The sequence below is a fragment of the Pseudomonas sp. CHM02 genome, assembly GCF_000612585.1.
Classification (GTDB): domain Bacteria; phylum Pseudomonadota; class Gammaproteobacteria; order Pseudomonadales; family Pseudomonadaceae; genus Aquipseudomonas.
On record NZ_JFCA01000039.1, the window covers coordinates 1 to 54556 of the forward strand.

Annotated in this window: 59 protein-coding genes and 3 pseudogenes (1 of these 62 cut by a window edge); 31 read left to right on the top strand and 31 right to left on the bottom strand. The window is 58.5% G+C overall.

The genetic code is table 11. The annotated features are described in order from the left end of the window. Positions 1-118 precede the first annotated feature (118 nt). Positions 119-463, bottom strand: a complete 345-nt coding sequence (locus BM70_RS0121990) for a cupin domain-containing protein (protein ID WP_025858010.1) — start codon at positions 461-463, stop codon at positions 119-121. A 375-nt stretch (positions 464-838) separates the two neighbouring features. On the opposite strand from BM70_RS0121990, the gene kynB reads away from it, so the two are divergent. Together kynB and kynA are read left to right on the top strand one after the other, a co-directional pair. Then, positions 839-1489: an arylformamidase gene (gene kynB, locus BM70_RS0121995; protein ID WP_025858011.1), complete on the top strand. Its 651-nt coding sequence runs from the start codon at positions 839-841 to the stop codon at positions 1487-1489. Further along, complete coding sequence (kynA, locus tag BM70_RS0122000) at positions 1486-2343, top strand: tryptophan 2,3-dioxygenase (protein WP_015885870.1); 858 nt, start codon at positions 1486-1488, stop codon at positions 2341-2343. Before kynB ends, kynA begins: the two co-directional genes overlap by 4 nt. Positions 2344-2482: 139 nt before the next feature. Here the strand turns inward: kynA and BM70_RS0122005 are convergent, their stop codons facing one another. The 4 genes from BM70_RS0122005 to antA form a co-directional block, all read right to left on the bottom strand. After that, positions 2483-3880, bottom strand: coding sequence for an amino acid permease (locus tag BM70_RS0122005; RefSeq protein ID WP_025858012.1), 1398 nt, complete (start codon positions 3878-3880; stop codon positions 2483-2485). A 72-nt stretch (positions 3881-3952) separates the two neighbouring features. Continuing rightward, positions 3953-4960 carry an anthranilate 1,2-dioxygenase electron transfer component AntC gene (gene antC / locus BM70_RS0122010; protein ID WP_025858013.1) on the bottom strand — a complete coding sequence of 336 codons (1008 nt, stop codon included), beginning with the start codon at positions 4958-4960 and terminating at the stop codon, positions 3953-3955. Positions 4961-5153: 193 nt separating this feature from the next. Next, a complete protein-coding gene (gene antB / locus BM70_RS0122015; RefSeq protein WP_025858014.1) occupies positions 5154-5645 on the bottom strand; it encodes an anthranilate 1,2-dioxygenase small subunit in 492 nt (163 codons plus the stop codon). Next, positions 5645-7036, bottom strand: a complete 1392-nt coding sequence (gene antA / locus BM70_RS0122020; protein WP_025858015.1) for an anthranilate 1,2-dioxygenase large subunit — start codon at positions 7034-7036, stop codon at positions 5645-5647. Before antA ends, antB begins: the two co-directional genes overlap by 1 nt. Positions 7037-7347: 311 nt before the next feature. Here antA and BM70_RS0122025 point away from each other — a divergent pair, with 311 nt between their 5' ends. Next, entirely contained in the window at positions 7348-8331 is a 984-nt protein-coding gene (locus tag BM70_RS0122025; RefSeq protein ID WP_025858016.1) for a helix-turn-helix domain-containing protein, read from the top strand. Between the two features lie 70 nt (positions 8332-8401). Here BM70_RS0122025 and BM70_RS0122030 read toward each other — a convergent pair whose 3' ends face one another. Beyond that, positions 8402-9292, bottom strand: coding sequence for a LysR family transcriptional regulator (locus BM70_RS0122030; RefSeq protein WP_025858017.1), 891 nt, complete (start codon positions 9290-9292; stop codon positions 8402-8404). 114 nt (positions 9293-9406) lie between these two features. Between BM70_RS0122030 and BM70_RS0122035 the strand changes: the two genes are divergently transcribed. Genes BM70_RS0122035 through catA form a run of 3 tightly spaced genes read left to right on the top strand, consistent with a single transcriptional unit; the run spans position 9407 to position 11808 of the window. Next, the gene (locus tag BM70_RS0122035) at positions 9407-10534 is read left to right on the top strand and encodes a muconate cycloisomerase family protein (RefSeq protein ID WP_025858018.1); all 1128 of its coding nucleotides are present in this window, start codon (positions 9407-9409) and stop codon (positions 10532-10534) included. 12 nt (positions 10535-10546) lie between these two features. Continuing rightward, positions 10547-10837 (top strand): muconolactone Delta-isomerase, encoded by a 291-nt coding sequence (gene catC, locus BM70_RS0122040; RefSeq protein WP_025858019.1) that lies wholly within the window; start codon positions 10547-10549, stop codon positions 10835-10837. A 41-nt stretch (positions 10838-10878) separates the two neighbouring features. Further along, positions 10879-11808, top strand: a complete 930-nt coding sequence (gene catA, locus BM70_RS0122045; RefSeq protein ID WP_025858020.1) for a catechol 1,2-dioxygenase — start codon at positions 10879-10881, stop codon at positions 11806-11808. A gap of 104 nt (positions 11809-11912) precedes the next feature. Here the strand turns inward: catA and BM70_RS0122050 are convergent, their stop codons facing one another. After that, positions 11913-12386 carry an Lrp/AsnC family transcriptional regulator gene (locus BM70_RS0122050; protein WP_016974903.1) on the bottom strand — a complete coding sequence of 158 codons (474 nt, stop codon included), beginning with the start codon at positions 12384-12386 and terminating at the stop codon, positions 11913-11915. A gap of 144 nt (positions 12387-12530) precedes the next feature. On the opposite strand from BM70_RS0122050, the gene kynU reads away from it, so the two are divergent. Together kynU and BM70_RS0122060 are read left to right on the top strand one after the other, a co-directional pair. Then, complete coding sequence (kynU, locus tag BM70_RS0122055) at positions 12531-13781, top strand: kynureninase (protein ID WP_025858022.1); 1251 nt, start codon at positions 12531-12533, stop codon at positions 13779-13781. A gap of 137 nt (positions 13782-13918) precedes the next feature. Further along, positions 13919-15325, top strand: coding sequence for an amino acid permease (locus BM70_RS0122060; protein ID WP_025858023.1), 1407 nt, complete (start codon positions 13919-13921; stop codon positions 15323-15325). Here BM70_RS0122060 and BM70_RS0122065 read toward each other — a convergent pair. Then, complete coding sequence (locus tag BM70_RS0122065; RefSeq protein WP_025858024.1) at positions 15271-16161, bottom strand: LysR family transcriptional regulator; 891 nt, start codon at positions 16159-16161, stop codon at positions 15271-15273. The genes BM70_RS0122060 and BM70_RS0122065 overlap by 55 nt on opposite strands. Before the next feature lie 182 nt (positions 16162-16343). Between BM70_RS0122065 and BM70_RS0122070 the strand changes: the two genes are divergently transcribed. The 5 genes from BM70_RS0122070 to BM70_RS0122090 all read left to right on the top strand — a co-directional run bounded on the left by BM70_RS0122070 (position 16344) and on the right by BM70_RS0122090 (position 21344). Then, positions 16344-17108 carry a sulfite exporter TauE/SafE family protein gene (locus BM70_RS0122070; RefSeq protein WP_025858025.1) on the top strand — a complete coding sequence of 255 codons (765 nt, stop codon included), beginning with the start codon at positions 16344-16346 and terminating at the stop codon, positions 17106-17108. Positions 17109-17228: 120 nt separating this feature from the next. After that, entirely contained in the window at positions 17229-17819 is a 591-nt protein-coding gene (locus BM70_RS0122075) for an NAD(P)H-dependent oxidoreductase (protein ID WP_025858026.1), read from the top strand. Positions 17820-17849: 30 nt separating this feature from the next. Beyond that, the gene (locus BM70_RS0122080) at positions 17850-18746 is read left to right on the top strand and encodes a LysR family transcriptional regulator (protein WP_025858027.1); all 897 of its coding nucleotides are present in this window, start codon (positions 17850-17852) and stop codon (positions 18744-18746) included. 103 nt (positions 18747-18849) lie between these two features. Then, positions 18850-19743, top strand: coding sequence for an NAD-dependent epimerase/dehydratase family protein (locus BM70_RS0122085; RefSeq protein WP_025858028.1), 894 nt, complete (start codon positions 18850-18852; stop codon positions 19741-19743). Positions 19744-19898: 155 nt separating this feature from the next. After that, on the top strand, positions 19899-21344 hold the full coding sequence (locus BM70_RS0122090; RefSeq protein WP_025858029.1) for a SulP family inorganic anion transporter: 1446 nt from the start codon (positions 19899-19901) through the stop codon (positions 21342-21344). A gap of 60 nt (positions 21345-21404) precedes the next feature. On the opposite strand, the gene BM70_RS0122095 is transcribed toward BM70_RS0122090, so the two are convergent. Next, on the bottom strand, positions 21405-21785 hold the full coding sequence (locus BM70_RS0122095) for a lysozyme inhibitor LprI family protein (protein WP_025858030.1): 381 nt from the start codon (positions 21783-21785) through the stop codon (positions 21405-21407). A gap of 247 nt (positions 21786-22032) precedes the next feature. Here BM70_RS0122095 and BM70_RS0122100 point away from each other — a divergent pair, with 247 nt between their 5' ends. From BM70_RS0122100 to BM70_RS0122115, 4 genes are read left to right on the top strand one after another with little or no spacing between them, the layout of a single operon-like run. Continuing rightward, positions 22033-23382 carry a gluconate:H+ symporter gene (locus BM70_RS0122100; protein WP_155952183.1) on the top strand — a complete coding sequence of 450 codons (1350 nt, stop codon included), beginning with the start codon at positions 22033-22035 and terminating at the stop codon, positions 23380-23382. 26 nt (positions 23383-23408) lie between these two features. Next, positions 23409-24269, top strand: a complete 861-nt coding sequence (locus BM70_RS0122105) for a MurR/RpiR family transcriptional regulator (RefSeq protein WP_025858034.1) — start codon at positions 23409-23411, stop codon at positions 24267-24269. 1 nt (position 24270) lies between these two features. Beyond that, on the top strand, positions 24271-25734 hold the full coding sequence (locus BM70_RS0122110; RefSeq protein ID WP_025858035.1) for an amidohydrolase family protein: 1464 nt from the start codon (positions 24271-24273) through the stop codon (positions 25732-25734). A gap of 29 nt (positions 25735-25763) precedes the next feature. Continuing rightward, positions 25764-26132, top strand: a complete 369-nt coding sequence (locus BM70_RS0122115; protein WP_025858036.1) for a glyoxalase superfamily protein — start codon at positions 25764-25766, stop codon at positions 26130-26132. 316 nt (positions 26133-26448) lie between these two features. Here BM70_RS0122115 and BM70_RS33990 read toward each other — a convergent pair whose 3' ends face one another. Together BM70_RS33990 and BM70_RS33995 are read right to left on the bottom strand one after the other, a co-directional pair. After that, on the bottom strand, positions 26449-27312 hold the full coding sequence (locus tag BM70_RS33990; protein ID WP_370636473.1) for a methyl-accepting chemotaxis protein: 864 nt from the start codon (positions 27310-27312) through the stop codon (positions 26449-26451). After that, a pseudogene (locus tag BM70_RS33995) lies at positions 27304-28368 on the bottom strand (methyl-accepting chemotaxis protein); the annotation flags it as partial. The pseudogene BM70_RS33995 and the gene BM70_RS33990, both read right to left, overlap by 9 nt. Before the next feature lie 251 nt (positions 28369-28619). Here BM70_RS33995 and BM70_RS0122125 point away from each other — a divergent pair. Continuing rightward, positions 28620-29237, top strand: a complete 618-nt coding sequence (locus BM70_RS0122125; protein ID WP_003176055.1) for an FKBP-type peptidyl-prolyl cis-trans isomerase — start codon at positions 28620-28622, stop codon at positions 29235-29237. A 137-nt stretch (positions 29238-29374) separates the two neighbouring features. On the opposite strand, the gene BM70_RS0122130 is transcribed toward BM70_RS0122125, so the two are convergent. From BM70_RS0122130 to BM70_RS0122140, 3 genes and pseudogenes are all read right to left on the bottom strand, one after another. Beyond that, complete coding sequence (locus BM70_RS0122130; RefSeq protein ID WP_024077374.1) at positions 29375-29632, bottom strand: hypothetical protein; 258 nt, start codon at positions 29630-29632, stop codon at positions 29375-29377. A 160-nt stretch (positions 29633-29792) separates the two neighbouring features. Continuing rightward, a pseudogene (locus BM70_RS0122135) lies at positions 29793-30002 on the bottom strand (zinc ribbon domain-containing protein YjdM); the annotation flags it as partial. Between the two features lie 217 nt (positions 30003-30219). Next, entirely contained in the window at positions 30220-31188 is a 969-nt protein-coding gene (locus BM70_RS0122140; protein WP_025858039.1) for a polyprenyl synthetase family protein, read from the bottom strand. 239 nt (positions 31189-31427) lie between these two features. Between BM70_RS0122140 and rplU the strand changes: the two genes are divergently transcribed. The 5 genes from rplU to BM70_RS0122165 all read left to right on the top strand — a co-directional run bounded on the left by rplU (position 31428) and on the right by BM70_RS0122165 (position 35180). After that, the gene (rplU, locus tag BM70_RS0122145; RefSeq protein ID WP_007950961.1) at positions 31428-31742 is read left to right on the top strand and encodes a 50S ribosomal protein L21; all 315 of its coding nucleotides are present in this window, start codon (positions 31428-31430) and stop codon (positions 31740-31742) included. A gap of 34 nt (positions 31743-31776) precedes the next feature. Next, positions 31777-32034, top strand: a complete 258-nt coding sequence (gene rpmA, locus BM70_RS0122150; RefSeq protein ID WP_003176049.1) for a 50S ribosomal protein L27 — start codon at positions 31777-31779, stop codon at positions 32032-32034. Positions 32035-32227: 193 nt separating this feature from the next. Continuing rightward, on the top strand, positions 32228-33451 hold the full coding sequence (gene cgtA, locus BM70_RS0122155) for an Obg family GTPase CgtA (protein WP_010206489.1): 1224 nt from the start codon (positions 32228-32230) through the stop codon (positions 33449-33451). Between the two features lie 127 nt (positions 33452-33578). Continuing rightward, a complete protein-coding gene (gene proB, locus BM70_RS0122160) occupies positions 33579-34697 on the top strand; it encodes a glutamate 5-kinase (RefSeq protein WP_025858040.1) in 1119 nt (372 codons plus the stop codon). A gap of 15 nt (positions 34698-34712) precedes the next feature. After that, positions 34713-35180 carry a CreA family protein gene (locus BM70_RS0122165; RefSeq protein ID WP_025858041.1) on the top strand — a complete coding sequence of 156 codons (468 nt, stop codon included), beginning with the start codon at positions 34713-34715 and terminating at the stop codon, positions 35178-35180. Positions 35181-35252: 72 nt separating this feature from the next. On the opposite strand, the gene BM70_RS32620 is transcribed toward BM70_RS0122165, so the two are convergent. The 6 genes from BM70_RS32620 to BM70_RS32635 form a co-directional block, all read right to left on the bottom strand. Further along, positions 35253-37019 carry a GNAT family N-acetyltransferase gene (locus tag BM70_RS32620; RefSeq protein WP_081782110.1) on the bottom strand — a complete coding sequence of 589 codons (1767 nt, stop codon included), beginning with the start codon at positions 37017-37019 and terminating at the stop codon, positions 35253-35255. Continuing rightward, positions 37004-37792: a class I SAM-dependent methyltransferase gene (locus BM70_RS32625; RefSeq protein ID WP_081782111.1), complete on the bottom strand. Its 789-nt coding sequence runs from the start codon at positions 37790-37792 to the stop codon at positions 37004-37006. The genes BM70_RS32620 and BM70_RS32625 overlap by 16 nt, the downstream gene beginning before the upstream one ends. A 21-nt stretch (positions 37793-37813) precedes the next feature. Then, positions 37814-39115, bottom strand: coding sequence for an FAD-dependent oxidoreductase (locus tag BM70_RS32630; RefSeq protein WP_043274331.1), 1302 nt, complete (start codon positions 39113-39115; stop codon positions 37814-37816). A 64-nt stretch (positions 39116-39179) separates the two neighbouring features. Continuing rightward, positions 39180-39473, bottom strand: coding sequence for a hypothetical protein (locus tag BM70_RS33370; RefSeq protein WP_177326578.1), 294 nt, complete (start codon positions 39471-39473; stop codon positions 39180-39182). A 23-nt stretch (positions 39474-39496) separates the two neighbouring features. After that, positions 39497-39940, bottom strand: a complete 444-nt coding sequence (locus BM70_RS33155; RefSeq protein ID WP_155952184.1) for a hypothetical protein — start codon at positions 39938-39940, stop codon at positions 39497-39499. A 15-nt stretch (positions 39941-39955) separates the two neighbouring features. Continuing rightward, positions 39956-40942 (bottom strand): ThiF family adenylyltransferase, encoded by a 987-nt coding sequence (locus BM70_RS32635; protein WP_177326579.1) that lies wholly within the window; start codon positions 40940-40942, stop codon positions 39956-39958. Positions 40943-41632: 690 nt separating this feature from the next. Between BM70_RS32635 and BM70_RS33160 the strand changes: the two are divergent. The 4 genes and pseudogenes from BM70_RS33160 to BM70_RS0122190 form a co-directional block, all read left to right on the top strand. Next, positions 41633-41770 (top strand): annotated as a pseudogene (locus BM70_RS33160) (glutamate 5-kinase); the annotation flags it as partial. 15 nt (positions 41771-41785) lie between these two features. Then, positions 41786-42250 (top strand): CreA family protein, encoded by a 465-nt coding sequence (locus tag BM70_RS0122180; protein WP_025858043.1) that lies wholly within the window; start codon positions 41786-41788, stop codon positions 42248-42250. 101 nt (positions 42251-42351) lie between these two features. Beyond that, complete coding sequence (locus BM70_RS0122185) at positions 42352-42834, top strand: glutathione peroxidase (RefSeq protein ID WP_025858044.1); 483 nt, start codon at positions 42352-42354, stop codon at positions 42832-42834. A gap of 240 nt (positions 42835-43074) precedes the next feature. Continuing rightward, positions 43075-44178 (top strand): NADH:flavin oxidoreductase, encoded by a 1104-nt coding sequence (locus BM70_RS0122190; RefSeq protein ID WP_025858046.1) that lies wholly within the window; start codon positions 43075-43077, stop codon positions 44176-44178. On the opposite strand, the gene BM70_RS0122195 is transcribed toward BM70_RS0122190, so the two are convergent. Together BM70_RS0122195 and cysZ are read right to left on the bottom strand one after the other, a co-directional pair. Continuing rightward, positions 44147-45349: a glycosyltransferase family 1 protein gene (locus BM70_RS0122195; protein ID WP_025858047.1), complete on the bottom strand. Its 1203-nt coding sequence runs from the start codon at positions 45347-45349 to the stop codon at positions 44147-44149. The two genes, BM70_RS0122190 and BM70_RS0122195, sit on opposite strands and share 32 nt — an antisense overlap. Positions 45350-45403: 54 nt before the next feature. Then, on the bottom strand, positions 45404-46171 hold the full coding sequence (gene cysZ / locus BM70_RS0122200; protein ID WP_025858048.1) for a sulfate transporter CysZ: 768 nt from the start codon (positions 46169-46171) through the stop codon (positions 45404-45406). A 283-nt stretch (positions 46172-46454) separates the two neighbouring features. Here cysZ and trxB point away from each other — a divergent pair, with 283 nt between their 5' ends. Next, positions 46455-47417 carry a thioredoxin-disulfide reductase gene (gene trxB / locus BM70_RS0122205; RefSeq protein ID WP_025858049.1) on the top strand — a complete coding sequence of 321 codons (963 nt, stop codon included), beginning with the start codon at positions 46455-46457 and terminating at the stop codon, positions 47415-47417. 148 nt (positions 47418-47565) lie between these two features. Here the strand turns inward: trxB and BM70_RS0122210 are convergent, their stop codons facing one another. From BM70_RS0122210 to BM70_RS0122235, 6 genes are read right to left on the bottom strand one after another with little or no spacing between them, the layout of a single operon-like run. Then, on the bottom strand, positions 47566-47904 hold the full coding sequence (locus BM70_RS0122210; RefSeq protein ID WP_025858050.1) for a HopJ type III effector protein: 339 nt from the start codon (positions 47902-47904) through the stop codon (positions 47566-47568). Continuing rightward, entirely contained in the window at positions 47897-48193 is a 297-nt protein-coding gene (locus BM70_RS0122215; RefSeq protein WP_025858051.1) for a DUF1244 domain-containing protein, read from the bottom strand. The genes BM70_RS0122210 and BM70_RS0122215 overlap by 8 nt, the downstream gene beginning before the upstream one ends. 23 nt (positions 48194-48216) lie before the next feature. After that, a complete protein-coding gene (gene folX / locus BM70_RS0122220; protein ID WP_003176029.1) occupies positions 48217-48588 on the bottom strand; it encodes a dihydroneopterin triphosphate 2'-epimerase in 372 nt (123 codons plus the stop codon). 2 nt (positions 48589-48590) lie between these two features. Then, positions 48591-49151: a GTP cyclohydrolase I FolE gene (gene folE / locus BM70_RS0122225; RefSeq protein WP_025858052.1), complete on the bottom strand. Its 561-nt coding sequence runs from the start codon at positions 49149-49151 to the stop codon at positions 48591-48593. A gap of 22 nt (positions 49152-49173) precedes the next feature. Further along, entirely contained in the window at positions 49174-49884 is a 711-nt protein-coding gene (gene folM / locus BM70_RS0122230) for a dihydromonapterin reductase (RefSeq protein ID WP_025858053.1), read from the bottom strand. Between the two features lie 57 nt (positions 49885-49941). Next, complete coding sequence (locus BM70_RS0122235; RefSeq protein WP_025858054.1) at positions 49942-50502, bottom strand: antibiotic biosynthesis monooxygenase; 561 nt, start codon at positions 50500-50502, stop codon at positions 49942-49944. Positions 50503-50715: 213 nt separating this feature from the next. Between BM70_RS0122235 and BM70_RS0122240 the strand changes: the two genes are divergently transcribed. Continuing rightward, positions 50716-51675 carry a MerR family transcriptional regulator gene (locus BM70_RS0122240; RefSeq protein WP_043274332.1) on the top strand — a complete coding sequence of 320 codons (960 nt, stop codon included), beginning with the start codon at positions 50716-50718 and terminating at the stop codon, positions 51673-51675. A gap of 2 nt (positions 51676-51677) precedes the next feature. Here the strand turns inward: BM70_RS0122240 and BM70_RS0122245 are convergent, their stop codons facing one another. Then, complete coding sequence (locus tag BM70_RS0122245) at positions 51678-52283, bottom strand: hypothetical protein (RefSeq protein ID WP_025858056.1); 606 nt, start codon at positions 52281-52283, stop codon at positions 51678-51680. A 65-nt stretch (positions 52284-52348) separates the two neighbouring features. Further along, on the bottom strand, positions 52349-52816 hold the full coding sequence (locus BM70_RS0122250; protein WP_025858057.1) for a PAS domain-containing protein: 468 nt from the start codon (positions 52814-52816) through the stop codon (positions 52349-52351). A gap of 129 nt (positions 52817-52945) precedes the next feature. Between BM70_RS0122250 and BM70_RS0122255 the strand changes: the two genes are divergently transcribed. After that, positions 52946-53401 carry a flavodoxin gene (locus tag BM70_RS0122255; RefSeq protein WP_025858058.1) on the top strand — a complete coding sequence of 152 codons (456 nt, stop codon included), beginning with the start codon at positions 52946-52948 and terminating at the stop codon, positions 53399-53401. Here the strand turns inward: BM70_RS0122255 and BM70_RS0122260 are convergent. Next, a complete protein-coding gene (locus tag BM70_RS0122260; protein ID WP_025858059.1) occupies positions 53382-54278 on the bottom strand; it encodes a LysR family transcriptional regulator in 897 nt (298 codons plus the stop codon). The genes BM70_RS0122255 and BM70_RS0122260 overlap by 20 nt on opposite strands. A gap of 97 nt (positions 54279-54375) precedes the next feature. Here BM70_RS0122260 and BM70_RS0122265 point away from each other — a divergent pair, with 97 nt between their 5' ends. Then, a protein-coding gene (locus BM70_RS0122265; RefSeq protein ID WP_025858060.1) for a CidA/LrgA family protein crosses the window boundary here: on the top strand, positions 54376-54556 show its 5' end (the start). It continues 191 nt past the right edge of the window; the window shows 181 of its 372 coding nt (coding positions 1-181); the start codon lies at positions 54376-54378; its stop codon lies beyond the right edge, outside the window.

A 54556-nucleotide genomic window follows, 5' to 3' on the forward strand; every position in this document is an offset into this window, starting at 1 on the left:
AGGGCTGCGCAGCGGCCCTACAACCAGACGCCGCATTCTTCCTGACAGAATGCGGCGTTTTTTATTGGGGCTGCTACGCACCCCAGCGCGGGGCAAGCCCGCTCACCACAAAAAAACATTATGCAAACACAAAATACTTACGCACCGTCTCGACCACTTCCCACGTCCCTTTCATCCCCGGCTCCACCACAAAGATATCCCCAGCCCGCAGGTGAATCGGCGCCAACCCCTCGGGCGTGATGATGCAGTAGCCTTCCTGGAAGTGGCAGTATTCCCATTTCACGTAGTCCACGTACCACTTGCCCGGTGTGCAGATCCAGGTGCCCATGATCTTGCTGCCGTCTTCGCTGGTGTAGGCGTTGAGGTTGACGGTGTGCGGGTCGCCTTCGAGTTTTTCCCATTTGCACGCGTCCAGGACCGGCAGTGGGTGAGTGTCGCGCAGTACGGTGATGGGCTTGGACATGATGGCTCCGAGGCAGGGAATGGAAAGATGCACCCTAAGGCCTTGGGCGTTGTGTCAGTGGTCTGAACTCGACATCGGGATGCCCAGAAGCGCAGCGGTGTGATGATCCGGAAATTACCGCGAACCCTTGTGGGAGCCGGGCTTGCCCGCGATAGCGGAGTGTCAGGCTATGAAGATGCAAGCAGTGCCACCGTCATCGCGGGCAAGCCCGGCTCCCACAGGGCACGGTGACGCATCCGGACGATATATTTGTGCGATTTCTCGTCCGTTCTTCGCAGTAAGTGCGAAAGATTTCCCGTCTCACGCCAGAATTCGCAAGAAAATTCGCGGCCAGCCCTCGTATCATTCACCCCAGTAACCGCCGAGAGCCTGCAAATGAACCCAATAAAAACGTGGTGGGATATCAGCCCGCCCTTGAGTACGGCGACCCCGACCTGGCCGGGTGATACGCCGTTCCAGGAAGAGCGCGTGTGGCAGTTTGGCCCGGAGTGTCCGGTGAATGTCGGGCGTATCACCTTGTCGCCGCACACCGGCGCCCATGTGGATGCACCGCTGCATTACAGCGCGGACGGCGCGCCCATCGGTGCGGTGTCGCTGGAGGTGTACATGGGGCCCTGCCGGGTGCTGCATTGCCTGGACAGCGGCGCGCTGGTGCAGCCGTATCAGTTGGAAGGCCGTGTGGATAACCTGCCCGAGCGTGTGTTGCTGCGTACTTATCCACAAGCGCCGCTGACCGAATGGGATTCGAATTTCACCGCCATCGCCCCGCAAACCATCGAGCTGCTGGCCAGCCTGGGCGTGCGTTTGATCGGGATCGATACACCCTCGCTGGACCCGCAACAGTCCAAGACCATGGATGCCCACAACGCCGTGGCGCGCCATGGCATGGCGATTCTCGAAGGCATCGTGCTCGATGACGTACCTGAGGGCGACTATGAACTGATCGCTCTGCCGCTGCGTTTTGCCAACCTGGACGCGAGCCCGGTGCGCGCCATTCTCCGTCCGCTCAAGGAGCCCACGCGATGAGCCAATGTCCCTTCTCTGCCGATTACCAACCTCCGGAAGAATGGCATAACGCCGAGCTGAATTTTTCCGAGTCCATGAGCTATGGCGATTACCTGGACCTGGGCAAAGTCCTCAGCGCCCAGCATCCGCTGTCGCCGGACCACAACGAAATGCTGTTCATCATCCAGCACCAGACCTCCGAGTTGTGGATGAAACTGATGCTCCACGAACTCAAGGCCGCCCGCGAACACGTGCGCCTGGGTGAGCTGCCGCCAGCGTTCAAGATGCTGGCGCGGGTGTCGCGGATCTTCGATCAACTGGTACACGCCTGGGCGGTGCTGGCGACGATGACGCCGTCGGAATACAAGGCGATCCGCCCGTTCCTGGGGCAGTCGTCGGGGTTCCAGTCGTTCCAGTACCGCGAGATCGAATTTATCCTTGGCAATAAAAGCGCGGCGCTGTTGCGGCCTCACGCCCATCGGCCGGAGCTGTTGAACGAGTTGAAAGTGGCGATTGCCACGCCGTCGCTGTACGACGAGGCGATCAATCTGATGATCAAAGCCGGCCTGGCGATTGATCCGAAACGTGCCGAGCGCGACCCGACGGCGGCGACGGTTCACGATGAATCGGTGGAGGCGGCGTGGCGTGAGGTGTACCGCGACCCGAACCGCTACTGGGACCTGTATCAGTTGGCCGAGAAGTTTATCGACCTGGAGGACTCGTTCCGCCAATGGCGCTTCCGCCACGTGACGACGGTGGAGCGGATCATCGGCTTCCAGCCTGGCACCGGCGGCACTGAAGGTGTGGGGTATTTGCGCAAGATGCTCGACACGGTGTTGTTCCCCGAGTTGTGGCGAGTGCGCTCAACGCTGTAAACAAAAAGCCCCGGAATTCCGGGGCTTTTTATTGGATGAAACACGCCTTTTGTAGGAGCCCGGCTTGCCGGCGATGGCGTCCTCAAAATTACCGCAAGGCTTGAGGCCTATCGCCGGCAAGCCGGCTCCTACAGAGGATTTATGCGGTCACGGGTTTTGCATTTCGCATGCGCAACCGGTAGGCCACATAGATAACCCCCACCCACACCGGCATCGCATACACCGATTCGCTGATCCCCGGGATCGCCAGCATCACGCTGATGATCATCACCATGAACGCCAGGCACAGGTAGTTGCTGAACGGGAACCAGAAGGTCTTGAACGACGGCGTCACGCCTTGCTCGCCCATGGCCTTGCGGAACTTGATGTGGGTGATGCTGATCAGCGCCCAGTTGATCATCAGCGAGGCAACCACCAGCGCGAACAGCAGCTCCAGCGCGCTCTGCGGTGCCACGTAGTTGACCACTACACACAGCATCGTCACCAACGCTGAAATCGCCAGGGCGCGGATCGGCACGCCTTGTTTGTTCAGCTTCATCAGCGATTTCGGTGCATCACCTTGCTCGGCCAGGCCGAACAGCATGCGGCTGTTGCAGTACACGCCGCTGTTGTACACCGACAGCGCCGCGGTCAGGACCACGAAGTTGAGGATGTGTGCGGCGGTGTCGTTGCCGATCAGCGAGAAGATCTGCACAAACGGGCTGCCACTGTAGGCATCGCCCGACGCGCCGAGGGTTTGCAGCAGTTGGTCCCATGGGTACAGCGACAGCAGCACGGTCAGCGCGCCGACGTAGAAAATCAGGATCCGGTACACCACCTGGTTGATCGCTTTCGGGATCACTTTGCGTGGCTCGCTGGCCTCGGCGGCGGTGATGCCCACCAGCTCCAGGCCACCGAACGAGAACATGATGAACGCCATGGACATCAACAGCCCCATGCCGCCATTGGGGAAGAACCCGCCGTGGCTCCACAGGTTGCTGACAGTGGCTTGCGGGCCGCCGGTGCCGCTGAACAGCAGGTAGCAACCGAGCACGATCATGCCGACAATCGCCACCACCTTGATGATCGCGAACCAGAACTCGGCTTCACCGAAGAACTTCACGTTCAGGGTGTTGATCAGGTTCACCGCGACAAAGAACACCAGCGCACTGACCCAGGTCGGGATTTCCGGCCACCAGAACTGGATGTACTTGCCCACCGCCGTCAGTTCGGCCATGCCCACCAGTACGTAGAGCACCCAGTAGTTCCAGCCCGCCAGGAAGCCTGCGTAGCCGCCCCAGTATTTGTGTGCGAAGTGGCTGAAGGAGCCAGCCACCGGCTCTTCGACGATCATCTCGCCGAGCTGGCGCATGATCAGGAACGCGATGAAACCGGCAATCGCGTAGCCCAGGATCATCGACGGCCCCGCCGACTTGAGCACCCCGGCCGAGCCGAGGAACAACCCCGTACCAATCGCCCCTCCCAAGGCGATCAGCTGAATGTGCCGGTTCTTCAGGCCACGCTTGAGGCCTACCGGGTTAACCATGTCATCCGCCATTAACATTCCCTTCTACTTGTTTTTCTCAGGGTTGAGTGCACGCCGCATCAGCCCCTCAGAAGTGCTGAGGGGTCAGATATTACTCTGCGTAAACTTTTCGTAATACAGTTGAACGCCATCAAGTGCCTGATCCGCCAGCCATTGCTGGACGGATTCGACCATTGGAGGGGGGCCGCACAGGTACATATCCGCCGATCTGTCCCGCAATTCGGCCACGTCGAAATGCTCGGTAAGGTAGCCGCGCTTGCCCAGCCAATCCTCCGAGGGTGCGCTGAGCACTTCGGTGTAGCGAAAGTTCGGGATTTTCGCGGCATAGGCCTGGATGCGCGCCGCTTCGCACAGGTCCTCGGCACCGCGCACGCCGTAGTAGAGGTGCACGGGTTGGTCACAGCCGTTGGCGGCCAGTTCATCGAGCATGCCGAGCAACGCCGATAAGCCGGTGCCGCCCGCCACCAACACCAAGGGCTTGGTCACATGGCGCAGGTAGAAGGCGCCGAGTGGCGCTTCCATCACCAGCGCATCGCCCACTTGGCAGCGCTCGCGCAGGTAGTTGCTCATCACCCCATCGGGCAACAGGCGCAGCAGAAATTGCAGTTGATTACCTGGCAGGTTGGCGAAGGAATACGAGCGCCAACTGTCCGTGCCGGGCACCGACAGGCGCGCGTACTGGCCGGGTAGAAAGTCCAGCGCCTGATCCAACTGCACCTGCAGGATCGCCGTACTGCTCGACACGTGCTGCACCGTGCTCACCGTGCCACGCACCTGCACCGGGCCCGGCGCGTTGCACAGGCTCGAGTCAAAGTCGAAGTAGAACGTCGCGTCGGACTTCACCCGCGTCTGGCAACTGAGCATCTTGCGCTGTTGCAGGTCGAGGCTGGAAAGCGCCTCTTCGTCGACATAATCCTGGGTGTAATCGCCGGATTCGCAACGGCCCTGGCAGGTGCCGCACACGCCTTCACGGCAATCCAGCGGGATCTTGATGCCGTTGCGCAGCGCCGCATCCAGCAGGATTTCATGGGCGCCGACGGGGAAGAACAGTGTCTTGCCGTCGGCAAAACTGAAGGCCACTTTGTGATTCATGTGTTGCTCTCCGCATATTGATGACGTGCGCACAACCTGTGGCGAGCGGGCCTGTTGTGGTGAGCGGGCTTGCCCCGCGCTGGGCTGCGAAGCAGCCCCATAAAGTCACCGCCTTTCTCAGGCCAAACCGCAGTGTCTGGACCCGGGGGCCCAGCGCGGGGCAAGCCGGCTCACCACAGGACGACGTTCTCTGCTACAGGTGATAGAAATCCAGCACTGAGTTGATGGTGTCGTTGAGCAGCAGCGCATGCTTGCGGGTGATCAACCAGCTGTCGCCATCAGGCTTGAGGGTGTAAGTGGCGTGGCCGTAAAACTGCTCCGAAGTCGCCAAGCGGTAAAACAGCGTGTGCCAGTTCAAACGCACCTCCAGCGTGCCATCCGCCTGCTCGGCAACGCGCACATTGTTGATCAGGTGCAGCGTGCGCGGCATCGGTGTGGCCGACGCGGCCTTGCCGGTGCGCAAGCGAAATACGCGGTCTTCCAGGCCGGAGCGGTTGGCGTAATAGATCAGCGACATCTCGCGCTTGGGGTCGCGGGTGTAGACGTGCTCCGAGTCCCACTGCGGCAGGTGGAACTCGCTCTGCGGGTCGAACAACTGCACATAGGCGTCCCAATCCTGGGCGTCGCACAGCTCGGACTTGCGGTAGAAAAACTGCTCGATCTGGTACTGCAACTGGGCATTCATCACTTCACCTCCCGCAGTTTCAGCGCTTGTTGATCGAGGCCGTCGAGCAGGAACTGCTGCCATTTGCGGTGCTGGTTGACGTACAGGCCTTCATGGGTGAATTCGGTGCCGGTCATGGCCGGTTGAATGCCGATGGCTTCGCTGTTCGGCGTAGGCCCGGTTTCCCAGCGGTGGCTGCCGCGTGAAATATCGCTCCAACGCTCAAGCCGGCCCTGGAAACCGCGCTGGGCTTCGCGGAACTCCACCAGGTCATCCGGCGTGCCCATGCCCGACACGTTGAAGAAATCCTCGAACTGGCGAATGCGGTTTTCACGGTCAGCGTCGGACTCGTTCTTCACCCCCAGGCACTGGCTGATGATCTCGGTCTTGTTCCACGCCACCGGGCGGATGATGCGCAGCTGCGAGCTGATCTGGTCGAGAAAGAACAGGCTCGGGTAGATATTCAGGTTGCGCAGGCGGTGCATCATCCACTCGGCCTTTTGCTGACCATGTTCTTCCACCAGGCGCGGCATGATGGTGGCGTAGCCGGAGCGTACGCTGGGGTTGGGCATGTCGCTGAACAACAGGCTGTGGCCGTTGTTGAAGGCGAACCAGCCGTCATCGGTGTTCGCATCGCCGGCGCCGAGCTTGCTGTAGTCCAGGGTGCTGCCTGCGCCGATGCCATTCTCGGTGTTCACCTGCTGGCGGTGCTGCACCGTGGCCACGTAGTTGTAGTGCACGGTGCTGACGTGATAACCGTCCAGGCCGTTTTCGTTCTGCAGCTTCCAGTTGCCGTCGTAGGTGTAGGCGGACTTGCCCGGCAGCACTTCCAGCTCGCCGGTGGCAGACTGCGCGACCATCATGTCGAAGAACACTTTGGCATCGCCGAGGAAGTCTTCCAGGCTGTCGGTGCCCTTCACGTTCAGGCTGATGAACACAAAGCCCTTGTAGCTCTCGATACGCGCCTTTTTCAGGCCGCGCGTGGCTTTGTCGAAACCCTCCGGGTATTCCCCTGGCGCCTTGACCTTCACCAGGCGGCCATCGCTCTTGTAGCACCAGGCGTGGAACGGGCAGGTGAAGGTGGATTGGTTACCCTTGCCGACCCGCGTCAGGGTGGTGCCACGGTGCTGGCAGGCGTTGATCAACGCATTGAGCCGGCCTTCGCCGTCGCGGGTGATGATCATCGGCTGGCGCCCGGCGCGCATCGTCACGAAGTCGTGGTGGTTGGCCAGTTCGCTTTCGTGGCAGGCGTAGATCCAGTTCTTTTCGAAGATCAGTTCCATCTCCAGATCGAACAGTTCCGGCTCGGTGAACATGTCGCGGGCGATACGGAACACTTCGTCTGCCGGGCGAAAGTCCAGGCAGCTTTCGATAAACGTTTTCCACTGCTCGACGCTTCTTGCACCACTCATGGGAGGCACCTTTTGGGTAGGGGCTAATCGGTGGTTTATTAGAGGCGGCGGGCAGGGCGCGGGCTATCCGCTTAGTGGGGGAACCTGGGCCGGATAATTGGGCAGCAAATACCCAACCCGGTGCATCGCGGTGACGGGATGCGCTACTGTCTGACAGGGCAAGAGGCGAAAAAGACGGCGACTTATCCACATAGTCGACGGTTGTTATCCATCCAGTGGCCATTGCGCTGGCGTGGCGCATTACTTGCTATCGAACAATAACGACGCGCCGCCAGAGCGCGCAAAAGCCTAACCGCCGTGGGTGCACCCTGATGAGCAGCCAAACGATTCAACGCTTCGACCTGGAAGGCGCCCGCAGCTGGATGTCGGGCATTTGCGGGCCCCATCGCCTGGCCACCGCCACGCCCGAACGCCTGCGCTTTCACCACAGCGCCAACGTGTTCAAGTCCCGCGCCACCACCCTGGGCGTGATCGAATACGGCACCGATGTGACCATCGACATCGAAGACGCCGAGCATTTCAGCAGCTACAGCCTGAGCCTGCCCCTGGTGGGCGAGCAGGAGTTGAGCAAGAACGGTGAGCGCCTGAGTTCCAACCGCGACCAGGGCGTGATCATCTCGCCCAACGAGCATCAGGTGCTGGCGATCTCCGGCGACTGCCGCAAGTTGCAGGTGGTGATCACGCGCGCAGCCATGAGTGAGTCGCTGGAAGGTTTGCTGCGACGGCCCATCGAGGCGCCGTTGCGCTTTGAGTCGGTGATGGACGCGGTAGACGGTGCGTCGGCGTCATGGTGGCGCATGGCGCGTTACTTCATCGCCGAGCTGGAGCACGGCAGCGAGTTGTATGAGCAGGCCGCCTTTACCCGCGACCTGGAAAGCTCGCTGATCAAGGGGCTGATCCTGGCCCAGCCGAACAACTACTCCGAAGAACTGCGCGATGTCCTCGGCGTGAAGCTGCCGCACTACCTGATCCGTGCCCGCCAGTACATCCACGCCAACGCCCGCGAAGCCGTGCACCTGGAAGACCTGGAGGCCGCTGCAGGTGTGTCGCGGTTCAAGCTGTTCGATGCGTTTCGCAAATACTTCGCCCTGTCGCCCATGGCGTATTTGAAGAAGTACCGGTTGGGCGTCGTACGCCAGGAAATCCTCGAACACGGCTCCACCCGTACCATCTCCGAGATCGCCCTGGGCTGGGGCTTTACCCACCTGGGGCGGTTCTCGGCGGAGTATCGCAGGCTGTTCGATGAATCGCCGAGCCAAACCTTGCAGCGCAACAATGCGCGCCGCCAACGCTAGCCTCCCTGTAGGAAGCCCGGCTTGCCGGCGATGAGATCCTCAAGATCGCCATCGCCGGCAAGCCGGGCTCCTACAGGGGAGGTGCCTGGATCAATTCTTCCACCAGTTGCAGACAATGACTGAGCCCCGGCGACTGATCATTCACCCGTCGGCTAAGAATGATCGGCGACGTCGCCGTGGTCTCCACAATCGGCGTGTAGCCAATGTCCGCCCGGTGCAGCACTTGCACCGAGGCCGGCACCAGCGTCACGCCCATGCCGGCGCCGACCAGGCCGATGGCGGTCTGCAACTCGTTGGTCCACTGCGCCACCTTGAGGCTCAGGCCATGGGCATCGAACAGTGCGATCACATGGTCGGCATAACTGGGGCGTGGGTTGCCGGGGTAGAGCACCAATGGCTCGGCGGCGAGTTGGGCGAGGGTCGCGGGTGCGGCCAGCAACGGGTGACCGGTGGGCAGCACGGCGACCAACCGATCCTCCACCAGCACGCGCTGGACGATGGCCGGGTCGTCGATGCGAATACGCCCGAACCCCACATCGATCCGCCCGGCCTTGAGCGCTTCGACCTGCTGCAAGGTGGTCATCTCCGACAGCCCCAACTCCAGCTCCAGCGCCTCATGGGTGCGCAGCCGCCGAATCAGTTCAGGCAGCACGCCGTACAGGGTCGAAGGCGCAAAGCCGATGCCCAGCCACGTCTTCTCACCCTGGCCGATGCGTCGCGTGTTGTCGCAGACCTTGCCCAGTTGTTCGAGCAGCACGTTGGCGTGTTCATAGAAAAACCGCCCGGCCTCGGTCAGCCGCAGCGGTCGACCACGTTCAAGCAGGACCACGCCCAACTCGTCCTCCAATTGCTGGATCTGCCGGCTCAATGGCGGCTGGGCGATGTGCAGGCGTTCGGCGGCGCGGGTGAAGTTGAGGGTTTCCCCCAGCACCTGGAAATAGCGCAGGTGACGCAGTTCCATAACGGCTCCTTTCATACCTTGAGGGTATTGCTTGAGACCAATTCTATATTGGAAGCCAAGAAAGATGCGGGACAGAATCGGCTGAAATCTAAAAAGAACCCAACGGGTATTGCCATGCCGATTTGCGCCATCGAGTCGATCGAGACGATCATCGTCGACCTTCCTACCATCCGCCCGCACAAGCTGGCGATGCACACGATGCAAAACCAGACCCTGGTGATCATCCGTCTGCGCTGCGCCGACGGCATCGAAGGCATCGGCGAAGCCACCACCATCGGCGGCCTGAGCTACGGCAACGAAAGCCCCGACAGCATCAAGGTCAACATCGACCGCCACTTCGCACCGCTGCTGATCGGCCAGGACGCCAGCAATGTCAACGCCGCCATGTTGCGCCTGGAGCGCAGCATCCGCGGCAACACTTTTGCCAAGTCCGGTATCGAAAGCGCCTTGCTCGACGCCCTCGGCAAACGCCTGAACCTGCCGGTCAGCGAACTGCTCGGTGGCCGCGTGCGCGATGCCTTGCCGGTGGCCTGGACCCTGGCCAGCGGCAACACCGAAAAGGACATCGCCGAGGCCGAAAAAATGCTCGACCTGCGCCGCCACCGCATCTTCAAGTTGAAGATCGGCGCGGGTGAAGTCAGCCATGACCTGGCCCATGTGATCGCGATCAAAAAGGCCCTGGGCGACCGCGCCAGTGTGCGCGTCGACGTCAACCAGGCCTGGGACGAAGCGGTGGCGTTGCGCGCGTGCAAGGTGCTCGGTGACAACGGCATCGACCTGATCGAACAGCCCATCTCGCGCAACAACCGTGGCGGCATGGCGCGGCTCAACCTGTCGAGCCCGGCGCCGATCATGGCGGATGAATCCATCGAGTGTGTCGAGGATGCCTTCAACCTGGCCCGCGAAGGCGCGGCGTCGGTGTTTGCCCTCAAGATCGCCAAGAACGGCGGCCCTCGCGCGGTGTTGCGCACCGCGGCGATCGCCGAGGCAGCGGGGATCGGCCTGTATGGCGGCACCATGCTCGAAGGTGGCATCGGCACGCTGGCGTCGGCGCATGCCTTTCTCACGCTGAGCAAACTGGCGTGGGACACCGAACTGTTCGGCCCGTTGCTGCTCACCGAAGACATCCTCACCGAGGCGCCGGTGTACCGCGATTTCCAGCTGCATGTCTCCACCGCTCCGGGCCTGGGCCTGGCCATCGACGAAGAACGCCTGGCGTTCTTCCGTCGTGACAAACACTAAGAGGCGCCTGCCATGTTGTTCCACGTAAAAATGACCGTGAACCTGCCCATCGACATGAACCCCGAGCGCGCAGCCAGCCTGAAGGCGGATGAGAAAGCCCTCGCGCAGCGCCTGCAGCACGAAGGCAAATGGCGCCACCTGTGGCGCATCGCCGGGCACTACGCCAACTACAGCGTGTTCGATGTCGACAGCGTGCAAGAACTGCACGACCTGCTGATGCAACTGCCGCTCTACCCCTACATGGCCATCGAAGTGAATGCCCTGTGCCGGCACCCTTCGTCGATCCATGAGGACGACCGTTAAGCCTGTCATGCACCCAATAATTACAAGATGAGGAACGCACCATGTCCATCCGACTGTCCCAGACTGCCCATGCCCAACAGTTTCTCGAAGAAGCCAGCGGCAACCTCAACGACGGTGGCAACCCGCGCACCAAGGCGCTGATCTACCGGATCCTGCGCGACACCGTGAACATCATCGAAGACCTGGACGTGACCCCGGAAGAATTCTGGAAGGCGGTCAATTACCTCAACGAGTTGGGCAAGAACCAGGAAGCCGGTCTGCTCGCGGCAGGGCTGGGCCTGGAGCATTACCTGGACTTGTTGATGGACGCTGCCGACGAGGAGGCCGGCAAATCCGGCGGCACCCCGCGTACCATCGAGGGCCCGCTGTATGTGGCCGGGGCGCCGTTGAGCCAGTACGAGGCGCGGCTTGACGATGGCACGGACGCCGCGGTGCCGCTGTTCATGCGCGGGCAGGTGCGTGACACCGATGGCAAGCCGCTGGCGGGAGCAATTGTGGACGTGTGGCAGGCCAATACCGGCGGTACGTATTCGTGGTTTGATCCGACGCAATCCGAATTCAACTTGCGCCGGCGCATCGAGACCGATGCCCAGGGCAACTACCGATTCCGCAGTATCGTGCCGTCGGGCTATGGCTGCCCGCCGACCGGGCCGACGCAGCAACTGCTCGACCAATTGGGGCGCCACGGTCAGCGGCCGGCGCATATTCACTTCTTCATTTCGGCACCGGGACATCGGCACCTGACCACGCAGATCAACCTGTCGGATGACCCGTACCTGCATGACGACTTTGCCTATGCGACGCGGGATGAACTGATCGCAGAAATCCGCTTCAGTGACGACCCGCAGCTGGCGCGCGAGTTTGGCGTGGAAGGGCGGTTTGCGCAGATCGATTTTGACTTTGAGTTGCAGGTGGCTGACGCCCCGGTGGAGCAAAAACGCATGCAACGCGTGCGTGCCCTCGAGGACTAAACGCGGTTAAAAATGTGGGAGCTGGCTTGCCTGCGATAGCTATGGTGCATTCACCACCGTCATCGCAGGCAAGCCAGCTCCCACAGGATGCGGTGGTGTTGGGGTTATTTGCGGATGACCAAGTCCAACACCTCATCGCGATCCTTGATCTTCTGCAGCACAATCTCCGAGCGTATATCCATCACCCCCGCCGTACGGTTCAGGTGGTTCACGATAAAGTCCGAGAAGTGCTTGAGGTTGCGTGCCTGCACCCGCAGCACATAGTTGCTGGCGCCGGTGATCACATAGGCGCTGGCCACTTCCGGCCAGCCCTGTACCTTCTTGATAAACGTCTCGTGCCAATCCTCCACATCCTGGCGCAACGACAGGTGCACGATCGCCTCCAGCTCGATCCCCAACTGCTCGGCATTCAACACGGCGCGGTAGCCACTGATGATCCCCTCGCTCTCCAGCAGGCGCAGACGGCGCAGGCACGCGGACGGCGACAGTGCGACTTTTTCCGCCAGTTCCTGGTTGCTGATGCGCCCATCCTGTTGCAGGAAATGCAGGAGGCGCAGGTCGGTGGCATCGAGAATCATGGTTAGAATTAATCCGCGTATTTGGAGGTTAAATTCGAATTTCCTACAGCTTAATTAGCCTGTTACCCCGCACTTTGCACGAAAATTCTCTAAAACTTCGTTCATTATTTTGTCCATATCGACTTACAAAAACCAGGACAGCCCATGACCACTCGAAGCCATTGCCAAGCCCTCGACGCGCAGGACCCGCTGGCACCGTTGCGCAACCAGTTCGCCTTGCCGCAGGGCGTGATCTACCTCGACGGCAACTCCCTCGGTGCACGCCCGGTGGCGGCGTTGGCGCGGGCGCAGGCGGTGATTGCCCAAGAGTGGGGCGACGGCTTGATTCGCAGCTGGAACAGCGCCGGTTGGGCGGACTTGTCCCAGCGCCTGGGCAACCGCCTGGCACCGCTGATCGGCGCGCGCGACGGCGAAGTGGTGATCACCGACACCACCTCCATCAACCTGTTCAAGGTGCTCAGCGCCGCGTTGACTGTGCAGCGCCAACGCCAGCCTGGGCGCAAGGTGATCGTCAGCGAGGCGAGCAATTTCCCTACCGATTTGTACATCGCCGAAGGCCTGGCCGAACTGCTGCAGCAAGGCTATTCCCTGCGCCTGGTGAACAGCCCGGACGAGTTGCCCCAGGCCATCGACCAGGACGTGGCGGTGGTGATGCTCACCCACGTCAACTACAAGACCGGCTACATGTACGACATGCAGGCGCTCACTGCCCTGAGCCATGAGTGCGGCGCGCTGAGCATCTGGGACCTGGCGCACTCGGCGGGCGCGGTGCCCATCGACCTGCATCAGGCCGGTGCCGATTATGCGATTGGCTGCACCTACAAGTACCTCAACGGCGGCCCGGGCTCCCAGGCGTTTGTGTGGGTCAACCCGGCGCTGGTGGATGTGGTGCGCCAGCCGTTGTCGGGCTGGTTCGGGCATACCCGCCAGTTCGCCATGGAATCGACTTACGCACCGAGCGCTGGCATCGCACGCTACCTGTGCGGCACGCAGCCGATCACTTCGCTGGCGATGGTGGAATGCGGCCTGGAGATTTTCGCCCAGACCGACATGGCCCGCCTGCGCAGTAAATCCCTGGCGTTGACCGACCTGTTCATCGCATTGGTGGAGGCCCGTTGTACTGCCCATGAGTTGGTATTGATCACCCCCCGTGAGCACGCCAGGCGCGGCAGCCATGTGAGCTTCGAGCACCCTGAAGGCTACGCGGTGATCCAGGCCTTGATCGCCCGTGGCGTGATCGGTGACTACCGTGAGCCGCGCATCATGCGCTTTGGTTTTACGCCGTTGTACACCAGCTTTACCGAAGTATGGGACGCGGTGGAAATCCTGGGCGACATCCTCGACCACCACACCTGGAACCAACCGCAATTCAAAGTTCGCAACAGCGTCACCTGACACGGCACCGATCAAAATGTGGGAGCTGGCTTGCCTGCGATGACGGTGGTGAATGCACCGGCGCTATCGCAGGCAAGCCAGCTCCCACAGGGTTCAGCGTCAGCAACAACCATCACAATAATAAAGGGGCACACCACGTGACCACGCCAGACAACGGTTTTGCCGAGATCACCCACCGCGAACTGGGCCTGCGGCGCCAGCTCACTTCCGGCCAGATGAGCATGATCGCCATCGGCGGCGCCATTGGTACCGGGCTGTTCATGGGCAGCGCCTACGCCATCGGTTATGCCGGGCCCAGTGTGCTGGTGAGCTACGCCATCGGCGCGTTGATCACCTTGCTGCTGATGGGGTGCCTGGCGGAGATGACGGTGGCCCATTCCACCTCGGGCTCCTTTGGCGCGTACGCCGAGTTCTACATCAGCCCGCTGGCCGGGTTCCTGGTGCGCTACGCCTACTGGGCAGCGATCGTGCTGGCGGTGGGCGCCGAGGTCACAGCGGTGGCGATGTACATGAAGTACTGGTTCGCCAACGTGCCGGAATGGGTGTGGATCGTGTCGTTTTCCAGCGTGCTGATCCTGCTCAACGCCATCAGCGTGAAGACCTTCGGCAACTTCGAATACTGGTTCTCGACGATCAAGATCAGCGCCATCGTCGGCTTCATCATCCTTGCCGTTTACGTGGTGTTCGGCTCCGGTAATCCTGAATATGGTGTGCAGAACTATACGGCCCACGATGGCTTTTTCCCCCATGGCCTGAGCGGCATGTGGATCGCGGTGATCGTGTCGATCTTCAGCTACCTGAGTGTGGAGATGATCGCCGTGGCCGCCGGCGAAGCGGCGGACCCGGAACAGGCGGTGAAGAAAGCCTTCCGCGCCACCATCGTGCGCTTGGTGGTGTTTTACCTGCTGACCCTGGCGCTGATGCTGGCCATCGTGCCGTGGAACCAGGCTGGGCAAACCCAGAGCCCGTTCGTGACGGTGATGCAGACCATCGGTATTCCCGGCGCCACTGGTGTGATGAACTTCGTGATCCTGATCGCAGCGCTGTCGGCGATGAACAGCCAGCTCTACATCACTACTCGCATGATGTTCAGCCTGTCCCGCGCCGGCTTCGCCCCCAAGGCCATGGGCGCCTTGAGCAGGAGTGGCATCCCGCTGAACGCGTTGCTGCTGTCCAGCTCGGGCATTGCCCTGGCGACGTTGCTGAACGTGGTGTATCCGGAAAGTTCGTTCACGCTGATGATGGCAATCTCGATGTTTGGCGCGATCTTCACCTGGTTCATGATCTTTCTCACGCACCTGTTCTTCCGCCGTTACCGCAAGCGCCATGGCGGGCCTAAGCTGTCGTTCCAACTGCGGCTGTTCCCCTACAGCACCCTGTTGGGCCTGGTGCTGATGGGCGCGGTGATGGTCACCACGTATTTCACCGAGGCGTTCAAGATGACCTTGGTGTTTGGTGTGCCGTTCCTGCTGATTCTGTCGGCGGTGTATTACGGTTTCTTCCGCAAGGGCAGGGCCAAGGCATCGAACAAGGCCCTGGCGTAACCGGGCAATTGCTCGAACGAGCGCGCGCAGAGCAGTAGCTTTCGGCGAGCCCACTCCTCTTGCAGGGGGTGGGCCTTGAAGCTGCGTTCCAAGGGCCAGCGCTCCAGCGCCGCTTGGGGCACGATGCCCAGGCCAGCGCCGCGGGCGACCATGCGAATCACCCCATCAAAGCCTTCGGCACGGATGCGTGTTTGCAGGCGGAAACCGGCGTGCAATGCCTGTTCTTCGAGATAAACCGTCAATGCGCTGTGGGGGGCGAGGCCGACAAAGTCGTATTGCAGGCTATCGACAAAACTCCCTTCGGTGAACGGATGATCCGGCGGTGAGATCAGCACCAGCGGGTCATCGCGAAACGGCAAGGTCTGCAGGCCGTGGGTGTCCACCGCGTCGGAAATGATCCCAAGATCTGCCGTGCCCTGGCGCAAGGCCTGGGTGATGCGCAGGCTCGGCAGCTCCTGCAGATCAATATCGAGATTGGGGTGCTCGCACAGAAAGTCCGCCAGCAGTTCCGGCAGGTATTCACTCAGGGCGGTGGTGTTGCACAGCAGGCGTACCTGGCCTTTGATGCCGTTGGCGTATTCCGCCAGGTCCTGTTGCAGGTGCTCGGCCTGTTGCAGTAACAGGCGTGCGTGGCGGGCCAGGGCTTTGCCGGCGGGCGTTGGGGTGACACCTCGACGGTTACGCTCCAGGAAATCGATACCCAGCGAAGCCTCCATCGCCCGGATACGCGCACTCGCGGCGGCCAGGGACAAATGGCTGCGCCCGGCACCGGCGGTGATGTTGCCGGTGTCGAGGATGTGGAGATAAAGGCGCAGGTCGATCAGGTCAAAGTGCATGCCGGGGTTCTCGGGTGGCTGGACTGGCCCCTTCGCGAGCAAGCCCGCTCCCACACTTGGAACGCATTTCAAATGTGGGAGCGGGCTTGCTCGCGAAGGCGGCATCAGCCTCTCAAAAAACAAGAGGCTGCCTCAGTATATGGCGAATTTCAGCCTTCAGCGAAAAGCCGCACAATCCCCCCATGAATACCTTCCTCGCGTTCTACCAACAAATCGGTCCCGCCTTGACCCTGCTGGTGATCGGCACCTTCGTGCTGGCCGGCACCGTCAAGGGTGTGATCGGCCTGGGCTTGCCGACAGTCTCCATGGGCTTGCTCGGCCTGGCTATGTTACCGGCGCAGGCTGCGGCGTTGCTGATCATCCCGTCGACGATCACCAACCTGTGGCAGCTGGCGTTCGGTGGGCATCTGAGTGCGTTGCTCAAACGCCTGTGGCCGATGCTGCTGCTGATCTTCCTCGGCACCGGGCTTGGCACCTTGTGGCTGGGCATGGACGGTGGTGGCTGGGTAGTTCATGCATTGGGCGGTGCATTGCTGGTCTATGCCCTGAGCGGCTTGTTCCTGCCCTCGTTCAGGGTAAGGCCTGGAACCGAACGCTGGCTGGGCCCGCTGTGCGGGGTGATCACCGGCATCATCACCTCGGCCACCGGTGTGTTCGTGATTCCGGCCGTGCCGTATCTGCAAGCCCTGGGCTTGAACCGCGATCAGTTGGTGCAGGCGCTGGGGCTGTCGTTCACCGTGTCGACGCTGGCACTCGCCGCCGGGCTGGCCTGGCGCGGCACTTTGGGCGGTGGAGAGCTGAACGCGTCATTGCTGGCGCTGGTGCCGGCACTGTTGGGCATGTGGCTTGGCCAGGCACTGCGCCAGCGCATCAGTGCTGCGGTGTTCAAGCGCGTGTTTTTCATCGGCATGGCGCTGTTGGGCGGGCATCTGCTGATCAGTGGTTAACAATGCCGCTGGTATTCGTGCGGTTTGATCAAATGTATTTTGCTGCACCGTTGCTTATTCCCAGAGGCCTATGTCGATAGCCTGCCGGCAGACATTTTTAACCCCTCTGGATACCCTCCCATGAAAAAAGTCCTCCTGCTCAACGGCGGCAAGAAATTCGCTCACTCCGATGGTCGCTACAACAGCACCCTGCATGACGCCGCCGTGGCGGTGCTGGACCGCGCAGGCATCGACGTCAAAGTCACCCACATCGATGAAGGCTATGACGTTGCCGAAGAAGTCGCGAAATACCTCTGGGCCGATGTGATCATCTACCAGATGCCCGGCTGGTGGATGGGTGCACCGTGGATCGTCAAGAAGTACATCGACGAAGTCTTCACCGAAGGCCACGGCAGCCTGTACGCCAGCGACGGCCGCACCCGTTCCGACTCATCGCAGAAGTACGGCAGCGGTGGCTTGATCCAAGGCAAGCAGTACATGTTGTCGCTGACCTGGAACGCGCCGCAGCAAGCCTTCGACGACCCGACCGATTTCTTCGAAGCCAAGGGCGTTGACGCGGTGTACTTCCCGTTCCACAAGGCTAACGAGTTTCTCGGCATGACCGGCCTGCCTACCTTCCTGTGTGTGGACGTGATGAAGCGTCCGGCAATCGAGGCCGATGTTGTGCGCTACGAGCAGCATCTGGCGCAGGTGTTCAATTTCTCGGTATAAGCTGCTGTGAACCGATAACGAGGAGCGCCTGTGAAAGCCCGATCCGATGAGCTACAGATCTTCGTCAGTGTGATTGAATGCGGTTCGATTTCCGCTGCCGCAGAGCAGGTCGGGCAGACGCCCTCGGCGGTCAGTCGCACCTTGTCGCGCCTGGAGGCCAAGCTCGACACCACGCTGATCAACCGCACCACGCGGCGCATGGACCTGACCGAGGAGGGCAAATACTTCTTCGAACAGGCCAAGGTGATCCTGGCGCAGATGGATGAGCTGGAAGAGCGCCTGTCGTCACGTCAGAAAAAGCCGGCGGGGCGCCTGCGCATCAATGCCGCCGTGCCGTTCATGCTGCATGGAATCGTGCCGTATATCGCCGAATTTCGCAGCCTTTACCCGGAGATCCAGTTGGAGCTGAACAGCGATGACCTGATCATCGACCTGCTGGAGCAGAGCACCGATATCGCCATTCGCATCGGTGCCCTGGCCGACTCTACCCTGCATGCGCGTTCCCTCGGCTGTACGCCGCTGCATATCCTCGCCAGCCCCGACTACCTCAAGCAATACGGCACGCCGACCACGGTCGCCGAGTTGGCTGACCACACCTTGCTGGGGTTCACCCAGACCGAAACCCTCAACCACTGGCCGCTGCGTCATGTGGAGGGCGACCGCTGGCTGATCCAGCCGAGCGTGGCGGCTTCCAGTGGCGAGACCTTGCGCCATTTGGCGCTGGAGGGGCAGGGCATCTGTTGCCTGTCGAACTTCATGACCATCGACGATATCGAGGCCGGGCGCCTGGTGCCGGTGCTGGAGGCGTTCAACAGCGGTTATCGCCAGCCGATCCACGCGGTGTTCTACCGCAACTCGCAATTGGCGTTGCGTATCCAGTGCTTCCTGGACTTTATCCAGGCCAAGCTGGCGCGGTATGCCTGCTGATTCGTGACCTTGGCGCAAGAGTGAATTGGGCAATAGGGGCTTATTCGTCAGGGATGCGCCCTTGATACTGGACTTATCACTTACCCAGTCAGGAGAACACTCCATGAATGTATTCGTAACCGGCGCCGCAGGTTTTATCGGTGGTTCCATCGCCACTGGCCTGGTCAAGGCTGGCCACACCGTAACCGGCCTAGTGCGCAGTGCCGAGCAAGCGGCTGAAATGACCGCCCTGGGCATCACTCCGGTGATCGGCACCCTCGATGACGCTGCTGTACTGACCGAGCAAGCGCAGAAGGCTGATGCGGTGATCAATGCCGCGAGCAGCGACCATCGCGCCGCCGTGGAAACCCTGCTGGCGGCCTTGAAGGGCTCGAACAAGCCATTCCTGCACACCAGCGGTTCGAGCATTGTCGGGGATGCGTCGGGTGGCAAGTCCAGCGATGTCATCTACTTCGAAGACAACCTGCCGGAACCGACGGTCGACAAGGCTGCCCGCGTGGCCATCGACAATCTGATCCTGGCGGCTGCCAAGGATGGGGTGAACTCGGCAGTAATCTGCAACACGTTGATCTACGGCCACAGCCTGGGTGTGAAGCGCGACAGCGTGCAACTGCCGCGTCTGCTCAAGCAGGCACGTAAAAGCGGTGTGGTGCGCCATGTGGGCACCGGGCAGAACATCTGGTCCAACGTGCACGTTGAAGACGTGGTGGCGTTGTACCTGCTGGCACTGACCAGGAACGTTCCGGGCACCTTCTACTTCGTGGAAAGCGGCGAAGCGTCTTTTATCGACATGACCACCGCCATCGCCGAAGCGCTGAACCTGGGTAAACCGCAGGATTGGCCATTGGCTGACGCCGAAGCCGAGTGGGGTTATGAAATGGCCAACTACGGCCTGGGCTCCAACAGCCGCGTGCGTGGCAAGCATGCCCGTGAAGTGTTGGGCTGGGCGCCGAAGCGTACATCGGTGGTGGAGTGGATTCGCAACGAGATGGTGTGATACCCACCCCCTGGAGCCGGCTTGCCGGCGATGGCGACCTTGGATCGTGTTTCGATTTCAAGGGCCTCATCGCCGGCAAGCCGGCTCCTACTGGTTCTGCCCTCTGTAATTCCGTACCATTCCCCGCCTTATCCCCCGCAATGCCCTGGTACCTCATGAACCTCACCCGTCTGCGCGCCGATGCCCTGGCCGGCCTTACCACGTCTTTTGCGTTGCTGCCCGAATGCATTGCCTTTGCCTTGGTGGCCCACCTCAATCCGCTGATGGGGCTCTACGGCGCCTTTATCATCTGCACGCTCACGGCATTATTTGGTGGTCGCCCAGGCATGGTGTCCGGTGCAGCGGGCTCAATGGCGGTGGTGATCGTTGCGCTGGTGGTGCAACACGGCGTTGAGTATCTACTGGCCACGGTGTTGTTGGGCGGGCTGATCATGGTCGCCTTCGGCCTGCTGCGCCTGGGCAAGCTGGTGCGCATGGTGCCGCATCCGGTGATGCTGGGGTTCGTCAACGGTCTGGCGATCATCATTGCCCTGGCGCAATTGGAGCATTTCAAGAGCGGTGAGCACTGGCTCAGTGGCACGCCGCTGTACGTGATGACCGGCCTGGTGCTGGTGACCATGGCCATCGTCTACCTGCTGCCGCGCATCACCCGCGCCGTGCCGCCCGCGTTGGTGGCGATCCTTGGCGTCGGCCTGGCGGTGTACCTGCTCGGCCTGCCCACGCGCACGCTGGGCGACATGGCCCACATTGCCGGCGGCCTGCCGACCTTCTCGCTGCCGCAAATTCCGTGGACCCTGGACACCCTGGGCATCATCGCCCCCTACGCATTCCTGATGGCCATGGTCGGGCTGTTGGAAACCTTGTTGACCCTCAACCTCACCGACGAAATCACCGAGACCCGTGGTTACCCCGACCGCGAAAGCGTGGCCCTGGGCGCGGCGAATATGGTCTCGGGCCTGTTCGGCGGCATGGGTGGCTGCGCGATGATCGGGCAGACCGTGATCAACCTCAGTTCCGGCGGGCGCGGGCGTTTCTCGGGGGTGTTTGCCGGGGTGATGATCCTGTTGTTCATTCTGTTCCTGTCACCGTTTATCGAGAGGATCCCGCTGGCGGCGCTGGTGGGCGTGATGTTCGTGGTGTCCCAACAGACCTTTGCCTGGGCGTCGCTGCGGGTGATCAACAAGGTGCCGCTCAATGACGTGCTGGTGATTATCGCGGTGACCGTCATCACCGTGTTCACCGACCTGGCCACGGCGGTGCTGTGCGGGATTGTGATTGCAGCGCTGAATTTCGCCTGGCAACAAGCGCGGGAGTTGTATGCGGATGAGCATCTGGAAGCCGACGGCAGCAAGCTCTATCGCCTGCATGGCACGTTGTTCTTTGCCTCGACCACGCCGTTCTTGAATCAATTCGACCCGGCCAATGACCCGGCCCAGGTGACGCTGGATTGCCGTCACCTGAGCTTTGTCGACTATTCAGCGATTGCTGCGCTGATGACCCTGCGTGAGCGTTACACCAAGGCCGGCAAGCACCTGCGGGTACTGCATCTGTCCGAGCGCTGCAAGAAGCTGCTCAAGCGCGCCAAGGTTCATCACGACTGACCTCGGGGCGATGGCGTTTGTGGGATCGCCATCGCCGGCAAGCCGGCTCCTACCGTGCGTTTATGGCCCTACCAGGTCTTCCAATTCCTGGGCGCGGGTCTGGGTCATGTCGAGCACGCAGCCGGAGCCGTTGACCTGGTCGATGGTGCCGCCGGTGGCGGAGCCCGCGAAGCCGCAATTGGCGTCACGGTACTGTATCCACAAGCGCTGCACGTCCTGCAGTTGCTGCTTGCGTGCGCCTTCCTGGGCGGCGAGGGCGGTCTTGTAGGCCCTGTTCAGACGCGCGTCCTGCACCTTGGCTTCCTTGGCGTTGCAATTGACCATGTCCGCGGTGGTGTTGGCGCTGTCCATGCATTTTTTCAATGCCGCGTTGTCGGCGGCCGAGGCAGTGCCGCACAGGGCAAGTAACAGCGCGCTGGCGGCAAGGGAGGTACGAATCATGGTCGGTTTCCTGGGCATGAGGGGAGGCGCATTCTATGACTCGATGGCGCCCGCTGAGTTTCCGGCATCGGCGGATCTTCATGTAAGAACACCCCCCGAATTTTCATGAAGGGTTGTCGCACATATCCCAACGCGACACCGCTTATCTGTGGGCGAAAATTACTTTCATAAAAATTGAAAATGCTCTTCGGTAATGATTTATGAGTTTCACAACCAATTCGACGTGACCCTTTCCGAGGAGTACCGCATGGCCGCATCACCGGGCTTCGGGCTATTGGCATACGCCGCCATCGCCATCATTGCTTTGATCGTGCTGATTGCACGTTACCGGCTCAACCCGTTTATCGTCATCACCCTGGTGTCCATCGGCCTGGCGCTGATGGCCGGGATGCCGGCGGACACCATCATGGGGTCCTACGAAGCAGGCGTCGGCAAGACCCTGGGGCATATCGCCCTGGTCGTCGCACTGGGCACCATGCTGGGCAAGATGATGGCCGAGTCCGGCGGTGCCGAGCAGGTGGCGCGCACCTTGATCAGCCGATTCGGCGAGCGCAACGCCCACTGGGCCATGGTATGCATCGCCTTCTTGGTGGGGCTGCCGCTGTTTTTCGAAGTCGGTTTTGTGTTGCTGGTGCCGATCGCGTTTACCGTGGCACGGCGGGTGGGCGTGTCGATCCTGATGGTCGGGCTGCCGATGGTCGCCGGTCTGTCGGTGGTGCACGCGCTGGTACCGCCGCACCCGGCGGCGATGATGGCGGTGCTGGCGTATAACGCGTCGGTGGGGCAGACCGTGCTGTATGCGATTTTGATCGGCATTCCTACGGCGATCATTGCCGGCCCGGTCTACGCCAAATTCATCGTGCCGCGTATTCACCTGCCGGCGGAGAACCCGCTGGAACGTCAGTTCATCGAGCGTGAGCCGCGTACACGTTTGCCGAGTTTCGCATTGACCATGGGCACCATCCTGTTGCCGGTGGTGCTGATGATGATCGGTGGCTGGGCCAATGTGATTTCCACGCCAGGCACCGGGTTCAACCAGTTCCTGTTGTTTATCGGCAACTCGGTGATCGCGCTGCTGGTGGCAACCCTGGTGAGTTTCTGGACGCTGGGCCTGGCCCAGGGCTTCAACCGCGAGTCGATTCTCAGGTTCACCAATGAATGCCTGGCGCCGACCGCCAGCATCACCTTGCTGGTGGGCGCGGGGGGCGGTTTGAATCGCATCCTGGTGGATGCGGGTGTTACCAACGAAATTCTCGGCCTGGCCCATGCTTTCCATCTGTCGCCGCTGGTGATGGGTTGGCTGTTTGCCGCACTGATGCGGATCGCCACTGGTTCGGCCACGGTGGCCATGACCACCGCGTCCGGCGTGGTTGCGCCGGTGGCCATGGGACTGGGTTATCCACACCCGGAATTGCTGGTGCTGGCCACGGGGGCGGGCTCGGTGATCTTTTCCCACGTGAATGACGGCGGCTTCTGGCTGATCAAGGAATACTTCAATATGACGGTGATCCAGACCTTCAAGACCTGGACCGTGCTGGAGACTTTGATTTCTGTGGTGGCCTTCGGTCTCACCTACGGCCTGTCTCTTGTTTTATGAGCCTCACCTTATAACCCGGAGCCCCCATGGACATCCTCTACCAGATCCGCGCCCGCCAGGACTCCTTCAGCGCCGGTGAAGGGCGTATCGCCAAGCTGATGCTCGATGACGTGGGTTTTGCCGCGTCCGCCAGCCTGGAAGCGTTGTCTCAACGGGCCGAGGTCAGCACCGCCACCCTGTCGCGGTTCGCGCGCAGCGTGGGCTGCCGGGATTTGCGTGACTTGCGCCTGCAATTGGCCCAGGCCAGCGGGGTCGGCAGTCGCTTCCTCGATCCTGCGGGGTTGCCGGAGCAGTCGGCATTCCATCGGCAGATCCTGGGGGATATCGAGGCAACGTTGCGTCAGCATTTGTCGGGGTTCAACCAGGCGAGCTTCGTCGACGCGGTCAACCTGCTGGGCAAGGCGCGGATGATCCACTCATTCGGCATGGGCGGCCCATCGAGCCTGTGCAGCGACGAGCTGCAGGTGCGCCTGGTACGCCTGGGCTATCCGATTGCCGCTTGCCATGACCCGGTGATGATGCGCGTCACGGCGGCAACACTGGGGCCGGAGCATGCGCTGATCGTGTGTTCGTTGACCGGCCTGACCCCTGAGCTGCTGGACGTGGTGGAACTGGCGCGCAACTACGACGCGCGCATTGTCGCCATCACCCTGGCCGACTCGCCGTTGGCTCGGCTGGCGGATGTGCTGCTGCCCCTGCAACCGGCCGAAACCAGCTTTATCTACAAGCCCACTGCCGCACGCTACGGAATGCTGCTGGCCATTGACCTGCTCGCCACCGAGTTGGCGCTGGCCTTGCCGGACGACAACCAGGAACGCCTGCGCCGGATCAAGCTGGCCCTGGACGATTATCGCGGCGGCCCTGACAGCCTGCCGCTTGGAGACTGATATGAAGTACGACACGTTGATTCGCCAGGCGCTGATCATTGATGGCAGCAACACGCCAGGCTATGTGGCCGATGTGGGGCTGCGCGACGGGCGTATCGAGACGATTGGCGATTTGTCGGCAGCCGTGGCCGAGCATGAAATCGAGGCGGCGGGCCGCGTGTTGGCGCCGGGTTTCATCGACGTGCATACCCACGATGACACGGTGGTGATCCGCCATCCGCAGATGCTGCCCAAGCTCAGCCAGGGCGTGACCACGGTGATTGTCGGCAACTGTGGCATCAGTGCGTCGCCGGTGAGCTTGCGCAGCGATCCGCCGGACCCGATGAATTTGTTGGGCAAACGTGAGGCCTTTACGTACCCGCGTTTTGCCGATTACCGCGCAGCGGTCGAAGGCGCGCATCCGGCGGTGAACGTCGCGGCGTTGATTGGCCACACTGCGTTGCGCAGCAACCATATGGACGACCTGCACCGCACCGCCTCGGCGGATGAAATCGCGGCGATGCGCGTGCAGTTGCACGAGAGCCTCGAAGCCGGCGCCCTCGGTTTATCCACAGGCCTGGCCTACGCCAGTGCATTCAACGCCGAGACCGATGAAGTGCTGCAGTTGAGTGAAGAACTCACCGCGTTCGGTGCGGTGTACACCACCCACTTGCGCAGTGAATTCGAACCGGTGCTGGAGGCCATGGATGAAGCCTTCCTGATCGGCCGGCATGCCCAGGTGCCGGTGATCATTTCCCACCTCAAATGTGCCGGCGCCGGTAACTGGGGGCGTAGTCCGCAGTTGCTGGCGTCGCTGGAGCTGGCAGCGAAAACCCATCCGGTGGGGTGTGATTGCTACCCCTATGCCGCGAGCTCTTCGACCCTGGATCTCAAGCAGGTGACCGATGCGTTTCGTATCACCATCACCTGGTCGACGCCGCACCCGGAAATGGGCGGGCGCGATTTGCAGGATATTGCCGCTGAGTGGGACGTTTCGTTGATGGACGCCGCCCGCCGGCTACAACCGGCAGGGGCGGTGTATTACGGGATGGATGAAGCCGATGTGCGACGGATCCTGTCGCACCCGCTGTCGATGGTGGGGTCGGATGGGCTGCCCGAGGACCCGTTTCCACATCCACGTTTGTGGGGCGCGTTTCCGCGGGTATTGGGGCATTTCAGCCGCGATGTCGGGTTGTTCCCATTGCATACCGCCGTGCACAAGATGACTGGCTTGTCGGCGGCGCGGTTTGGCCTGGCTGAACGGGGTGAAATCCGCGAAGGGCACTGGGCCGACCTGGTGTTGTTCGACCCGTTGCGCGTGCGCGACGTGGCGGATTTCAAGGAACCGCAGCGTGCGGCGGAGGGCATCGATGAGGTGTGGGTCAACGGGGTGTTGAGCTACAGCGGTGGGCAGGCGAAGGGGCAGCGGCAGGGTCGGTTCCTGGCACGCAGCGGGGATTTGCGTCGCAGGTTTTCGTCTCTATAGTGGGCGCTCTCATACACGGAGCGGTCACCATGCACTTAGGAAAAGTCACCCCCATTCTGCGAATTTTCGACGAGGCCAAGGCGCTGGAATTCTACGTCGACTTCCTGGGGTTCAAGGTGGATTGGCAGCATCGTTTCGAGGCGAATTTCCCGCTGTATCTGCAGGTGTCTCTGGGCGACTGTGTGCTGCATTTGACTGAGCACCATGGCGATGCCTCGCCGGGTGCGGCGGTGCGGATCCAGGCGCAAGGCGTGGACGCCTATCAGCAGCAGTTGGCGGGCAAGGACTATCGGTATGCCAAGCCCGGGGTTGAGGAAACGCCCTGGGGCTCGCGAGAGATGAGCATCAAGGATCCGTTTGGGAACCGCGTGGTGTTTGTCGAGGAAGGCGAGGGCTGAAGGGCGAATCGCAGGCAATAAAAAACCGCCTTGGCAGGGCGGTTTTTTTGCAATCCCAGTGAGTGGCCGGGGTTGGTCGCTCAACGATGCGTTGGCCCGCGTCCAAAGGCCCACATGTTCCGGTAAGTGCGCTGGAGGTAAGGCCCCACTCACGGAGGGCCGAGTATGTCCACGTTTGCATGACGTACGTGGAACCTCGTAGTGAACTGCCTGCGTGCTTATCACGTCTGGAAGTTACTGCGGGACAGCTTCGATGACCGCTAAGGTCTGAGAAGTGAAGCCGCCCCGGTTTAGGCCGAGGCGGCTTTTTGGTTTCTTACACCCGGAAATGACTGACCATCTGCTGCAACTGGCTACCCAACCGCGCCAGCTCCACACTCGACTTGGCCGTCTCGTCACTCGCCGTAGCGGTCTGCTCCGACACATCCCGCACATTCACAATGCTGCGGCTGATCTCTTCAGCCACGGCGCTTTGCTGTTCAGCGGCGGCGGCGATCTGCTGGTTCATCGACTGGATGTTCGACACCGTACGGGTGATGTTCTCCAGCGACACGCCAGCCTTGCGGGTCAGCTCGACACTGCTGTCGGTGAGGCTGCGGCTGTTGTTCATCACGTTCGCCACTTGCTGGGTACCGTTCTGCAACCCGGCTACCAGGCCTTCGATTTCCTCGGTGGATTTTTGCGTACGCTGGGCCAGGCCGCGCACTTCGTCGGCGACCACGGCAAACCCACGCCCGGCTTCACCAGCCCGCGCGGCTTCGATCGCCGCGTTGAGGGCCAGCAGGTTGGTCTGTTCGGCGACGGCCTTGATCACGTCCATCACGCTGCCGATCTTGTTGCTCTCTTGCTGCAGGTGGGTCATGGCGTCGGTGGAACGCGCCACTTCAGCGGCCAGGCGTTCGATCTGGGCGATGGCCTCAGCCACCACTTTGTCGCCTGCGCGGGCTTGGCCGTCGGCGTCGGCAGCGGCCAGGGAAGCCTGTTCTGCGTTGCGCGCGACTTCCTGCACGGTGGCGGTCATTTCGTGCATCGCCGTGGCAACCTGATCGGTCTCGATCTTCTGGCTGTTGACGCCGGCGCTGGTCTGCTCGGTCACTGCCGACAACTCTTCGGCGGCGCTGGCGATCTGGGTCACGCCGTCGCGGATGCCGCTGATCAACTCGCGCAGGGTGGTGCCCATGCGCTGGATGCCTTGTTGCAGCACGCCCAGTTCATCTCGGCGTGTGACCTGGATAGTGTGGCTCAAGTCACCGGAGGCAATGCGCTCCACCACGGCCAGGGTTTCCTGGATCGGGCGAGTGATCTGGCGGGTGATGACCAGTGCGGCGATGACACCAACCAACAGGGCCAACAACGTGCTGATCAACTGCAGGCTGCGCGCTTGGGCGCTTTCGGCGTCGCGGCGATTGAGCTGGATCTCGTACAGCTTGTCGCTGATTGTGACGATATCAGTACCCTGTGTGGTCATCTCGGCACGGGCGGCGACGATGTTGGCGTTGGCCGCCTTGTAGTTCTGTACGGCGCTGCGATAGGCACCCAGGGCTGTTTCCAGTGCGGTCAACGCGCTTTGCTGGTTGGCGCCGAAAGCGGCGCTGAGGTCTTTCAGCCCGGCGATGGTTTTTTCAATCTGTGCGGCGGCGCGGGCTTCGGTGTCCGGGTTGACGTTGCCGGTGTAGCCGCGTACTTCGTAGCGCGCCAGCTGGAATTGTATCTTGGCGTCGGCCACGGCCTGGAACTGGGTAAAGTGCTCTGAACTGTCAGGCATTTGTTTCACGCTGGTTTCCAGCGCGTCGATCTGTGCGTTGGCGATATCGGCCTTGTCGCCCATCACCTGGCGAGAGGCATTACCGTTACGGTAGGCCTCACGCATTTTGTTCAGGGACTGTTGATAAGCGGTAATGACGGCTTTCTGCTCGTTGAGCAGCTTGAGGTTTTCCGGGCTCTTGAAGCTGTCCAGCAGTTTCTGTTGCTGGGCGGCGAAGGCATCCAGGTTGGTCTGTACGTTCTGGGCCACGGCTTCGTCGCCGTTGGCGAGCATGTATTGCAGGCGCACGATGCGCAGTTTGGTCAACGACGCGTTGAGCTGGGTGATATCGCTCATCCAGTTACTGCGGTCGATCAGGCCGCCCAGGCTGGTCCAGCCGGTGAGTGCCAGGATCGACGTGAGGACAAGCACCAGGCCGAAGCCCAGGCCCAGTTTGAGGTTGACGCTGATGTTGCCGAACCAGCTATTCATCGAATGCTCCGCAGGAATGATGGGGTGTGCTGGACGGTTATTGATTTTGGAGCCAGCTGCTGTGTAGGGCTGTATCGGCGGCAGGAGGTGAATCTGAAATGCTATTTTGTCCGGGATGACAAAGGGTCGCTACGGCAGGGGCTGGCCAGGGAGGGGGCTGATCATGGGCGGGTCTTGTGTGCTAGTCTGCTCGCCCTTTTAGTTTTGGGTAGCACGGGGAAACCAGTGTTGTCCTACAGCGGAGCCTCTTCATGTCCGAAGTTAATCTGTCCACCGACGAAACCCGCGTCAGCTACGGTATCGGCCGTCAGTTGGGCGACCAACTGCGCGACAACCCACCACCAGGCGTAAGCCTGGACGCGATCCTGGCTGGCCTGACCGACGCGTTCGCCGGCAAGCCAAGCCGCGTTGACCAGGAGCAAATGGCTGCCAGCTTCAAGGTGATCCGCGAAATCATGCAAGCCGAAGCAGCTGCCAAGGCTGAAGCAGCGGCTGGCGCTGGCCTGGCGTTCCTGGCTGAAAACGCCAAGCGTGATGGCATCACCACCTTGGCTTCCGGCCTGCAGTTCGAAGTGTTGACCGCAGGTGATGGCGCCAAGCCGACCCGTGAAGACCAGGTGCGTACCCACTACCACGGCACCCTGATCGACGGCACTGTGTTCGACAGCTCCTACGAGCGCGGCCAGCCTGCAGAATTCCCGGTTGGCGGCGTGATCGCTGGCTGGACCGAAGCCCTGCAACTGATGAATGCCGGCAGCAAATGGCGTCTGTACGTGCCGAGCGAACTGGCTTACGGCGCTCAAGGCGTTGGCAGCATCCCGCCGCACAGCGTTCTGGTGTTCGACGTCGAGCTGCTCGACGTTCTGTAAGGTCTGTTTAGATCCCCTGTAGGCGCTGGCTTGCCAGCGATAGCATCAACTCGGTGAGACTTTAGACCGAGTAGTCTGCATCGCGGGCAAGCCCGGCTCCCACATGAGCCCGGTGCATTCAGGTTTTGCGGGTCGTTTCATGGATGGAACTTGCCATTCAGTTCCGTCGTCGGGCGCAACGCTCGGGCATAGCAGAACAGAAACAGATTACGCACTACTTCCTTCAGCACTCCAGGTTCACTCGAGCTCAGCCCGTTGACGTCCAGGTCACCCTGGTCCTGCAGTTCGTTCAGCGCTTCTTCTTCCAGTACCGCACAGACTTCGCCGGTTTCCCGATGCAGGATCCGCAGGTAAGGGTGTGGGCGGTCCAGCCAGGCATCTATCAAATAAGTCATGGGTCGCATCTCCTTGATGAGTTTCAATGAGAATAATTCTTATTCGTAGAATAGCAAGTGCCTATTGGCGGTTTCTGGTTTTTCTGTGTGGATATTGCGTTCGATCAACGAGGAGGGCGAAACGCCATCCCGCGGCGGGCGCGGGATGGAGGTAGCAGGTTCAGACTTTGCGCACGAACTCGGACTTGAGCTTCATCGGGCCGATACCGTCGATCTTGCAATCGATATCGTGGTCGCCGTCGCACAGGCGGATGTTCTTGACCTTGGTGCCGACCTTGACGACCAGAGAAGTGCCCTTGACCTTGAGGTCCTTGATCACGGTGATGGTGTCGCCGTCCTGCAGGACGTTGCCCACAGAATCTTTCTTCACGGGTGGCAACGTGCTCACTAAGGCTCCTTGAGAGTCAGGATGGCTAAAGGGCGCACATTATATAGGGTTTTGCAGCGAGAGCGGGGCAGTGGGTGGTAATGAGGTCCAAATGTGGGGGCTTGCTCGCGAATGCGGAGGGTCAGCTAGAAACTTCTCACTGATATGCCGCCTTCGCGAGCAAGCCCGCTCCCACACAAGCCCATTCCGCCAAGAGTCTTTAGTGAGTGCGGGCGACCGCAAACTCACTCAGCTCAACCAGGGCGTCCCGGTATTCGCTGGCCGGGAGGGCTTCCAGGCACTTGATCGCACGGGCCACGTAGTCGCGTGCCAGTTGCGCGGTGTACTCCAGGGAGCCCGAGGCCTCGACAGCGGCACGGATGGCCTCCAGGTCTTCGATCCCGCCTTTCTGGATCGCCTTGCGCACCAGGGCGGCCTGTTCTGGCGTGCCTTCGCGCATGGTATAGATCAGCGGCAAGGTTGGCTTGCCCTCGGCCAGGTCGTCGCCGACGTTCTTGCCCAGGGTTTCGGCGTCGCCTTTGTAGTCCAGCAGGTCGTCGACCAGTTGGAACGCTACGCCCAGGTGGTCACCAAAGGTGCGCAGGGCTTCGGCTTGTTCGACCGTCGCACCGCATAGCGCTGCGGCGCTGTGGGTCGAAGCTTCGAAGAGCATCGCGGTTTTGCCGCGAATCACTTCCATATAGGTTTCTTCGGTGGTGCTGGCGTCGCGGACCTTCGACAGTTGCAACACTTCGCCTTCGGCGATGATGCGCGTGGCCTGTGAAAGAATCTTCATCACCGGCATCGAGCCGAGCTCGACCATCATTTCGAACGAGCGCGAGTACAGGAAGTCGCCCACCAGCACGCTAGGGGCGTTGCCCCACATGGCATTGGCAGTCTCGCGGCCACGGCGCATGCCGGACATGTCGACCACGTCGTCATGCAGCAGGGTGGCGGTGTGCAGGAATTCGATCGTGGCCGCCAGCAGGCGCAGGTCATCGCCTTCGCGACCCAGGGCCTTGCCGCACAGCAACACTAATAAAGGACGCAGGCGTTTACCGCCCGCCGACGTAATATAGTCGCCAATTTTGGAGACCAGCGGCACTTTAGAAGTCAGCTGCTTCTTGATGATGCCGTCGACGGCGCTAAAATCGTCCGCGACCGCGCGGTAGAAAGCTTGGGGTTGCATCAGCGACAGTCGCTCCAGAAGGGTTGCGCGGCATGCTAGGACCCAGGCCCCGTAGTGTCAAGGCGCGATAGACGGCCTCTTGCAACCCCCCGTTGCCTTGCGTACAATCGCGCACCCTGAACTTCCTGGGCAGCACCTGCCTTACGCAATTGCATTCGGGACGTCCATCCCATGCAGCCATGCCAGCCAATACCTCTTCTTATAAAGCGCTGGGTGAGCAGGATTATCGGAGAAATACCATGTCGTACGCAGTAATTGTTACTGGTGGCAAGCAATACAAAGTCGCCCCAGGTGAATACCTGAAGATCGAAAAACTGGAAGTCGCTACCGGCGAATCCGTTACTTTTGATCGCGTTCTGTTGGTCGCCAATGGCGATGACGTGAACATCGGCGCTCCAGTTGTTGCTGGCGCTACCGTTGTGGCTGAAGTGATCTCCCAAGGTCGTCACGATAAAGTCCGCATCATCAAGTTCCGTCGTCGTAAGCACCACATGAAGCGTATGGGCCACCGCCAGTGGTACACCGAGATCAAAATCACCGGTATTCAGGCTTAATTTCAGCCTAATTCCTCACTAGGAGAATTGACTCATGGCACACAAAAAAGCTGGTGGTAGTACCCGTAACGGTCGCGACTCAGAAGCCAAACGCCTTGGCGTGAAGATGTATGGCGGCCAGAAAATCATTCCGGGCAACATCATCGTGCGTCAGCGCGGCACCCAATTCCACGCCGGTTACGGTGTTGGCATGGGTAAAGATCACACCCTCTTCGCGAAAATCGAAGGCGTGATCAAGTTTGAAGTAAAAGGCGCGTTCAACCGCCGTTACGTGAGCGTTGTCGCAGCTTAATTGCGAGATCGCTGGAAAAGCCCTGTCTTGCGACGGGGCTTTTTCGTTTGTGGAGTGAGTCTCTTGCAAAGCTGTTTGTGATGGGCTCCAGCGCTGGATTTGCGGTCGCTGATTGAGGTCGCTGCGCTCATTTTTGCAAGAGTCTTATGTCTTGGTTTCTTAAGCTCGTCCATGCGACGAGAGGCGTTTTGTTATGAAGTTCGTTGATGAAGTTTCCATCCGAGTAAAAGCAGGCGACGGCGGTAACGGTTGCATGAGTTTCCGTCGCGAAAAATTCATCGAAAACGGTGGCCCGAACGGCGGTGACGGCGGTGACGGCGGTTCCATCTACATGATGGCCGACGAAAACCTCAACACCCTCGTCGACTACCGTTACACCCGGCACTTCGATGCCGAGCGTGGCTCCAACGGCGGCAGCACCGATTGCACCGGCAAGAAGGGCGAAGACCTGGTACTGCGTGTACCGGTCGGCACCACGATCATCGACTCCGCGACCCAGGAAGTGATCGGCGACCTGACCAAGGCCGGCCAGAAGCTGATGGTCGTGCAGGGTGGCTGGCACGGTCTGGGTAACACCCGATTCAAGTCCAGTACCAACCGTGCGCCACGCCAGACCACGCCAGGCAAGCCGGGCGAGCAGCGTGACCTCAAGCTGGAAATGAAAGTACTCGCCGATGTGGGCCTGCTGGGCCTGCCAAACGCCGGCAAAAGTACCTTCATCCGCTCGGTGTCGGCCGCCAAGCCGAAAGTCGCCGACTACCCGTTCACCACCCTGGTGCCAAACCTGGGCGTGGTCAGCGTCGACCGTTGGAAAAGCTTCGTGATCGCCGACATTCCCGGCTTGATCGAAGGCGCTTCCGATGGCGCCGGCCTGGGGATTCGTTTCCTCAAGCACTTGTCGCGGACCCGTCTGCTGCTGCACCTCGTGGATATGGCACCGCTGGATGACACCAGTGCACCAGACGCCGCCGAAGTGATCGTCAGCGAGTTGACCAAGTTCAGCCCTTCCCTGGCCGAGCGTGATCGCTGGCTGGTGCTGAACAAGTGCGACCAGATCCTCGAAGAAGAGCACGAAGAGCGCGTCAAGGAAATCGTCGACCGCCTGGAGTGGGAAGGTCCGGTCTACGTGATCTCGGCCATCGCCAAAGAGGGCACCGAGCGCCTGACCCGCGACATCATGCGCTACCTCGAAGACCGTGCCGACCGTCTGGCCGCCGATCCGGTGTTCAAGGCTGAACTGGCCGAACTCGACCAGCGCATCGAAGATGAAGCCCGTGCCCAGCTGCAAGCCCTGGATGACCAGCGTGCCCTGCGCCGCAGCGGCGTGAAGTCGGTCCATGACATCGGCGACGATGATTGGGACGAAGAAGACGTGGATGATGAAGACGGTCCGGAAATCATTTACGTGCGCGACTGATTCGTTGCAGTAAACTTAAGCGCCGCTCACTCGAGCGGCGTTTTGGTATCTGTAGTCTTTAAAGTGGTCACGAATAACGTTATGGGCGGCGCTGGGTCGCGCAGCCCTCAATCTAAGGTTGAAGATGATGCGGAGCAAAGTGACAGGTGCGCAGCGCTGGGTCGTAAAGATCGGCAGTGCGTTGCTGACGGCGGATGGCAAGGGGCTGGATCGTGCAGCCATGGGCGTCTGGGTCGAGCAGATGGTGGCCTTGCATGAGGCCGGTGTGGAGTTGGTGCTGGTGTCGTCCGGAGCGGTTGCCGCCGGGATGAGCCGCCTCGGCTGGACCGCGCGACCCAGCGCGATGCACGAGCTGCAAGCCGCCGCCGCCATCGGCCAGATGGGCCTGGTGCAAGCCTGGGAATCCAGCTTTGCCGAGCACGGTCGCCACACCGCGCAGATCCTGCTGACCCACGACGACCTGTCCGACCGCAAGCGCTACCTCAACGCCCGCAGCACCTTGCGCGCCCTGGTAGAGCTCAAGGTCATCCCGGTGATCAACGAGAACGACACCGTGGTCACCGACGAAATCCGCTTCGGCGACAACGACACCCTGGCCGCCCTGGTTGCCAACCTGGTGGAAGCCGACCTGTTGGTGATCCTCACCGACCGCGACGGCATGTTCGACGCCGACCCGCGCAACAACCCCGATGCCCAGCTTATTTACGAGGCGCGCGCCGATGACCCGGCGCTGGACGCCGTGGCCGGCAGCGTTGGCGGTGCCCTGGGCCGTGGCGGCATGCAGACCAAACTGCGCGCAGCACGCCTGGCCGCACGCTCCGGCGCGCACACCATCATCGTTGGCGGGCGCCTGGAGCGCGTGCTGGACCGCCTCAAGGCCGGTGAACGCATCGGCACGTTGCTGTCGCCGGAACGCGGCATGCTCGCGGCGCGCAAACAGTGGCTGGCCGGTCATCTGCAAACCCGTGGCACGCTGGTGCTGGACGATGGTGCTGTATCGGCGTTGTCCCAAGGCAACAAGAGCCTGCTGCCGGTGGGCGTCAAGCTAGTGCAGGGCAGTTTCCGCCGTGGCGAGATGGTGGTGTGCGTGGCGCCGGACGGTCGTGAGATCGCCCGTGGCCTGGCCAACTACAGCGCCCTTGAAGCACAGAAAATTATTGGACAACCGTCGGATGCGATTGTCGGACTCTTGGGTTACATGGCTGAACCGGAACTGGTGCACCGCGATAACCTGATCCTGGTTTAACCAAAGGAATACACGATGCGTTTAATGAAGGGATTGCTTGGCCTGGTGTTGGCCATGCCGCTGCTGGCCTCGGCTGAGGAAATCGGCCAGGTGTCGACGGTGTTCAAGTTTGTCGGCCCCAACGACCGGATTGTGGTCGAAGCGTTTGACGACCCCAAGGTCGATGGCGTGACCTGCTACCTGTCGCGCGCCAAGACCGGCGGCGTGAAAGGCGGCCTGGGCCTGGCCGAAGACCGCGCTGAAGCCTCGATCGCCTGTCGCCAGGTGGGCCCGATCCGCTTCAAGGGCGAGCTCAAGGATGGCGACGAAGTGTTCAAGGAACGCACCTCGCTGGTGTTCAAGACCATGCAGGTGGTGCGCTTCCTCGACAAGAAGCGCAACACCCTGGTGTACCTGGTCTACAGCGATCGTTTGATCGAAGGCAGCCCGCAGAATGCTGTCACGGCCATTCCGATTCTGCCCTGGCCTACCGAACGTGACTAATGGATAAGTTAAGGCTGCGTGCTTCTTAGCAGTAGCTTTATAAGCTCATAGAGAATATTTGGGTTAACGATGTCAGGGATGCATCGTTTTCGAGTAAATGTGCTGGTCATAAAAGATTTCGTTGACTTTTTCTGCTTTAAATAATTTCCCCTCAAGTTTAAATCCGTTCCTCTTCGCGACGCGGTTACTTTTGATGTTGGCGGTTGAGCATTTAATTACGAATCGCATTATGTAATTGTCTTTTGAATACATTTCTATTAGGTGTTTTAGTGCAGAGGAAACTATTCCTTTTTTTTCATTGTTCTGTGAGATCCAGTATCCAATCTCTGCTGTTTGATTATGCCTATCTATGGTATTGAAAGAGATTACACCTGTGCATTGGTTGTTATAGGAAATGATAAACGTTTTTGAGGATGACCTTTTATGCTGTATTGCTGCGTTGGCTAAAAACTCTAGGGTGTCCGTCTCGGTATTTATGAACTTAGGCCAGTCAAGAAACTCGCTTAGATAGAATTTGTTTTCTATGATTAAATTATGTAGCTCTTTGTAATATATTTGATTTGCCTCAAGCAAATGTAAAGACTGAGAAATCACAATTTTTGTGTTTAAAGTCGGTACGTCGCGAGTTCGCAGACTTTCACTTTTTTGGTGGGTTCTGGACAGTACGCAGCCGTGGGAGAATATCGAGTAAACTCTGACCCCGCCTCGGGTCCAAATATTTGATGTTTGTAAGTCATAAGCGCCGCAGCCGCGAACAAGAAGGTAGTCACCTATATCGATTTTCGCTTTGTTGAAGTCGAAACAAATGTAGTCTGATTCGAAACAATTGATGCCGCTAATGACTTGCTTGTTTGGTGGTAAAGTCGTATTGGGTGTGATTGGTTCAATGGAGTGAGCCCAGTTGTGTACTGATGGAACCCAATTTATGCCGATGTTGCTTTGCAGGATGGTTGTATCAAGTCTTTTTTTTGAACTGACTATTTTCGTTGCGAAATATCCACAGTCTTCTACCAGGCACCGTCCAGGTTCAAATATAATTTTCCAATTTTCATACGCGCTTTTGAATAGCCTACTAAGCTCAGTTTTAAGATTTCTCATAAATGAATCTACAGTAGGTGTAGGTTGGTGTGGGTCTGAAGAAAATGAATCTGCAGGAAACCCACTGCCTAGGTCAAGCCATCCATCTTCAGGCATATATCGAAGAATAATGTCTGCATATTCGGTAAGAGTATTTTCAATACTAGCTGTATCTTTAAGGTTAGAGCCAGAGTGAAGATGAAAGCCTTTGAGGTTTATATGATTATTGTCAGTGTATTTTTTGTTACTTAGGGCTATCTGTAACTCCTGCTTGTTTAATCCAAATCTAGACTGGGCAAAGCGGTAGTGGTGCGAAAGCCTCAGCGAGATTTGTGCTGTTTTATTTGACTTTTTGCATATGTAATATATGTTTTCTAGTTCAAATATGTTGTCAACTTGTATCCTTACATTGTGCGATATTGCAAACTCCAACTCCGAATATTTTTTGTAAGGTCCATCAAAAAGTATCTTATCCAAAAGATATCCGTCAGCTATCGCGCAATGCATCTCATCCAACGACACAACCTCGGCGGAAAAGCCTTTTTGGCTTAATGCATTACAAAGAGAGGATAGGTTGTTAGTTTTATATGAGTATGCAATTTCAATATTTTTAAAGTGCTTTTCTGCACATGACTTGAAAGAAATAGCTCTTTCCAGAACCTCAACCATATCAATGACTACAAAGGCATCATCTAAAGAGTGATCTTGAGCTATCCGAGATATAGCGTTTCTCACGCGTGTAGGGGCTAGGGCTTGTGCCATATCTGTACTGACACTCCTTGGTAATTTCGCTGAGAGTTAAGGGCCTTTTTTATGCTATAAAATTTTTGAAAAAATTCATTCTTGAACTCTGGAATTAAAGTGGATGTAAAAGTGTTTTCCTTGTGTATATATTGTTCTATGGATCTGTGGAGTACGGTTTCAGGGATGGAGGCTAGATTATAATTATGTTCATGAGAAAGCTTTAAGCCTTTAGACTGGAAAAAGTTTAGCCAATATTCGTAGGTCCAGTTATGACTTGGTTTAAATCCAATGGAATGACGGACTTCCTCCAGTATTTCATTTGGCGGTGGGGTCCTATAATAAAAGTTTGAAACGCAAATTGCCCCATTTTTAGACAGTGTTCTAAGAGACTCGTCAAGAGCTATTGAACGGTCTTGGATGAATGCGAAGTTACACCCTGCTAATACGTGAGTAAACTTTTCATCTTTGAAAGATAATTTGCAAGCGTCCATATTTAGAAACGTCACGCATGCTGCTGCCCCCATTTCCCTAGCTTTATTATTGGCCACGTTGATAGAGTCAAGAGAGATGTCAATGCCAATAGATTTTGCTCCTGTCTGCTGAAAGCAATATCTTGAGCTAAACCCTGTAGAGCAAGCTAAATCTAGAATTGTAGATTTCCGATGGATTTTTCCTTTTGTTATCCAATAATTTAAAGTTTCTATTCCGCCAGGTGGAGTGTTATCTTGATTCATTAAAGCAATAAAGTCGGGGTAGCTAACTTTGCTTATGGATGAAAGGTCTAATAGCATATATTGAATTCCTGAGTGAAGTTACCAAAATGCTTCTGCTGTCATAGTATTGAACATGCTATAGCCAAATTGGGATTCTTTTCGATAGTCTTCTTTTGTAGAGTTCAGGGGGGGCTTTACTAGGTTTTTTATATCAAGTATGTTTGTTTTTGTGTTTCTTTCATAACGTAAGAATACAGATATTCCGTAGTTCTCCGCGCATAAGCTATAACAAACATTCATGAATTGAGGGCATGGAATAGGATGATTGTTGAATAGGCAGTAAATAGCTACTGCGCAGACTCGCGCTTCAACGCATGCTGTGAATGCAGATTTAGGAAGCATTTCAGCGTAGGCGGCGTCACCAATTACGTGGACGTAAGGTTTAATCGATGACTCAAAAGTCTTCGTGTCGATTGGACACCAGCCATGAGGTCCGGTTAGGTCGTTGAAATGTGCAAATGTGCCGGCTTTTTGAGGGGGGATGATATTCAATATGTCCGCTCTAATAGTTCCAGCGGAAGTTAGAATATCTCTGTTTCTTGGATTGACGGCTGAGACAATGCCACCCTTTTCCGAACTGATCCACTCAATAATACTGTTAGATGTTCCATAGCCATACAACTCCCTCCATGCTTTTTCAAAAAGCTCTTGCTTAGGAAAATCACTTTTTCCATCCAATATAATTATTTTTGATCGGCGCCTGTTTCTTTTTAGAAATTCCGCTATTAGACTTGCTCTTTCGTATGGTCCTGGCGGGCATTTGTAGTCGCCTGAAGGTGCGGAAATCAATACCGTTCCGCCGTCTCGTAACGACATAAGTTGTTTTTTTAAGATCGCTTGTTGCTCTCCACCTGACCATGCGTGTGGGAGTTGTTCGGAAACTTCAGGGCTATAACCTTCAATTGAGTCAAACTTGTAGCCTACGCCAATACCTACAACGCATCGGTCATAGCTGTGACTGCCAGAACGTTTCGTTAGTATTGTTTTCTTTTCATAGTCAATATGCGTGGCAGTATCGTGAATAACATGAATTGATTTTAGGTTAGACAGGTTTCTGTAGCTAAATGTTAGCGATTCTTTAGTGCGCTTACCTACTAAGTACTCGGCGCTGAGTGGGCATGAATGATAGTATTTGTTTGGTTCGATTAAAGTTATATGGAATGTGTTATCTAGCGCGTGTAGAGTGTTCGCAAGTGTGGCTCCAGCAAACCCACCCCCAATGATGACTATTTTTTTTGAGGCTGTAATCTGAGCTTTTTCTGTTGCGGCGCCCGAAGTATTAAGGGCGTAGCCAAGACTAGCCAGAATTAATTTTATAGCGTCTCTGCGTGATTTAGTCATAGTGGAGTAACTCCGAGTTTGTGGAAGCGCAAGAGTAAACGCTGAATCATACTCAGCGGTTCGCCTAGCTAAAAATAATAGCTATAGCCTTTATGTCCTGTTGGCTATATTGCTCCATGACTCTATTCATCATGGTCCCTTTTGTATTTTTGCTTTTATAGGCCATCAGTATTTGTGTTAATTGCTCCTCGTTTTTTTGATGGAACTGTGGTATTTCGTTTGAGTTGCTTCCTGTTATACCATGACAGTTTATGCAGCTATTTATAATCGTTAGGTTATTTACAATGCTGTCGGCAACTGATGAGTTGGCTAAGCTACATAGCATTAGGCTATAGAAAGCGGTTTTGGTAAGTTTCATGTTGGACCTACTGTTCGCATATTTTAGTTTTTTATCACCTCTCCAAAATAAACGTTTGAGTTCTCTAGGTACGGTTTTGATATTTCGTAGTTTCCGAATCGGGAAGAGTGCTTTTGCATGTAGTTCGCAAAAACTTCGGTGCTGCGAAATATGTCTTTCGCATTATCAAATGAAGCTTTGTTATTATAGATTATTAGATGTATAAGCGGTTCTCCTAGGGTTGTTGGTGCAATATTTATCACTTGAGTATTTTGTTTTTGCTTTCCCGAGTAAATACGCATGTATTTCGATTGGTTTTGCACAAAGTTTTCAAAAAACTCGCGCTCCATACCTTTAGGAGGGGTGAATACAATTGTTAGTACATGTGAGGTTGAAGTATCAGTTACGAGGTCGTTTGCATTTGATAAATTTACACTGGTAGCTATCAGTAAACCTAGCGCCATATGTATTGATTTTATAATATTCATGATGTTTTCTCTTAGTTAGTGTTGTTTTTCATCAGTGAATGTTCTGAATGAGCTGGGTGCAATGCTTGCATTCCATTGAATTGATGTATGATGTTTTAGTGGGAGTGAGTGGTTTGCTATAAAAGAAATTGCCCCGGACGCTAATAACGATGCAATGTTCATATTGGTGGGCCCGAAGCTGGGCATTATTGACGGATTAAGCTTTTTCCACTTACTTGCATTTGGGTGGATTTCACGGAGTTCTTCGTGAAGAGATACAGGGAAAAAATTAACAGCACATTGTCCGTGTAGATATCCACCACTCACGAATGGTGTTTCAGAGTGTTTTACTAGGTCTGCGCACTGAGCCGACATTGTTGGTGGGTCATCAGCAGTAACTAAAACGACGCTAAATTTCTTTTTTCCAACAAGTTGTCTTAGTCCGTTGAGGTCTAAGTGAGTCTGTAGGGTCGTGATGCTTGTGTCTTCAAATCGTTCCTCAATGGCTTTTTTTAATACTTCTACTTTGGGTTTTTTTATATCTTCAAGTTTCCAGAATAACTGCCGGTTTAAATTGCTTTTTTCTATAATGTCGGAGTCCACTAATGTTATGTTTTTGACTCCGCAGCCAGCTAACAGCAAAGCCGCCGTGCTGCCTATGCCTCCGCATCCTACGATTAAGAGGTTTGAATTTTCTATGGACTTAAAGTCGTCAATTATTTTTTTGCCATTTTGATTTGCACACATGAAAAAGCTAGCGGTCCGGCTGCTAATAGGGTTTGCGAGCAATGATGATAATTTTTCAATGTCTTTATGATCACCCTCTATCAACGATCCTGATTGTCGTAATCCTTCGGTTAAAGCTTCAATGGTTTGTTCGTGTAACTTAATTACTTTCTTTGGGCCATTTATATATGTGCAACCACCATATATGCAGTAGAAAGTTGAAGGGGCAATTAATCCAATTCTGTTGCCCTCCGCGTCGTGAAAAATAAGATTTTTAATTTGGGTGCAATTGTCCATATACGTTCCTTCGTTTTGATAGCAAGCGGAGAGCGTCTGCGTTGAATTCATTAGCTCTCCGCGCGCGTTAGCTTTGTTAGTTGCAAGATGCGTTTAGCCTTTTGTATTCGTCTATGAAGTGATCCTCCAGCGTTGACGTTAGGGGTACTGAGTTGGCCCTGTTTAATGACGTACTTTCTATTGCTTGTTCCGGATGACTTGACTTCATGCTTGGTGCTGCGTCAGAGATGGTGGAGAAGCCCAGAAGTATTGCTGTTATGCCATAAGGTATTTGCTTTTTCATTTTCAAAGAACTCTGTGTGTGGTGTGGGGTTTTGCTGAATTTGCGTTTTACATACTTGTTTGTGCTAGTTGTCTGGGCAAGTTGCGTCATGTAACTAAATATATCTTTGGATGTTTTGGGCGGTTTTGCTGTTTCGAGGATGTGAGTTCTGTGACGTTTTTTATAGCCTAATTCTTATTGTTGTGTGGCTTTTATCTTTTTTGCTTGTAGTCCTTATGTTTTATCATTTTGTTTTTTTGCGTAACTCATTGTTTTAGTGTGTGTTTTTTATTTCTGTAAAGTGTTGCATTAACCAAATGTTTATATTTCTAGACGATTTATATTTTCTTGTTCTTATAGAAAAATATGCTATGGAGGGCTAGTTCAATCTAGCCGCGTCGCCTCTTTTCCTAGCCCGACGGTCGTGAATCGCCCGTGGCCTCGCCAACTACAGCGCCCTGGAAGCACAGAAAATCATTGGACAATCCTCCGATGCGATTGTCGGACTCTTGGGTTACATGGCTGAACCGGAACTGGTGCACCGCGATAACCTGATCCTGGTTTAACCAAAGGAATACACGATGCGTTTAATGAAGGGATTGCTTGGCCTGGTGTTGGCCATGCCGTTGCTGGCCTCGGGCGAGGAAATCGGTCAGGTGTCGACTGTGTTCAAGTTTGTCGGCCCCAATGACCGGATTGTGGTCGAAGCGTTTGACGACCCCAAGGTCGATGGCGTGACCTGCTACCTGTCGCGCGCCAAGACCGGCGGCGTGAAAGGCGGCCTGGGCCTGGCCGAAGACCGCGCTGAAGCATCGATCGCCTGTCGCCAGGTGGGCCCGATCCGCTTCAAGGGCGAACTCAAGGACGGCGACGAAGTGTTCAAGGAGCGCACCTCGCTGGTGTTCAAGACCATGCAGGTGGTGCGCTTCCTCGACAAGAAGCGCAATACCCTGGTGTACCTGGTCTACAGCGATCGTTTGATCGAGGGCAGCCCGCAGAATGCTGTCACGGCCATTCCGATTCTGCCCTGGCCGACCGCTCAGTAACCCGCGGGCGAGTTTTGCAATCGGCGTCTATGATTGCAGGCTTGCGGGCTGTAATCTCGAAGCGTCGCAATGCGAAGAACATGGGATATCTGGAGTTCGTCATGAGTGCTTTCCACGACCTGAAACTCAAAGCTTTGGACGGACAAGACCTGCCGCTGGCGCCCTTCAAGGGGCACGTGGTGCTGGTGGTCAACGTGGCCTCCAAATGTGGTTTGACCCCGCAATATGCCGCGCTGGAAAACCTCTACCAGCAGTACAAGGACCAGGGGTTTACCGTGCTTGGCCTGCCGTGTAACCAGTTTGCAGGCCAGGAGCCAGGGACAGAAGAAGAGATCCAGGAGTTCTGCAGCCTGAACTACGGGGTGACATTCCCGCTGGGCAGCAAGCTAGAGGTCAACGGTCATGATCGTCATCAGCTGTACCGCTTGCTGGCGGGTGAGGGCGCCGAGTTCCCTGGGGATATCACCTGGAACTTCGAGAAATTCCTGTTGGGCAAGGATGGCCGAGTGCTCGCACGCTTCTCCCCGCGCACTGCGCCGGACGACCCGACGATCGTCCAGGCCATCGAAAAAGCCCTGGCCTGAACCCCGGGAGGCTTTTGTGTTGAGCAGGCTGTCTGTTATGAGCGGACTTGCTGTGGTGAACGGACTTGTTGTGGCAAGCCCGCTCACCACAAAGGCCTGCCAAGCCTGACCGCTCCAGGCTAGCGGCAAACAGGCCCTCGCGCTTTTACCCCTTAATCACCCAGATCAATAATGCTACCCAGCGCGTCGCACTCCCCATATTATCCACATCATAAACCCCGTCTTCCGTGGAGTGCCCCCATGCCTGTCCAAGCCTTGTTCAAACCGTTCCAGCTCGGTGCGTTGCAATTGTCGACCCGCGTCGTCATGGCGCCGATGACCCGCTCGTTCTCGCCGGGTGGCGTGCCCAACTCCAAAGTGATCGAGTACTACCGTCGCCGCGCCGCCGCCGGCGTGGGCTTGATCATCACTGAAGGCACAGTGGTCGGCCACCAGGCCTCCAACGGTTACCCCAATGTCCCGCACTTCTACGGTGAAGCCGCCCTGGCCGGCTGGAAGAAGGTGGTCGACGCGGTACACGCCGAAGGCGGCAAGATCGTCCCGCAGTTGTGGCACGTAGGCAGCGTGCGCCGTATCGGCACTGAACCTGACGCCAGCGTGCCGGCTTATGGCCCGATGGAAAAACTCAAGGATGGCAACGTGGTCGTGCATGGCATGACCCAGCAAGACATCAAGGATGTGATCAACGCCTTCGCCCAAGCCGCCAAGGATGCGCAGCGCATCGGCATGGATGGCGTGGAGATCCACGGCGCCCACGGCTATCTGGTCGACCAGTTCTTCTGGGAGGGCAGCAACCAGCGTACCGATGAATATGGCGGCAGCCTGGCCAACCGCTCGCGCTTTGCTATCGAGCTGATCCAGGCCACTCGCGCTGCAGTAGGCCCGGATTTCCCGATCATCTTCCGGTTCTCCCAGTGGAAGCAGCAGGACTACACCGCGCGCCTGGTGCAAACCCCCGAGGCGCTGGGCGAGTTTCTCAAGCCGTTGTCTGACGCCGGCGTGGATATTTTCCACTGCTCCACGCGTCGTTTCTGGGAGCCTGAATTCGAAGGTTCCGACCTCAACCTGGCCGGCTGGACCCGCCAGCTCACCGGCAAACCGACCATCACCGTGGGCAGCGTGGGCCTGGATGGCGAGTTCCTGCAGTTCATGGTCAATACCGACAAGGTCGCGCAACCGGCCAGCCTGGAGAAGCTGCTGGAGCGCTTGAACAACGACGAGTTCGACCTGGTCGCCGTGGGCCGTGCCCTGCTGGTGGACCCGGATTGGGCCGTGAAGGTTCGCGAAGGGCGCGAGGGCGATATCTTGCCTTTCAGTCGTGAGGCGTTGACGAGCCTGGTGTAAGCGGCGAAAGGACGGGCACCGGGTGCCCGTCCTCACACACGCCGCGTAGCTGGCGTTCGAATTGCTCGATGATCGCCGGCCAGCCCTGGCGGCTGGCATGTTGGCGAGCGTTCAGTCGAGCCCGGCGCAACGTCTCACGCTCTTCCAGCAGCCAGATAGCGGCATCGCAAAAGGCATTCTCATCCCCCGGCATCGCAAGCACGCCATTGTAGCCATGGCGGATATGCTGGGTTGCGGCTGCCTGATCGTACGCCACCACGCCGAGCCCGGAAGCCATGGCTTCGAGCACCACATTGCCGAAGGTTTCGGTCAGGCTTGGGAAAAGAAACAGATCCCCGCACGCATAATGACGGGCCAGTTCTTCACCGCGCTGGGTACCGCAGAACACCGCTTCGGGCAGTGCCTGCTCCAACAGCGGGCGTTGCGGACCATCGCCGACGATGATCAGCTTCAGTCGACGCCAGGGATAAGTGTCCTGCACCGCATCGAAGCAGCGTTTGAGCAGCCCGAGGTTCTTCTCCTGTGCCAGGCGCCCGACGTGCAGGACTGCAATGTCGTCGCTTTCCAGGCCCCAGCTTTCGCGCAAGGCATTGTCACGCTTGGCTGGGTGGAACAATTGGCTGTCCACCCCGCGCGACAACATTCCCAGGCGCTCGAAATGCCGACGCTCCAGCTCCAGGTGCTGGCTGGCGCTGGGCACCAGGGTCAGGGTGGAGCGATTATGAAACCAGCGCAGATAGTGAGTGACCATCCGGCTCAACAGGCTCAAGCCGTATTGGTTCGAGTACTGCTGGAAGTTGGTGTGAAAGCCGCTGACCACACTGATCCCCAGGCGCCGCGCCGCGCGTAAGGCGGATAGCCCCAAAGGCCCTTCGGTGGCGATGTACAGCACGTCCGGGCGCTGGCGGGTCCAACGCCGCAATAACTTATGCATCGACGACTGCCCCCACTGCAGGCCCGGATACCCCGGCAGCGGCCAGCCGCGACACAACAGCAATGCGTCATCGCTGGGGCGGCTCTGGTCGATGCCCTGGCGCGGCCGCACCAGCTCGACTTGATGGCCGCGCGCGCGCAAACCTTCACACAGGCGGCCAAGGGTATTGGCCACCCCGTTGATTTCTGGCGGGAAGGTTTCGGTAATGAGGGTGATGTGAAGCGAAGCTGTCGTCATGACCCACAGTGTCACTGTGGGCCATGTCGTCATTGTGTCATTGGGATGATGGATTTATGACGTGGTCACTTTTTGCTGCTGTGCCATCGCCTCGGCACCTTGCTCGCGCACCCAGAACAACGTGGCGCCGGCCACCGCCGCCGGCATCATCAGCAGGTTGACCACCGGCACCAGCAACACCAGGTAAACAATCCCGCCGAAGCTCATGCTCTGCCAGCGTTTCTGGCGCAGCCAGGCGAGCATCTCGTTCCAGCCAAGTTTGTGGTTGTCGGCCGGGTAGTCGATGTACTGGATCGCCATCATCCACACGCCAAACAACAGCCACAGCGGCGCGGCGATCAGGTTGACCACCGGAATGAACGACAGGATAAACAGGCCGATGGCCCGTGGCAGGAAGTAGCCCAGCTTGCGCATTTCCCGCGCCAGGGTGCGGGGGACCATGGCGATCAACTCGCCCCAACTGAAGGCCGGGAAATCATCGGTGCCTCGCACCACCACCTCGACTTTCTCTGAAAGAAAACCGTTGAAGGGCGCCGCGATAATATTGGCTAGCATGGTGAAGGTGAAAAACACCATCAGCACCACCAGCACCACAAACAGTGGCCACAGCAGGTAATTCAGGAAACTCAGCCAGTTCGGCAGCGTCGGCATCAAGTGGTCGACCCATAAACTGAACTGATGGCCGGCGAAATAGATCAAGCCGACGAACAGCACCAGGTTGATCGCCAACGGCAGCAGTACAAACAGACGCAGGCCGGGGCTCAGCACCAGTTTGAGGCCATCACGCAGGTATTGCGGGCCGGAAAGAGCAGGGGCGGGCATGGAGAACTCCGAGCAGGGGGACGAACGCGCCGACCTTACCGGCTTTGCACCGTGGGTGAAAGCAGCGACATCAGCAGTAACAAACCCATCGATCAACAGGGTCGACTGCATAGAGACCACCTATGAGCTGGATTGTTATTCCGTATTTCCTTAATCTTGCCCCCCTCGATACGCTGCACCCATTATTTTTCAGGGCCTGCGAGTTCAAGCCTTCCCCAAGTGCTTCGTGGTCCCTTTTTTATTCCAGCCGCCCTGTAGTCCGGGCGGTCGATAGGAGTGAGTCATGTCTGATACCCGTCATTCGCGAGTGATTATTCTCGGTTCCGGCCCTGCCGGTTACAGCGCTGCGGTCTACGCTGCCCGGGCCAACCTCAAGCCGCTGCTGATCACCGGCATGCAGGCGGGCGGTCAGTTGACCACCACCACTGAAGTCGACAACTGGCCGGGCGACGTCCACGGCCTGACCGGACCGGTGTTGATGGAGCGCATGAAAGAGCACGCCGAACGCTTCGAAACCGAGATCGTGTTTGATCACATCAACAAGGTCGACTTCTCCAAGAAGCCTTACAGCCTGACCGGCGACAGCGGCGTGTACACCTGTGATGCGCTGATCATCGCCACTGGCGCCAGCGCCCGTTACCTGGGCCTGCCATCGGAAGAAGCGTTCATGGGCAAAGGCGTTTCCGCCTGCGCGACCTGCGACGGTTTCTTCTACCGCAACAAGCCGGTTGCCGTGGTCGGTGGTGGCAACACTGCCGTGGAAGAGGCGCTGTACCTGGCCAACATCGCCAGCACCGTGACCCTGGTCCACCGCCGCGAGACCTTCCGCGCCGAGAAGATCCTGATCGACAAGCTGCACGCCCGTGTGGCCGAAGGCAAGATCATCCTCAAGCTCAACGCCACCCTGGATGAAGTCCTGGGCGACAACATGGGCGTGACCGGTGCTCGCCTGAAAAACAACGACGGCAGCTTCGACGAACTGAAAGTCGACGGCGTGTTCATCGCCATCGGCCACACCCCGAACACCTCGTTGTTCGAGGGCGTGCTGGAAGCCAAAGACGGCTACCTGGTGGTGCAGGGCGGCCGTGAAGGCAACGCGACTGCCACCAACATCGAAGGTATCTTCGCTGCCGGTGACGTGGCTGACCACGTCTACCGCCAGGCCATCACCTCGGCCGGCGCCGGTTGCATGGCGGCATTGGACGCAGAGCGTTACCTTGACGGTTTGAAGGACGCTGCGTTCTGAAACCGTTGAACTGAAAAAACCGGCTGCGAGGCCGGTTTTTTTATGTCTGTCGTTATCCACTGTAAGAGCCGGCTTGCCGGCGATGGCGTCCGAAAGCTCACCTCCGGGCTCAGGGCCCTATCGCCGGCAAGCCGGCTCCTACAAGGGGTTAGCGGCGGGTCAGGGGGTGTGCGCTGAACTTTACGCCGGCCAAGCCATGGGCGATCAATGCACGGATGTTTGCGTGGTCACTGCCTTCTGGCGTCGCCACCACCGAACGGTAATGCTCACCAAACGCCAGCAGCGCTTCCTGGTCGTTCAATCCTTCCAGCACTGCCAGTCCCAGCGTCTTGCACGACCCTTCGTTCTGCCCGGCGGCATTTTCTACCGCGCCGTTGGTGAACGCCTGTGGCTGGTACTCATAACCTGCAGCGACAAACGCCAGGGTATCGGCAAAAACATGTTCGCCGCTGTTGAGGCTGGCGCGTAGGGTGTTCAAATCAGTCATGGGTTTTTCCTTTGGTGAACGCGGCCTGTTGGTCGGCGCTGGCTTCTTTCTGGTATTGGGCTTTCCACTCGGCGTACGGCATGCCGTACACCACTTCACGGGCGTCATCGAGGCTCAGCTCGATCTGGCGCTCGTCGGCCTCGGCCTTGTACCACTTCGACAAGCAGTTGCGGCAGAAACCGGCGAGGTTCATCAGGTCGATGTTCTGCACATCCTTGCGGCTGTCCAGATGCGCCACCAGCCGGCGAAAAGCGGCGGCTTCGAGTTCAAGGCGTTGTTGGTCGTTCATAAGGTTTACGCACATCTCAGGGGTTAACGGCTGGCCGCCAGGGTAATCGAAACCGACTCCGCAAAGCGCAACGCATGGGGCTTGTCCACTTCCACTTCGGCGTACAGCACCGACTCATTGCTCATCACCAGGTCCAGCAGCTCCTGAGTCAGGCGCTCCAGCAGTGCGAAGCGATTACCCTCGACGTGGGCGATGATCGCCTTGGTGATGGTGCGGTAGTTCAACGCATGGTCGATATCGTTGTCGCGCACGGCTTCCTGGGCGGCATACAGGATGGTCAGGTTGATCAGCACATCCTGCTTGTTGAGGATTTCGTCCTCGTTGATGCCGATGTAGGTGCGCAGGCACAGGTCCTTGACCCGGATGCGCGCCATGCCTGGTTGAAGTTGTGGCATTGCTACTTGCTCCGTCCGATCAGTTGCAGGAACTCCATGCGCGTGGTGTTCGACTCGCGGAAGGCGCCGAGCATCACCGAGGTGTTCATGGTTGAGTTCTGTTTTTCCACGCCGCGCATCATCATGCACATGTGCTTGGCCTCGATCACCACCGCCACGCCGGCTGCCTGGGTCACGTCCTGGATGGCGTCGGCGATCTGCCGTGTGAGGTTTTCCTGGATCTGCAGGCGACGGGCGAACATGTCGACGATGCGCGCCAGCTTCGACAGGCCCAGCACCTTGCCGGTCGGGATGTAGGCCACGTGGGCCTTGCCGATAAACGGCAGCAGGTGGTGCTCGCACAGCGAGTACAACTCGATGTCCTTGAGGATCACCATCTCGTCGTTGTCAGAGGCAAACAATGCGCCGTTGACGATCTCTTCCAGGTTCTGCTCGTAGCCATGACACAGGTATTGCATGGCCTTGGCGGCGCGCTTGGGGGTGTCGAGCAAGCCTTCGCGCTCGGGGTCTTCGCCCAAGCCCTTGAGGATCTCGCGGTAATGGTGGGGCAGGGATAAGGTCATACAACACATCCTCACAAACGGCTTACTTGATATGCCGCCCGCCGTTGACGGCCAGGGTGGTACCGGTGACATAAGGGTTATCCAGCAGGTAACGCACGCTCTGGTAGATCACCTCGGGCCCGGGTTCGATACCCAGTGCCGATTTGGCCAGTACCTTGGCGCGGTAGGCTGCGTCGTCGCCGTCGTTGAACATCACCATCGCCGGCGCGATGCCGTTGACCTTGATCAACGGCGCGAACTGCGCGGCAAACGACAACGTGAGGCTGTCGAGCCCGGCCTTGGTGGCGCAATAGGCGATGTGCTGGCGGCTGCCCTTGCGCACCACGTCATCGCTGATATGCACGATGTCGGCGGGTGAAGAGCGTTGCAGCAAGGGTGAACAATGCAGGTTGATCAGATACGGCGCAAGCATGTGCACGCTGAACATGTCGGTAAACGCGTGGCTGTGCTCGTCGGACGTTTCCGCAATCCAGGCGGAGGCATTGTGGATGATCGCGCGCAGGCTTTGCGCATGGGTGTTCAGCTCAGCAATAAACGCGAGAATCCCGGCCTCGCTGGAGAAGTCGGCAAACACACCTATCGCACCGCGTTCGCGCAAGGCCTGCACGCCGGGGCGTTCGCTGCGGTAGCTGAAAATCACCGGGTGACCGTCGTCCAGCAGGCGCATGGCGCAATGCAGGCCGACACGTTGGCCGGCACCGGTGATCAGGATCGGGGCGTTTGTTGCAGTCATGGGGGGCTCGAATCGCTGGCAGATTGAAACTATACCAGCGAGCGGCCCCGCCTGTATTCACGCCGCGGCTTCGGTGGCCTTGCGCGGTGCCGGCGCAGGATGCAGCCAGTTCGCCAACAGGTGGGTCGACAGCGGGATGAACCAGTAGACCATCAGTGGCGTCAGCGCGAGGGTACTGACCAGCACGCGTGGCGCCAGGTCCAGTTCGCTCAGCAGCGGCCCCAGGACGAAGTTGAACAGCAGCGACACCGGGAAAAACGCCAGCCAGATCGCCACCGCCTGCTTCCAGCGCGGCGGGCGTGCACCCACGGTGCCGAACCAGCCATCGATGCCGCGTACGCGGTGCTCGGACGGGTCTGCAAACAAGTCGCTGCCACGGCTCAGCCACGCGCTGCGGGAGGCGGAAAACTCCCAGGCATGCAGGGTCTTTTCGTCGGCGAAGCGGAAAATGATCTGGAATTCGTCATCATTGGGCGGCGGCGCGAGCACGCCTGAGCCCAGGTAGCCGGGAAAGTCCGTGGCCAATTGCTCGCCTTCGCGCAGCCAGGCCATCAGTTCTTCGTAGCGACCCTTGGCCACGCGGCGCGCAACCATCAGGGTGACGGGTGAGGTAGACATTGTGTATCTCCAGTAATCGGGTGCGCTGAACCGGGTAGGTGGCACACAGGCGTAGCTGCGGGGTAATGCGGCCGCGCTAAAAAACAGGCAAGGATTATTCCTGTTTTGCAAAAATACGCCAGACACTTTGGTCGGTTCGCTTGGCAGCTTGAATCGGACAGTTGATTAGGCGTTAAATGGGATCCACATTTACACGGATGTTTCCGACCTCAAATGCCCGAAATTACTGCGCCTCTTCGTGAAATGGCCCATGGCGTCCCTTCGGATTCCGATGCGTTGTTGCCTATTCGGGAAGTCTCGAGATTGACAGGTGTCAATCCGGTCACACTGCGTGCGTGGGAGCGGCGTTACGGCCTGATCCAGCCCACGCGCACCGAAAGTGGGCATCGCCTCTACTCCAGGACCGATATTGAGACGGTCAACCGTATTCTCGACTGGATCGAGCGCGGTGTGGCCGTGAGCAAGGTGGGCAAGATTCTCGCTCGTGACGATCAGCAAGCCGACGCAGTGCGTGCCGAGCGGGATACCGTCGAGGAAAATGAATGGCCGCAATGGCAGGCCCGGCTGATGCAGGCTGTCAGTGACTTCGACGACCGGCAGCTGGAGAGCCTCTACGGCCAGGTGCTCGCCACCTATCCCCTCAGCGTGGCGTTCCAGGACATCCTGATGCCTTTGTGGAGCACCCTGTTGCGTCACCAGGGCCGCTTCGGCCAAGCCAGTGAATGGCTGTTCTTCGACAATTTCCTGCAGGGGCGCGCTTTGCAGCGCCTGCATCTTGCGGGTGCCACGACGTCCGCACGGGTGTTGCTGGCGGCTATTCCCGGGGAGTGCCGCAAATTGGAGTTGCTGGTTGCCGCGCTGTTGATGAGTCGGGATGACCTGGCCGTGCAGGTGCTGGCCATGGGGCAACCGCTCGATGAGTTGACGCTGGTATGTGAGAAGAATCGACCCCAGGGGCTGATCCTCTTTTCCAATCACTCACACAACCATGACCTGGCTGGGCGCCTGAATCGCTTGGCGTTGACCCTGGATTGCCCGCTGTTCCTCGCCGGTGTCGCTTCTGACCTGGCAGGCGCGGACCTGGCGGGCACGTCCATCGGCTGCCTGGGCAATGACGGTCGCTCGATGCAGCGCCGCTTGCAGCAGTTTCTGGGCGGGACCCTGGATACCTGAGCTCAGGCGTGCATTTGCGGGTGGGCAAGACGGTGCTGGTGCAGGATGAACTGGCGCAGACGCTCGGTTTCATCCACATCGTTTTGGCTCAAGCGGTAGGCAAACAACCCACGCGCGGTTTCGCGCTCGAACGTACCGCGCAGCGCAATGCGTTCATAGCCCGACGGGCTGAACCACAGGGAAAAGGTTTTCGGCGGTTTGATCCGGCCGCGAATCTCCACCAATACGCCCTTGAATGACACCTCGTGCACCCATAACGCGCCCGGGTTGCCCTTGATGTTTTCCAGTGCCACCGGTGACTCGAGCGCCAGGCGCCACGGGCGGATCATCGGCCCGTCTTCGAAAATGCTCGGCACACCCAGGCGCAAATGCACCGCATGGAACTCATCCTCCACCAGATGCAGGGGGAAGGTGAGTTGCTGGTTATCGAATTGCGCCTGGAGGGTGACGTGGTCGTGGGCGGCCAGTCGAGTGAGCAAATCGCGCAGTTGCGCACCGCCATTGACGGTCAGGCTCGACGAAGCATCCCGCAGGTTGAGCTGTGGGTTGTGCTGCATGTTTTGAATGAAATCCAGCTCATCCTGGGTCAGAAGCGCGTGGCGTTGCATCGATAGGACTCAATGGGGGGGGGAGGGTATTAAAATGCCATTATCCTCCCTAAAGACCGCATTTTCTAAATTTTGTTAGATCCGCTCGTCGCTTTGAGCGCCGCCAACTCGGCCTTGACCTGGGCCAGCTCGGTTTCCAGTTGAGTCACACGCTGCTGGGCCTTGACCTGAAGGGTGACGTCCTTTTGCACGCCGACGAAATACGTCTGCTTGTCTGCCTCGTTGTACACCGTCGAAAGCGACAGCTCGTTCCAGAAATGGCTGCCGTCCTTGCGATAATTGCGCAGGATTTCCCGGCAGGAACCGCCACTCTCCAAGGCTTCACGGATGGCCATCAGGGCCGGCTGGTCGCGGTCGCCCGATTGCAGGAAGCGGCAATCCTGGTAAAGGATTTCATCGAGGGTGTAGCCGGTGAGCCGTTCGAATGCCGGGTTGACGTAGATCAGCGGCTTGTCCTTGCCTTCGCGTTCGGCGACGACGATGCCGTCGTTGGAGGCGTTCACGACCAGTTGCATCAGCTTGGCGTTAATCATTGAGCGGTCCATGGCGTGTGATGAGAGTTGGCAGTTTATGACATGCCCTGAATGTTGCACGGGATGCGCCGAAATATTTGCGTCAGCTGTTAATATCCCAGGCTTTCGCTCAACTACAGGATCAGATTGATGAAAGTCGCCATCCTTTCCGGCTCGGTCTACGGCACGGCTGAAGAAGTTGCCCGTCACGCTGCCGACCTCCTCAAAGAGGCCGGCTTCGAAGCCTGGCACAACCCCCGCGCCAGCCTGGCGGATGTGCAGGCCTTTGCGCCGGAGGCCTTTCTGGCGGTGACCTCCACCACCGGCATGGGCGAGCTGCCCGACAACTTGCAACCGCTGTATTCAACGATTCGCGACCAACTGCCCGCCGCCTGGCGCGGCCTGCCCGGCGCGGTGATCGGCCTGGGCGACGCCAGCTACGGCGATACCTTCTGTGGTGGAGGCGAGCAAATGCGCGAGCTGTTTGCCGAACTGGGCGTGCGCGAAGTGCTGCCGATGCTGCGCCTGGACGCGAGTGAAAGCGTCACCCCGGAAGCCGACGCCGAACCATGGCTGGCTGAGTTGGTCACTGCACTGCGCGCTTGACCGGAAACTCGCGCAGTAACGCCAGCCAGGCCTGGGCGGCTTTCGACAGGTAGGCGCCCTCACGCCAGATAAACGCAATGTCCCAGCGCAGGTACTCGGGCGCCTCCAGCGTGAGGCGTACCACGCCCGGCCGTACCAGCCCACGGGCGACTACGCTGGGCAGCAGCACCACGCCTTGGCCGGCAGCGACAAGAGCGGCGAGAAAGTCAGCCTGGCCACTGCGGCCGATCTCCTTCGGTGTGAAGCCCACTTGCTGGCAGGCCTGGATCAACCGATCGTTGAGGACAAAGCTGCGCTGGTACATCAGGAACGGTGTGTCCGCCAGTTCCTCCAGTCGCACCTGTGCGTTGTGTGCCAGCGGGTGCTCCATCGGCAGCAGGGCGTCGAGCGGTTCATCACAGAACGCTTGCCGCGCGAATGCCGGGTCACTGGACATCAAGCAGCCGCCCACATCCAACTCACCGTTGAGGATCGCGTGTTCGATCGTACGGCTGCCGCCTTCCAGCAACTGGATAGTGACGTTGGGGTAGCGCCTGCGGTACTCGGCAAACAACCCGGCGAACAATGTATCGCCCGCCAATAGCGGCAGGCCCAGGCGCAACTCGCCGCGGGTCAGTTGCTGCATATCATCCAGCTCGCTGAGCAACTCGCTCTGCAAGCGCAACATGGCCTCCGCGCGGTGCAGCACCACCTCACCGGCTGCGGTCAGGCGGGTCTGCGAGCCGGTGCGCTCCAGCAGTGGCGTACCAAGGCTTTGTTCCAGTTGTGCAACTTGTTTGCTGACGGCGGATTGGCTGATATGCAGGGTTTTCCCTGCCTGGGTGAAGCCACCCCTGTGGATGACTTCGACGAAACTGCGCAGTTGCTTGAATTCCATGGGCGAATTCCAGATTGGAATAGTTGGCAGTCTAACAATTCGCTGTGGTGATGGGGCATGCCTCTTTAAAATGAAGGCCTGCGAGGACCCAAAGCCCATGAAACGTTTCACCCGCTTGTTGATTGAACTGGTCGTGCTATTGGCCATTTACCTGCTCGGCTGCCAACTGGCGACATGGCTGGCGTGGCCGGTGCCGGGCGGTGTGGTAGGCCTGGGCCTGCTGTTGGCAACCTTCGCCAGCGGCCTGGTGAAACCGGCGACCCTGCAATTGGGCGCAG

Coding starts and splice junctions, on each gene's coding strand:
- BM70_RS0121990 (WP_025858010.1), bottom strand. CDS start 463: ATGTCCAAGCCCATCACCGTACTGCGCGACACTCACCCACTGCCGGTC.
- kynB (WP_025858011.1), top strand. CDS start 839: ATGAACCCAATAAAAACGTGGTGGGATATCAGCCCGCCCTTGAGTACG.
- kynA (WP_015885870.1), top strand. CDS start 1,486: ATGAGCCAATGTCCCTTCTCTGCCGATTACCAACCTCCGGAAGAATGG.
- BM70_RS0122005 (WP_025858012.1), bottom strand. CDS start 3,880: ATGGCGGATGACATGGTTAACCCGGTAGGCCTCAAGCGTGGCCTGAAG.
- antC (WP_025858013.1), bottom strand. CDS start 4,960: ATGAATCACAAAGTGGCCTTCAGTTTTGCCGACGGCAAGACACTGTTC.
- antB (WP_025858014.1), bottom strand. CDS start 5,645: ATGAATGCCCAGTTGCAGTACCAGATCGAGCAGTTTTTCTACCGCAAG.
- antA (WP_025858015.1), bottom strand. CDS start 7,036: ATGAGTGGTGCAAGAAGCGTCGAGCAGTGGAAAACGTTTATCGAAAGC.
- BM70_RS0122025 (WP_025858016.1), top strand. CDS start 7,348: ATGAGCAGCCAAACGATTCAACGCTTCGACCTGGAAGGCGCCCGCAGC.
- BM70_RS0122030 (WP_025858017.1), bottom strand. CDS start 9,292: ATGGAACTGCGTCACCTGCGCTATTTCCAGGTGCTGGGGGAAACCCTC.
- BM70_RS0122035 (WP_025858018.1), top strand. CDS start 9,407: ATGCCGATTTGCGCCATCGAGTCGATCGAGACGATCATCGTCGACCTT.
- catC (WP_025858019.1), top strand. CDS start 10,547: ATGTTGTTCCACGTAAAAATGACCGTGAACCTGCCCATCGACATGAAC.
- catA (WP_025858020.1), top strand. CDS start 10,879: ATGTCCATCCGACTGTCCCAGACTGCCCATGCCCAACAGTTTCTCGAA.
- BM70_RS0122050 (WP_016974903.1), bottom strand. CDS start 12,386: ATGATTCTCGATGCCACCGACCTGCGCCTCCTGCATTTCCTGCAACAG.
- kynU (WP_025858022.1), top strand. CDS start 12,531: ATGACCACTCGAAGCCATTGCCAAGCCCTCGACGCGCAGGACCCGCTG.
- BM70_RS0122065 (WP_025858024.1), bottom strand. CDS start 16,161: ATGCACTTTGACCTGATCGACCTGCGCCTTTATCTCCACATCCTCGAC.
- BM70_RS0122070 (WP_025858025.1), top strand. CDS start 16,344: ATGAATACCTTCCTCGCGTTCTACCAACAAATCGGTCCCGCCTTGACC.
- BM70_RS0122075 (WP_025858026.1), top strand. CDS start 17,229: ATGAAAAAAGTCCTCCTGCTCAACGGCGGCAAGAAATTCGCTCACTCC.
- BM70_RS0122085 (WP_025858028.1), top strand. CDS start 18,850: ATGAATGTATTCGTAACCGGCGCCGCAGGTTTTATCGGTGGTTCCATC.
- BM70_RS0122090 (WP_025858029.1), top strand. CDS start 19,899: ATGAACCTCACCCGTCTGCGCGCCGATGCCCTGGCCGGCCTTACCACG.
- BM70_RS0122095 (WP_025858030.1), bottom strand. CDS start 21,785: ATGATTCGTACCTCCCTTGCCGCCAGCGCGCTGTTACTTGCCCTGTGC.
- BM70_RS0122100 (WP_155952183.1), top strand. CDS start 22,033: ATGGCCGCATCACCGGGCTTCGGGCTATTGGCATACGCCGCCATCGCC.
- BM70_RS0122105 (WP_025858034.1), top strand. CDS start 23,409: ATGGACATCCTCTACCAGATCCGCGCCCGCCAGGACTCCTTCAGCGCC.
- BM70_RS0122110 (WP_025858035.1), top strand. CDS start 24,271: ATGAAGTACGACACGTTGATTCGCCAGGCGCTGATCATTGATGGCAGC.
- BM70_RS0122115 (WP_025858036.1), top strand. CDS start 25,764: ATGCACTTAGGAAAAGTCACCCCCATTCTGCGAATTTTCGACGAGGCC.
- BM70_RS33990 (WP_370636473.1), bottom strand. CDS start 27,312: ATGGGCACCACCCTGCGCGAGTTGATCAGCGGCATCCGCGACGGCGTG.
- BM70_RS0122125 (WP_003176055.1), top strand. CDS start 28,620: ATGTCCGAAGTTAATCTGTCCACCGACGAAACCCGCGTCAGCTACGGT.
- BM70_RS0122130 (WP_024077374.1), bottom strand. CDS start 29,632: ATGACTTATTTGATAGATGCCTGGCTGGACCGCCCACACCCTTACCTG.
- BM70_RS0122140 (WP_025858039.1), bottom strand. CDS start 31,188: ATGCAACCCCAAGCTTTCTACCGCGCGGTCGCGGACGATTTTAGCGCC.
- rplU (WP_007950961.1), top strand. CDS start 31,428: ATGTCGTACGCAGTAATTGTTACTGGTGGCAAGCAATACAAAGTCGCC.
- rpmA (WP_003176049.1), top strand. CDS start 31,777: ATGGCACACAAAAAAGCTGGTGGTAGTACCCGTAACGGTCGCGACTCA.
- cgtA (WP_010206489.1), top strand. CDS start 32,228: ATGAAGTTCGTTGATGAAGTTTCCATCCGAGTAAAAGCAGGCGACGGC.
- proB (WP_025858040.1), top strand. CDS start 33,579: ATGCGGAGCAAAGTGACAGGTGCGCAGCGCTGGGTCGTAAAGATCGGC.
- BM70_RS0122165 (WP_025858041.1), top strand. CDS start 34,713: ATGCGTTTAATGAAGGGATTGCTTGGCCTGGTGTTGGCCATGCCGCTG.
- BM70_RS32620 (WP_081782110.1), bottom strand. CDS start 37,019: ATGGCACAAGCCCTAGCCCCTACACGCGTGAGAAACGCTATATCTCGG.
- BM70_RS32625 (WP_081782111.1), bottom strand. CDS start 37,792: ATGCTATTAGACCTTTCATCCATAAGCAAAGTTAGCTACCCCGACTTT.
- BM70_RS32630 (WP_043274331.1), bottom strand. CDS start 39,115: ATGACTAAATCACGCAGAGACGCTATAAAATTAATTCTGGCTAGTCTT.
- BM70_RS33370 (WP_177326578.1), bottom strand. CDS start 39,473: ATGAAACTTACCAAAACCGCTTTCTATAGCCTAATGCTATGTAGCTTA.
- BM70_RS33155 (WP_155952184.1), bottom strand. CDS start 39,940: ATGAATATTATAAAATCAATACATATGGCGCTAGGTTTACTGATAGCT.
- BM70_RS32635 (WP_177326579.1), bottom strand. CDS start 40,942: ATGGACAATTGCACCCAAATTAAAAATCTTATTTTTCACGACGCGGAG.
- BM70_RS0122180 (WP_025858043.1), top strand. CDS start 41,786: ATGCGTTTAATGAAGGGATTGCTTGGCCTGGTGTTGGCCATGCCGTTG.
- BM70_RS0122185 (WP_025858044.1), top strand. CDS start 42,352: ATGAGTGCTTTCCACGACCTGAAACTCAAAGCTTTGGACGGACAAGAC.
- BM70_RS0122190 (WP_025858046.1), top strand. CDS start 43,075: ATGCCTGTCCAAGCCTTGTTCAAACCGTTCCAGCTCGGTGCGTTGCAA.
- BM70_RS0122195 (WP_025858047.1), bottom strand. CDS start 45,349: ATGACGACAGCTTCGCTTCACATCACCCTCATTACCGAAACCTTCCCG.
- cysZ (WP_025858048.1), bottom strand. CDS start 46,171: ATGCCCGCCCCTGCTCTTTCCGGCCCGCAATACCTGCGTGATGGCCTC.
- trxB (WP_025858049.1), top strand. CDS start 46,455: ATGTCTGATACCCGTCATTCGCGAGTGATTATTCTCGGTTCCGGCCCT.
- BM70_RS0122210 (WP_025858050.1), bottom strand. CDS start 47,904: ATGACTGATTTGAACACCCTACGCGCCAGCCTCAACAGCGGCGAACAT.
- BM70_RS0122215 (WP_025858051.1), bottom strand. CDS start 48,193: ATGAACGACCAACAACGCCTTGAACTCGAAGCCGCCGCTTTTCGCCGG.
- folX (WP_003176029.1), bottom strand. CDS start 48,588: ATGCCACAACTTCAACCAGGCATGGCGCGCATCCGGGTCAAGGACCTG.
- folE (WP_025858052.1), bottom strand. CDS start 49,151: ATGACCTTATCCCTGCCCCACCATTACCGCGAGATCCTCAAGGGCTTG.
- folM (WP_025858053.1), bottom strand. CDS start 49,884: ATGACTGCAACAAACGCCCCGATCCTGATCACCGGTGCCGGCCAACGT.
- BM70_RS0122235 (WP_025858054.1), bottom strand. CDS start 50,502: ATGTCTACCTCACCCGTCACCCTGATGGTTGCGCGCCGCGTGGCCAAG.
- BM70_RS0122240 (WP_043274332.1), top strand. CDS start 50,716: ATGCCCGAAATTACTGCGCCTCTTCGTGAAATGGCCCATGGCGTCCCT.
- BM70_RS0122245 (WP_025858056.1), bottom strand. CDS start 52,283: ATGCAACGCCACGCGCTTCTGACCCAGGATGAGCTGGATTTCATTCAA.
- BM70_RS0122250 (WP_025858057.1), bottom strand. CDS start 52,816: ATGATTAACGCCAAGCTGATGCAACTGGTCGTGAACGCCTCCAACGAC.
- BM70_RS0122255 (WP_025858058.1), top strand. CDS start 52,946: ATGAAAGTCGCCATCCTTTCCGGCTCGGTCTACGGCACGGCTGAAGAA.
- BM70_RS0122260 (WP_025858059.1), bottom strand. CDS start 54,278: ATGGAATTCAAGCAACTGCGCAGTTTCGTCGAAGTCATCCACAGGGGT.